This is a genomic window from Paenibacillus sp. FSL L8-0708 (genome assembly GCF_038009325.1).
Lineage (GTDB): Bacteria > Bacillota > Bacilli > Paenibacillales > Paenibacillaceae > Paenibacillus_AQ > Paenibacillus_AQ odorifer.
Map to the genome: position 1 here is coordinate 5700717 of NZ_JBBPBC010000001.1, position 57671 is coordinate 5758387.

Sequence of the window (57671 nt, forward strand, 5' to 3'; positions counted from 1 at the left end):
ATCAGGGAAAAAATAGCGCCCAGAATCAAAATTGGCATCAAGGCCATCAGACCGTTGGAAATAGCGCTGATATAGGTGTTTTTTTGGATTTTCGTGCTGACTTTCTGGATCTTGGCTCTCCATTCTGCGCCGCCTGCCATGACTTAAGCCCCCTTCTCCATCAGTTCAAGTGCTGTAGCCAGCACCTTGTCCCCATCCATCATGCCATAGTCCATCATATCGATCGTAGTTACTGGAATGTTCGGATATTCTGCGGCCAGATCGCCTTCGGCGTGTCCCATTTGTGGTCCAAGCATAATGATGTCAAAAGGCTTTTGATCGGCGATGTCACTCTCCGCCACCGCATCAATAACTACTTCAACCCCTTGTGTCCGTGCCGATTCTTTCATCCGTTCCACCAGCATACTTGTCGAGAATCCGCCTGCACAGGCGAGCAATATTTTTTTCATCTTAGTTCACCGATCCTTTCAATTCTAGTTCGAGCGCTTTGCGTTCTTTGATTTCTTCGATCAGTTCCACAGCCAGTTCTCTAACCGTCAGGGCATTCATCAAATGATCCTGCGCGTGAATCATCAGCAGCGTAATTTCTGTCTTTTCACCCCGGCCTTCAGCCTGGATCAGCCCCGTTTGCACTTTATGTGCTTTGGTCAGGCTGGTCTTGGCGTTCTTAATCATCTCGCCCGCTTCTTCCAGGTTTCCGGCGCGCGCGGTTCTTACCGCTTTTAGGCTAAGGCTTCTTGCCTCTCCGCTGCTGGCAATAATCTGCATAATCGTTTGTTCATAATCCATGGGTTCTCCACTCCGTATCGTCATTTTATTTATAGTAGGTTCTCTATCTCATTCATAAATTGCTCATAACTATTCGTGTTTAGCAGCCGGTTACGGCTGTCTTCCTTCTCCATTAGAACCAGTAGCAGCTTGCTGATCTCTTTGTGCAGGAATAACTGCCCCGGACCCAGATTGATCAGAAAAATCAATTGGACCGGCTTACCCTCATAGATCAGCGGTTTCTTCAACACGGTTACACTGATACAGTCGCGGATCGCGCTCATCCGCATCGGATGCGGGCCGGCCACCCCATTTTTGTAAATGGTGGTGAATTTCTGCTCTCTGAGCAGCACTTGTTCGGGAAAATCGTCAGCTGCATAATGATTGCCCACGATCTCCCGGCAGCGCTGCTTTAACAGCTCCATGTAATCTTCGTCCGAACCAGACAGATGAAACAGCTCCCTGCGGAACAAATCCTTGAAATCCATCAGCTTGTAGGACGGTTCTGTGCGATTAATCTGCAAAGACAATATTTCTTTGATCCGCTGAATCTCTTGATCATCCAGCAGCTGTTTGATATGGATCACCGGTTTTTCCTTAATCTCTGTTGCCAGCGGCACAGTAGAGAGGATCAGATCCACAGGCTTGCTGCTGATCTCCTCCACCTCCGTGATGGAGGCTGTGATCACCGACGCTTTGGGGAATACCGCTTCCAGCTTCAGCCGGATTAACTGGGCACTGCCCCCTCCCGTCGAGCAGATCACGGCAATCCGCTTGAACTTCTCCAGATTGCGCTGCTGCATCCGTTCCAGATGGGTGGCAAAATGCAACGCGACATACCCTGCCTCATCGCGCGACATCCGAAACCCGTACTGCTCCTCTACAATCTCAGCGAAGCGGAAGGAAATGACGAACACATTGGCATACTGGCTGTAAACATCCTCCACCAATGGGTTGCCGAGCTGAAGATTGTAATACAACCGGTTCAGCAGCGGGAACATATGCAATAGCAGTGCTTCGCGCAGCTCTTGATCTTGAGTGAATCCAGTAAGGAACTCGCGGTCCAAGCGCTCCAGAATAGCCGTGATTCCCTCCCGCAGATGCGATTTGGTCTCTTCCGACATCCGTTCCATAATGGTCTTGCCAGAAATGTGCAGCGCCAAATAATCAATCTCATCCGCCGGAAGCTTAATCTGGTATTGAGAGGAGATGAAATCTGCAATACTCCCGGCAATATCCTGATACAGCGGCTCAGGTGTTCCCTGCAAGGCTTGTCCAGCCACAATGAAATTGTGCTTGGAAACTCTGTAAAGAAGAATGAACAGATGGGTCAAGATATTATCCAGAAACACATCCGAGATCTTCAGTTCTTTTTCCTTGAGGATTTGCAGTAGAAATCCCTTAAGCTGCTCAGCATCGAAGTCCTGACTAAAAGCATGAAAATCCTCCGTATGCTGCAGCGTATGACCCGATTGCAAGATAAAGTAAGAAAAGGCTTTACGGAAGTCTTGCTCTTCCCCCTCGATTTTCATGCCATAATGAGCCCGGCGTTTCAAGCTAAGCCGGAAAGCGGCAAGTCGCTGCTCTACTTCCTTCAGATCGGAAATAATAGTAGAACGGCTAACGCCGATTTCTTCCGCCATGTTATCCATAGACTGATAGCTATCGTTCTGCAAGAGATAGAATAGTAAATACTGCTGGCGTGATTGCTTATTATCGAGATCCACCTGATCCAGCTGCAGCATTCCTTTTTCTTGGTAGCTACTGAATTTGGCTTCATCGCCAATCTCCAGTAGATAACCCTGGCCGCGGATCATACGGATACCGAAACCATTCGCCTCTCCTGTTTTGTCGAGTGCACGGATCACGTCACGGAGAGTCCGTTCGGACAACCCCACTTCGGCAATCAGCTCACTCATGCGCACAGGACTCTTGCGGGTATATAAAATATTAACAATCGTATATTCTCTCACCTTAAATTCCCTCATTTGTGATACTAGTATCGGATGAAGCACTCAGCTGGTTATGAATACATCATACGTGGAAGCGTTATCTTCTGAACAGTTTGTATTCTGCTGTTTGGAACGGCAGAAACTGACGGATAGGAAAATAACGGATTAAATTCTTAGCATACATTATTTGTGGCCACAAATCAGGAGGAAATATACAACAACGAGGAGAGTGTGATGTGAGGGGAATAGGATCAATATGTAGGTTGGAACCAGAAGTATCTTTTACTAATCAAAAATCCCAAGGTCAGTATGACCTTGGGATTTTGATTATCTTCTGCGGGAAATCCCGCATGGCTTTGCAATATGTTATCCACTACATGCCCACAGCTGAGGAAACTGCGGCAAAGATTGCCGCCACCAGCCAAAGAATCGGAAACAGCTTGAGTATTACCTTTAACCATTGTCCAAAATTGATCCGGGCGATGGCCAAACCTGCCAGCAGCACACCGCCTGTTGGCGAAATGAGATTCGTTAATCCATTTCCAAATTGGTATGCGGTTACTACCGCTTCGCGGTTAACACCCACAAGATCGCCTAATGGTGCAAGCACAGGCATCGTCAAGGCCGCCTCTCCTGATGAAGAAGGAACCAAGAACGTAATAATATTATGCACGACCAGCATGATGGTGGTGAACAAGTAATTCGGCAAACCCTTAAGCATAGTAGCCAGGCCATTCAAAATGGTATCGATAATCATCCCGTTCTCTGCAACGACGAGGATCCCCCGGGCCAAACCGATGATCACGGCAGCGTAGTGTGAGTTATATTTCATCTTGGCATTAAAAAGGCCTCAATTCGGCGATTCTGCCACAACAATAGCTAGATCCATCTTATTGCAATTAAATCAAACCGTTTCCATTCTATTTGAACTGGAACCAGGTTAAATTTGCAACTGTGGTTGAATCTGACTTAACAAAAGTTACATATACGGTATGGGTCCCTACAGCGGTCCCGGCATTAAGCGGGATATTCTTGACTGACCATGTCTGCCATCCGCCTGTGCTTTCTGCTGTCCAATAACCCAGCATAGTGCCCGTAGGACTGTCCAAGTGGAATTCTATTCTTCCGCCGGAATTAGCGGATGCAACCTTCAAATCAATACTTGTTTTAGCTGTACTACCAAAATCTACATTTTTAAATGCTATATAGTCGCCATTACTCCCTCCACCAACATCCAGCCCACCATCAGTGCTTGCCTCATAGGAAATAACACCTGAACTAAGGTTATAGCCTTCCGCTTCAAATTTCAATGTGTTGAATTTTGGAGCTGCAGCATAGCTGTTAGTATCTGTTATTTTCAATTCTGCCAATGTAGTTGCCGCAACTCCACCGACGCGAACATTGTTTAATGTAACTCCGGAGACAGTAGATGTGTCACTCCAACCCTTCATTATTGAAACTTCACCTAAAGCGCGTAAATTTATATTATTATAGACCACATTTTTTATCGGACCGGTTTTCGCAGAAAGATCAAACCATCTGGAGTGAACACCGGATCTTGGCCAGAAGCCTTCTACATCTATATTGTCAAATATGATGTTTTGTGCTGCTGGGTTCCATAAAGATGACCTACTGCTAAAGCACGCCAGCACCGGTATACATAAGAGTTTTTAACAACTATGCCATCCTGAAGCTGTTTCACTCCATCTCCAACCTTAAATGCTCCACATCTGCTCCAAGCCAAAGCATCATCCACAACTACATTTGACTGGCTTTCAGGACTTCCAGGCCAGTTTGCAGCTATATCCGTAGTTTCTACATCCCATGTCTTAAATGAGTATGTGTCATCCTCCGATACTGCTACAGTGTGCTTTATGAGTACATTCTGGCTCTCTTGAATGTCGATTGCATCATTTTCATAATCAAGTTCATTGTTGTTGAAGTGCTTTGTATTCTGGAATGTTACGTTATTAGATCTTGTAACTATTGTAGCCCAGCCACCGCTGTCTCTTATTGTTATGCCGTCAACCGTGAAGTTGCTGCACTGCAAGGGTACAAGAATATTGTTCAAATAATTGTTTGTATTTCTCATATAATGGCCATTGCCGTCAATAGTCCCCCTGCCGTATATCTTAATATTGTTTGCATTTGTTTCAGTATAAATAAACCATGTTCCATCCTTACCCAGAGAATTCTTATGAAAATGGGTAGTGTAATCGCTTGGATTTCCTGAACCCCTTATAACAGAACCACCCTCCAGATAAACCGAAACATTGCTTTTTAAAACAAGGTTTCCGCACTTATAAACACCGGCTGGAACGTATACTATACCGCCACCTGCTGCGTTAGCCGCATTTATGGCGTTTTGTATTGCAGTTGTAGCCATAGCGGCACCGGTACTGTCGGCACCGTACCCGGTTTTAACATTGTATATACCTGTACCGGATGAAGCCGGAACATTGGTTTCAAGAGCATCTGCCGCAATAACCAGATCTTTCAGGTTATTGATTTTAACTATAAGATATGTTGGTGATGAAAGTGTAAATGTAAGTGTATTTCCGCTCTTTGTTGCGGTGATTCCCAAAGCTTTGGGAGAAATATTATAGGTATTGATTGTCTCGCTTGCTGTTATTGTGATTGTAGTAGTACCTGAAAAAGAGAAATTACAATAATTATAGTTTACAAATACCGCCGAAGTGTCGATTACCGGTATATTTGTAGAGTCTGCTGTTACCGTGTATTGACTGGTCGTGGTATAGATCGATGGTAATGGATAGCTTACAATTGTGCCCGCCGCTCTTGCTGTCAAAGGAACGACAGCTAAAAGACTGGCGAGCATACAAACAATTAAACTTAATAGTTTTAACCTTTTTAGCATAAATAAACACCTCTTTCATATCTTCAGAAAATACTCTGTCATCAGTGAATAATGATTTCACCAGTGATGCTCTATTACTCTTTTCATAAAGTCGACATATTCCTGTTCAGCTTCGGAAGTGGCAGAGTAATACTAACCTTTTCTGCATCAGCAAAGTTTCCTTTTAAAATACGGCCCCGGTTTTGTTCACCTTGTGCAGAATTTCTGCGTTGGTCGCTACTACTGAGCTGTATTGTTGCATTTTATGCACAATCTCCCCACGGTCGCTGCTATTGATTTAGCATTGTTGCACTTCATGCACAATCTCCGCGCAAGCCGCTCCAATCATGGCACATGGCCCTACTGTTACTCCGCATTTCCGCCCTCAGCCTGCTTCCAATCTTATCTATGCTCCGGCTCCAGACAGAGCCGGAGCAGATCGTCCACATGGGCCGTTGCCAGACATTCCACCGTATCCGCAGAGCCGTAATAGATCTTGACCTCGCCGTCATCCTCCAGAATCATCCCTCCCGGAAAAATCACATGATTGCGGAAGCCCCCGCCAATCTCATAGTCTGTCTCCGGTGCCAGCAGCGGCTGCCTGCTCATGCCGATCACCCTGCGGGGGTCCTCCAGATCCAGCAGCATAATTCCGGCGGTATAGCGCTTCTTCCAGGTGTCCTCCCAACCTTGCTTGCCTCTGGCCGGGTCCACATCCACCGCATGGAAGGTGGTCAGCCAGCCCTTATCCGTCCGGACCGGAGGTGCGGCCGGGCCAACCTTGTCATTGGCAAACGGCACCTGCTCGACGGCGAGCAGTAGGCTGGAGTTGCCCCAATGCTTCAGGTCCGGCGACTCGGAGATCCAGGCATCGAAGCGGTCCCGGCCGCCGCGGCTGTATACCGTGAAGGGACGCTCCAGCCGGACATACTTGCCGCCGATCAACTCGGGAAACAGTACCATATTGCGCAGGTCCGGTGTAGACAGGCTGAGCACCTCGAAGTGCTCCAGATCATCGGTAACGGCAATTCCGCCGCGGATGCCATGGTGCGTATCCACGGCAAAACACATATAACAACGGCCGCCGATCACGGTCAGGCGCGGGTCGTAGGCGCGGATAATTTCCTCGTCATGAATTTTGAACACTGGCTTCGGGCCGGCGGTCCAGCTCAGCCCGTCGTCACTGTAAGCAATGCCGAGATCCGTGGTGTGGTGCGGCTCAAGCGTCTGATCTACCAGTGAGCCGTAATCATTACGGAAGATCATCACATACTTGCCGTTAAATTTCGTTACACCGGCATTGAATACCAGTGCGGTGGGGTAAGGAACCTTCGTTGCATCCAGCACAGGATTGCCCGGATACCGCCGGATGAACGGGGCAGATTGCAGAATTGCCGGAGCGTGTTGAGTCATGGGGTGTACCTCCTTGAATGTTAAATATGGAATATGGGTTGCGCAGGGCCGGACCGCTACCCTTTGAGGGAACCGGCTGTCATCTGCATGAAGGATTTGTTGGCGAACAGATAGGCTACGAGAATCGGCAGAATGGACAAGCAGGCGCCTGCCATCATATAGTGGGTCTGGGAAGCGGCCGAAATCCCGTATTTCAGGTTCGCCAGCCCGACAGTCAGCGTCTGCAGCTCCGGCTTCGTCATCGTGAACACGAGTGGCAGCAGATATTCATTCCACGCGCCGCGGAAGGTGAACAGCGCACCTACGCCGAGTCCAGGTCCGAGCAACGGCAGAATAATTCGCCAGAAGGTGCGGCCGGGGGAGCTGCCGTCCATCAGCGCCGCCTCATCCAGCTCACGGGGAATCCCCTTCATGAAGCTGGACAGAATGAAGAAGATCGAAGCATGGGCGGAGATCAGAATCAATATGACCCCCCACAGGCTGCTGTGCAGATGAAGCTTGACCATCAGATCAAACTGCGGACGCAGCACGACCGCCCCTACTGCCACGAACATAGTGAAGGATTGCAGGCCGATATACAGTTTCTTGCCTGCAAAATCCATCCGGTCCACCACATAAGCCGCCATGGATGATACCAGCAGCGTGCCAACCACCGCCGCCAGAGAGACAATCAGGCTGTTCAGCGTATATCTGGAGAAATTCGCCTGTGCCCAGGCTTCGGCATAGTTCGAGAAATGCCAGCTATCCGGCAGGAAGGTGGCTCCCGCAGTCAGTTCGGCATTTGTCTTGAAGGAGCCGAGAATGGTGATAACAACCGGAATCAGGGTGATAAAAGCAAATGCCAGCAAAAAAATCCACAGGATGATATTGCCCAGTATGGTTCTTATTCTCATAATAGCCTCTCTCCTCAATCGGTCTGATTCATACGTCTGGATGCGTAGAAATAAATGAGCGATATGATCCCGACGATGACCGCAGACACGAAGGCGACCGCACTGCCGTATCCGAACTCTTGGACCTGGACCGCCGCGCTGCCTCCGCCGACAGGGAAAAATAATTTGTACAAATACAGGAACATCACCTCTGTCTTGCCTACAGGACCGCCTTCGGTCAGCACCATAATGCTCTCGTATCCCTTCAAAGCTGTAATGATCGCCAGCATAATGACCATCTGCATGACAGGCCCGAGCATCGGCAGGGTGACATAGCGGAACTGCTGGAGTCTGCCTGCTCCGTCCAGGGAAGAGGCTTCATAAACATCCTCCGGGATATTCTGCAGACCGGCGAGGAAGAGCAGCATGTAATTGCCGACCGCCCCCCAAGCCGCAACCAAAATGACGGTGAGCATGGCATATTTCGGCCCCAGCCAGTCCACACCGGAATCGGAAAGGCCCGAACGGATCAGGAACTGGTTGAGAATCCCGTTATACGAGTTAAAGATCGTGAAGAAGACTACGGCCATTACGGCGGTACTGATGACGGTCGGCATGAAGAAAATCCCCCGCAGCAGCTGTCTGCCCCGCAGCCCCCGATTCAATATGGAGGCCAGCAGCAGAGCCAGCGGAATAGTGATCAGCAGCTTGCCGCCTGCATAGACAAACGTGTTCACCACCGAATCCCAGAACTGGGTATCCTTCAGGATGCGGCTGAAATTGGCCAGCCCGGTAAACCGGGCCGTTCCGAACCCTTTGTAATCATAGAACATATAGCGGAACGCCCAGGCAATCGGATAAATCCCGAGGACCAACGTGAGCAAGGCACTTGGAAAGATAAAGCTGTATGAAAATAAGGCTTGTTTTGTTTTGTTCATCTGGTTTCTTCCGGCTCCTCTCCCTTGCGGCCAGAGCAGAGGGATGGGAAAGCTGCTTCCTCATCCCTCTGCTTTGGCCTATATCTCTATCCCTGACCTTCCATCTACTTGGCGAACTTGCCGCCCAATGCGGCGGGGTCAAAGCCGGCATCCGGCTCGGCCTTCACGCCATCATTCGCAATCACGCTGTCCAGTGCAGTGTTATAGCGTTTGTTCAGATCGGCGATAATTGCCTTCAGATCGCCGCCGTTCAGCATATACTTGAAGAAGGCGTCATCCGATTTCATCCCTTCCGGTGCTACAGACGGATAGACCGGCCACACTCCATCGTGCTTGTTCGGCAGGAAGCCTTCAATGCCGTTCACATCCGGTGTCTTGGCTACTGCGCTGACGGATGGAACCATGGAGATGCCAAAGCCTTTTTCCTGATAATCCGTCAGCACCTGATCGCCGTACATGAACTCCATGAACTTCCAGGCTGCTCCTTTGTGCTCCGACTTCGAACTCAGCGCCAGCCACTGGCCCCCGAGGAAGCCCGAAGCCCCCTTCACGGTGCCGTCGATGGTCGGAACCGGAGCGGCTGCCCAGTCAATCTTGGCCGGGAACTGATTCTTGTAGACGCCCGGCTCCGAGGAGTAGGACATATACATTCCGATTTTGCCCTCTGCAAACTGCGCCCGCAGCGGATCAATATCCAGCGATTCCACACCCGGCAGCATGCTGCCGTTGTCCCGGATCTGCTTAAAGGCATTGATGATCGACTCGAAGCCGCTGAAATCGTAGCGGGCCGTCTTGAAATCATACCCGAAACCGCCGTAGCCGCTCATCTCCGCAATCACCCGCGCCGAACGCGCAAACGCGCTTCCGGGGCTTTTGAAGTTCTGGGCGAAGCCGTAAGCGCCGTCCGCTTTACCGGCTTCCGTCAATTTTTTGGCGGTATCCACCAGCTCCTGCAGGGTAGCTGGCGGATGCTCAACGCCTGCTTTGGCGAACAGATCCTTGTTGTATACTAGACGCATGGTTGTTCCATAATTCGGCAGACTGTAACGCTTGCCGTCAAATTCATTCAGATCCGGCATGACCGGGAATTTCGTCTTCAGCTCATCGGTGAGGAACTCGTCAATGGGAGCGAGAAAGCCTTTTTTGTAGAAGGTCTGGATGGTATTCTCCTTCACCCGGATTACATCCGGCGCATCGGAGGTCTGGAAGGACAGATCGAGTGCGGTATCGAAGTCGTCGCCCTTGACGACCAGCTCCACCTCAATCCCGTCAGTATTGGTTGCGTTGAACTCGGCTACCTTGTCCTTCACGAAATCCGCATCATGACGGTCGCCGGTCCAGTAGCTGATTTTGGTCTTGTCCCCCGAACCGCCTGTCTTCCCGTCTCCCTTACCTTCTGCAGCATTGCCACCGTTACCGTTGCCGCAGGCTGTCAGTCCAAGTGCCAGGACCAGGCTCAGAGATGTTATTAGCATACGCTTCATCATTGGTAGTTCCCCCTTATATATCCCTGTTGTATTCGCTTACAACCTGATTATAGACGGATTGGCGCATCCGGATAAGGCGGGTAAGCCCACTTTAAGGGCAGATTTCTGCAGGAGCTTTATACAGTGAAGGGAGGCCACCTCCGCCCTGCGGACATGCCTCCCCTGCGCATTTTTATTCTTTTCCAAGATAATGCAGTTTGAACTCGGACGGGGTCATTCCGGTATATTTCTTGAACACCTCGCTGAAATAGCGCCTGTGCTCATACCCGAGATCCTGGGCGATCTCCTGAACCTGCCGGCCGCTGATCAGCATCGCCTTAGCCTTCTCCATCTTCTCGTGCATCACATACTGCTGAAACGAAATCCCCTGCACCTTCTTGAACAGGTTGGAGAAATACCCCTGGCTGAGGTTAATCTGCTTCGCCACCTGCTCCAGCGACAGCCCCGTATCCAGATGGCTATCGATATAAGCGGCGGCCTGGCGGATAATCCGCGTGGACTCCAGGGAACGGGCCTCCGTAACCAGCGCACAGGCCTCCCGGCACAGCCCGGACAGCAGGTCCCGGATATCCTGCAGGGAAGGATGCACCCGGTTCTTCAAGACGGCAATCCTGTGCTCCAGCGGCTCCACCTGCCCGTAGGGGAACTGCTCCAGCAGGACCCGGCAGATCCTGTAGCCCAGCTCATAGCTGACGCTTTCCACATAACGCGGCTCAGGCAAAAGCCCGCTGTCCAGCAGCTCCGCGAATAGTTGATCGAGCATCTGCAGGCTTTTGGCAGAATTGCCGGAACGCAGGGCGAACAGTAACTCCTGCTCAACGGCGGCGGAGTAGCTGTGAAGTGCGAGCGGTTTATTCTCAATATTGCTGTAAATGTAGACCCCGTTTCCTCCGGTGTAGAAATGATAACCCAGCGCGCTAATCGCCTGCCTGTACGCTACACCCAGCTCCTGGATCGCCGCTGCGCCCAGCCCCACGCCAATGGAAAGCGTATGCCTGGAGAATCGGCTTACATTCGTGCAGCAGGTCTCCGTAACCAGCGCCGCCGTATCCGGGTCCGAGCCGTTCATGATGCAGACGTACCGGTCTGTCGCCTCCCGGATAATGACGCCGCGGGTCCAGGCGGAAATCGTCTCTTCGAGAATATTATGCAGGCTGAACCGCAGCAGCTCGACCTCCTGCACAGGCTGGCCGCTCAACTTCTCCGTGAAATGATCGATTTCGGCGACAAATACGAAGAAATCATGCTGGTCCAGAGGGATATCGAGATAGGCCCAGCGGGAACGTGCATCCGATTCTGTCGTCTGGTGGTGCAGCAGGAAGATGAGATATTCCTGGCGGAGAATAGGTAGACTTTCTCTAATTTTGGCCTCCATCACAGCAAGTCTGGTGGTCTCCTGACGCTCCTCCCGGCACAACTCCCTGGCCTTCAGCACAGCCTGCACAATCTCGTCCAGGGAAAAGGGCTTCTTGACGAAATCAAGCGCCCCTAGTCGGATGGCTTCCTGGGCATAAGAAAACTCCGAGTAGGCGCTGAGGATAATAATCTTGCAGTCCGGCAGTTCCTCCAGAATCGCCCGGGTCATCTGCAGACCGTCCATTCTTGGCATCCGGATATCAGTCAGCACAATGTCCGGCCGGGTCTCGCGGATAATCTGCAGCCCCGCTTCACCGTCCAGCGCTGTACCGACTACCTCAATACCGTGCTCCTGCCATGGCGGCTTGCTCGAGACCATCTCCACCACACTTTTAATATCGTCGATTACACATAATTTGAACTTTTCCAGCTCCAGCTTCCGGTCCATCCTTCATCTCTCCTCTTCTGAGGGAATCCACAGATCCGTCCATGATCCCTTACTTGGCTCGCCGCCCACATCCATACGGGCTTCGTCCCCGTAATACAGCGCCAGCCGGTGCCTGATGTTGAACAGGGCATAACCTTTCCTCGACTGCGGAGCACTGAGCATCCCCTGCTTGACCCGTACAGCATCAAGTCCCCGTCCATTGTCGGTAATGCAAATATGCAGCAGCCCCTGCTCCCGGCTGACCGTGATGTCTATCCTGCCTCCTATAGTCCGGTCGCTGAATCCATGCTGGATGCTGTTCTCCACCACCGGCTGCAGGATAATCTTGGGCATCAGACAGGTAAGCAGTGCCTCATCCTCTACCGTCACCGTGTATTCGAACAGACCTTCATAGCATTTCTGCTGAATAGCGAAATACTGCCGCACGTGGGACAACTCATCCGCAAGGGTAATCAGATCCTTGCCGCCGCTGAGCCCGATCTGGAACATCTGCGACAACGACAGGATCATCTCATTTACATCGTCATTCTCCCCCATGACCGATTTGCAATAGATGGTATTGAGTGTATTGTACAGAAAGTGCGGCTCCATCTGGGCCGTAAGCGCGCGGATCTCTGCATGCCGCTTGTCCTCCTCCTTGGTCTTCACATCCGCGATCAGCGTCTTAATCTCTGACATCATCCGGTTGAACTGAAAGCCCACCTGGGCAACCTCGTCCTCATAACGGCTCTCATACACCACGCTGAGCTGGTTCTCTTCGACTCTGCGCATCAGCCGCCGCAGCTTGAACAGGGGCTTCAGCAGCACAGATGTCAGCTGGTTGGAGATCAGCCAGGTGACCAGCAGGAAAACAACGATGACATAGAGGGTAATGCGCTGCACCCGCTGCAGCTTGCCCAGCAGCTGGTCCCGCGACTGCATGCCGGAGATGATCCAGTCGGGTGATACCGCTGAGCTTGTATAATTAACCAGATACTCCTTGCCGCCATAGCTGTAGTAGTGGTCCTGCGGATCAGCCGCTTTCCCGGCTTCGGCAAGCACCGGCTTCCAGGGGAACCTGCCCCGGAACGGCCAGCGGGACTCCACCACCGCCTCTCCTTCCCCGCTCACCAGATAATAATTTCTCCCTGCTTGTTCTCCGCCTGTATTCAGCAGCTCATCTAACCGGCTCTCCCTGATATTGACCACAATAAATACATTGCTGATCGGCGTGTAAGGGTATTCAAAAATCCCCCGGACTACGAAAGAGACCACCCGCTGGCTGCCCGTGAACAACCGGTCATAATGTCCTTTGGCCCAGTAGCCGCCCGGCCGCTCCTTGCTCAGATCATATAATTCCGAGCCGTAGAACGAGTTGTCCTGCGCCCGGATCTGCGTAGTGGAATAGAAATCGCCAATCGGGGTAACGATCAGCACGTTTTCGATGATCGGCTGATTGAACGTTACCTGGGAGAGCACATATTGCAGATCCGACAGATGGACATAGTAATTCGACACATCATGGCTGAACACATCGAGCATCATCTTGCGGTACGCATCGCTCAGCATCAGGGACTGCACAGACAGCGCCACATCATTCAGGCGGGAATCCAGCAGCTGTGCCGTCTTGCTTACGGTCTCCCGGCTGCCGGCGTAGGCATTATCCTCGATCTCCTGCGCGGCAATCCAATACGAGAAGCTGCCCATTGCACCGATGGACAGCGTAATCAGCACGATGAACGAAAACAGAATCCTCTGTTTGATGGATATCCGGTAATACCTGCCGGCGATCTGCTGCCGGATCTTACGGCCATAGGCTGTGAATGTATTCATAGTTCCCCCTTCTTGAGCATGTATCTCCCTATGTTTGTATGTTCTTGTCACTTGTACCATATGGCTGCTCCAGTCCGGTGTCAAGACAGGGCATGATTATTTAGCGGATTCCGTCCCTTATTATCAATAGGCAGGGGGCCCTCCGCATAACATGGTGCGGATTCACTAATCATGGCTCAAGTTGACGGGAAGCTGCGCGATTGAGTAATTATGCTTGTGACGGTCAGTCCATTCCGTTTGATGCCTTTCTGCGGCAAATGTTGAACGATCCAACAGTAGCAGAGCTCACTGATTTTGTTGCCTCATACGTAAAAAATAATACAATTAGCCAAACTGACGGTTTCAAGGGCGATTCTATGAAGCATGAAACAGAGATGGGGGGGAACGTTGAGCGAAGTCCTGCCCCAACTGAATACTGGCGGCAACGCAGTGTTCACTTATTATGGCGGCGGGCAATCTGGTCTGCTTCATGTGGTATTCCATGTATAGGTCTGGTAACAATATACTGCTTCCATTTGCTGCTTCGACATCTGGATGTGAAGATGTAAAACTACGTCAAAATTTCAATTTTACGTTTTTATTTCCGCTTGATCATCTTTTCAGTAAATCACGCTTAATTTTTGCGATCTGTCACAGTTCTAGCTGTTCTCTAGGGTTAAGCCCCTTAACAGTCTGCAATAACTCCACTACTGTACCACTTAATTCACCAATAGTTGAATGCTCCTTCCCGGTTAAAAGCCATTCATAAGAACAACCGAACTCAGAGCAAATTGAGAAAACCGTCTCTATTGCCGGCTTACCTTTTCCAGATTCCAAATCACTAAGGCTGCCTTGAGAAACACCGATTTTATTAGCAAAATCCGTTTGATTAAGATTATGTATTTTTCGTAGTTGTTTAATATTTGCCCCAATAGTGTTCATTTAACCGCCTCCACACTACGATTTGTGCCAACAATTGATCCACGAGCTTTTGAACCTAAAATCAGTTTTAGCCATTTAGAGTATCTTTAATAATACTCAAGGAAAACCATTAAAAAAGCCCTGATAAATCAAGGGTTTCTTGACCATCAGGACTAAGATACTTGTGCCAAAAATCGTTACAAACGCTGACAAGATGAATTACAACTCACACGTAGATAAATTCTCCGCAACCTTTAACAAAATTCTCGGCAATTTCCTTTTGACTCATCCGGGTGACAATCCCTGAAAAAATACCAAGTGCAAAGAAAAGCGCTCCGATCTCAGTCATATACCAGCCTTTGCTCAGTATTCCCCAGACAATAAGCCCCAAGGTAAAGATGAAGCCGCCAATAATTAATTTATCCCGATTCGAGAAACTTACTTCTATCCCATCGTTCTCGTTGATGAAGTGTTGGCGGTTTAGAATATCATTTTGGAATACCGCTGAAAATCACCATGGCTATCGGAATCACTTTTGAGTCTTCCGGCTAAAGCCATCAGTGCCCGGTCAATCGCCCCCGTCTGCAGAATAATTCTAAAAGCTCCCCCTACAATTAGGACGAAGGCGACGACATCAGCAGCATTGATGATTCCCTCCAACGGCGCACTGGCAATTTGGGCAAATCCTTGTCTCAAATCCCCTTGCTCACTGATTTTAGGAACGGTATGATAGGTTCCTTGTCAACTATTAATTTATTCAGAATTCAACTCCAAATTATCTTCGGCAGCGACGATCTGTAATGCTCTGATTTTTAAAATAAAAAAATCGCATGACCTCAATATTTCATGAGAGTCATGCGATCTTCTGGTCAAGGATGATAAGACGGGGATAGAACCCCTACGGTACAGGAACAGTCCGAGATGATGTTGCAGATATAATCACAGGCGAAACAACTATTACTGAATAGCCTTTAATCTTCTATTTCAACGATTACATTAATGATAGAAGCATCATGGTCTTTAATACGAAGTGGTGCTGCGAAGGCAGAAATGAGTTTTTTGCCAACTAATGGAGCTGGGTTAATATCTTCATAAATGAGCATTGTCGGCTCTTTATATTTCTCATGATCTAAAAAGGCATGATGGACAAAATAGCCGTTTCTTTTTGCTTCTGCCAAATTTTCAATGCTCAAGGTATCAATAGCTACTGCTTTGCAGTTTGGGAGCTTCGTCCGGATGTATTCGGCAGCTTCCGAAGAGACAGCAGGAAAATTATTGGCGTATTTTTCGAAATCCGTATCTCTGTGTTTCCAATAGCTCGTGTTGAAGATTAGAATATCCGCTTCATTAAGTTCTTCATATTCCTCAAGCATGTTGATTGTGATAAAGCCGTTTGGGCCAAGCGGGCAGTCAATTAATAGTGGGCTTCTGTAGATGAAGTCTTCTATAGGAACAGCATCTATCCCCTTACCGTTATTCAAATGATGCCATGGTGCATCGACATGGGTACCAGCATGAAGATAAATGCTTAACACACTTCCGTTCCATTCATCTCCTTTAATCAAGCGCTCTCTAGGATCTAATTTCACTTCTGGTAATCCTGGAAAAATAGGCATTCCTTCATAAATTGGGTAACCAATTTCGACGAATTTTGAAATAGTAACACGCTCCTATAGATCACATAATTCCCCTCTACGTATACTCATTTTTTGTACAGGATTTATGCTGGTCCGATAATGTAACGATAATATTACAGCTTAAAGTTGTTGATAAATAGTACATTATTGCAGTAATTATTATATAGCTTCCTAAAATGCCACTCTTAGTGTGTATTTTTCAAACTATTTGTTCTGATGACCCAAAGAATAAATTATATTGGCAATGGTTTGCGGACTTTCTCCCCCGTTTGACTCGAGCCACTGATTAATGACACCAATAGATCCATAAACCTTGTAAGTGAAAGAATAGTCCCTTAGAAAGGGTTCGTTCCAATTTTGTTCAAGTAAAACTCGTGTTAAAAATTCACTTTTTCCACTCTCTGAAATTAGAAGCTGATACATGGTTTTCTTATCTTGAATAATGTTTAACAGTTTGACCATGGATTCTTCAGATGTGCAAGGACTGCCTCCTTCTTGTAATGCTTCCACCAATTCTTTATTAAATTCATTCTGCATCACTTCAAATAATTCAAAAGGATCTTTGTAGTGCAAATAAAAGGTGCCACGGTTGATATCAGCGTAGTTACATATTTCAGTGACCGTTATTTGAGGTAACTTTTTAGTTTCTAATAAAACCAGGAAGCTCTCTTTAATGAGATTAATCGTATATTTAGTTCTTCTGTTATTCTTGGTTCCAACCATATGCTCCTCCTGTTCTATCCTTTCAACATCATAGATGTAATCTGTTTACTTCATAACATTTACAAAGGTATTGATTATTGTGATTGTTCAGACGTATAGATTATACTGACAACACGACATTAAATCAACACATGTCCACTTAATGAGGAATTAATAAGCCAAAATCTATTTTTATATAATACAAGGAGATGAACTAACAATGACAATCACTTCAGATAAAACAAACATTCTTATAGTAGGTGCAGGAGCAGTAGGTTTCTCTGTAGGTTACCATCTACACTTATCAGGCACCGATGTTACCTTTCTTGTACGAAAAGGACGAAAAGCAGACTTCGCTCCTCCTCAGAAACTATATTGCTATGACGATGCTACATTGAAAGATTTTAGCAACTTTAATGTCATAGAAGATATAGAAGAAATAGAACCTCAGCAGTATCAATTTATTATTATTACATTGGACGGAAATGTGAGCCGTTCACCAGAAGGCGTAGCTACGTTATCCAAATTGGGAGATGTCGTTCGTAATTCTAAAACTACGGTGATTATGAGTGCGTTTGGAAGCGGGATTCGTGAACATTACATTCAGTACATGAGAATTCCGGAAGACCAGCTGTTAAGAGGAATACTGGGTACGTTAAGTCATCAATCCAAGGCTGATTTGCCTGTGCATGCACCAACAGACCCCAAACTCATTAACCAAGCCATTGTCTGTTACAAACATCCGGCGAACAAGGTCGGTTTCCAGGTCGAGAACAATAATAAATCAGCTGCCAAACAATTTAGCGCACTGTACAATAACTCTGGGGTCTCACGCTGTGGTCAAGTAAGTCCGGCGATGTTCAATATTTACTCTAGTATAGGTTTTCCTGTATACGCTGCTTGTGATATCGTAGGTTGGCCTAAATTCTCAGCCGTTATTGCAAATAAAGATCTTTGGCAGCTCGCTTGCCGTGCTCAGGGTGAAATAGCATCCCTGCCCAAGCATGGTCTAATCGGTAAGATTATGAGTTTTGTGATGGGGCCACGCATGACAGCAAAAATACATCTCAAAATGGAACAAGATATGCTGCCGCTAGATTATCAAGCATTCAATCGTTTCCATCATGGGGGTAAAGTGAAGGCTCAGGATGTAGAATCTATACGGAATTCGATTGTAGAGGGAGAACTTCAAGGCCGGCAGATGAAGGCTTTAAAGGAATTATTGCAACGTGTTGAACATAAATAACATTCACACAAAAAAACAGTATTTCATCAAAGATGAAATACTGTTTCCGCTCCGAACATTCATAATAGCGAATAACATTTTCCTTGTTCAGCTTGGAAGGTTACACTTTCGTCCTTTGCTGCCCGCTGACTTGGGCCACCCGTGCTGATGTGCAGCATTCGGTCAGCCCACACATGGCAGGTCTGCGTAGCCATTGTTTCAAACATCAGCGACCCTCGTCTGGTTTCTTCCCCTGCTCTTGGCCAAGTATAACGCCTGATCCGCCTTCTCCAGCAGCCCCTCCCGCTCCAATGTATGAAAAGGATAATGGGCGATTCCTAGAGAGATTGTAACCTGTGTCTCGATTGGCCCCCTGCTTTGTTCCATTGCCCGCCGGACTCTTTCAGCTATGATGAAAGCTTCCTCAGGTCTTGTGTGGGCTAGCAAGATGATGAACTCTTCACCGCCGTAGCGGTAGCAAACATCGTCTGGACGAACCGAGGTAACTATAACTTTGGCTACATGTTTCAGCACTTCGTCGCCGATGAGATGACCGTAAGTGTCGTTCACGAGTTTGAATTTGTCTACATCCAGTACAATGAGCGAAAACGGTTGTCCTGAGTCAATCCACTGACTCATCGTATACTCTAACGATCTCCGGTTCATTAAACCGGTCAGAGCATCCGTCGTAGCCTCTTGGGTCAGTTGATCCGTCTGCTTCTGAATATCCGTCATGGCAAGCAACACAGCCTTGGTCAGCAGATCTGCCTCTCGGCTCCATTGCGGCTTCGCTTCTGGCAATTCAATCTTTTCCTTGCCCATCCTGCTCACCAGATTTGCCAGGTACACAAAAGGCCGGGCCAGCTTGCGTGCTACGAGAATGACGCCCATCAGGAGGATAATGAACGGAAACAACGAATACCAGAGAATGGTCCGAAGGTGCCCCATCAGTTGATGATGGATGACACTAATCGGCGAAACGACCACAATTCCCCATCCGTTGGCTGGAACGCTGGAGTATCCGGCAAGCATTTCAACGTCACGGGTGTTACGCACTTGCTGTTCCCCACTCTCCCCATTCATGAGTTTCTGCACAACCTTGTTATTGCTGACATCCTCCCCAATGAGCTGCTTATCCGGGTGGTACAACAGATGCCCGCTTGAATCCACAATATAATAATAGGAGCCAGAATCGTCCACGTTATTGTCGCCAAAAATCATAGACAAAATATTGTTCTCCTGCAGATAAAATGTGCCGCTCAAAATACCGCGATATGTACCATTCTTGCTAAAAATCGGCTGACTCATAAAAACGATTAGTCTCTTTGTGGTTTGGGTCATGTAGGGGGAGGATATGTAAGGTTTTTTTAACGCCAGAGCTTCCAAACCGACCTTAGAAGTAATATGGTTTCCTGCTGACCCCAAACTAGCCGGTACTACATTGCGGATCAGCCCGTCGGCATCGAGCACGGCGATAGAATTGAAGTAATTGCTACTATTGCGCATCAGTTCCAAATTATCATCCACTTGCTTCGGCGTTGAGGTTTCGTCATCGGAGAGTATGTCAGCACTGTATTCCAAACTGCTGCGCATGGACTGAAATAAGGAATCCATTGTTTTGGTCATTCGGTCAGCGTTGTAGTAATTCAGATGGAGTGTAGTCTCCATCAATGATTGTTTTTTGGACTCGTAAGAGCCAATCAAAAGAATGCTTGAGGTTAGTAGAACCACCAGCGTAACCAAGCCCGTAAGCAGCGATGTAAGACTGAGCTTTTTACTTTGACCCGGGTCGGCTCTTCTCAGTGTAAGCAAACTTTAACCCTCCTTGGTTCTTGAAAACTAGATTAATCAATAATACAACAAATTAAGATGTTATTCGACAGTAATCAAAAGGCTCGGATCTCTCATACCACTGTGCGTACCGTTTGATATACGGCGGTTCATGAAATCTTCCATATTAAAAAAACTCCTCTCCAAAGCTTGCGATTAGACAAGCACTGAAAAGGAGTGTTATCAACCTGATTCTGTGAGCTCGGATGTGATTCCAAGACACACAGAACCTTTAGCTTTTGACGGAAGTTTTACTCAAGAAAAACAAAAAAAACCTTGATTTCTCAAGGTTTTCACTATGATGCCGAGGACGGGGGTCGAACCCGTACGGTACTCACGTACCGCAGGATTTTAAGTCCCAGAAGTCATTTGGACTTTAACCCCCTGCAGTGGAATATAAGGGAACCTACAATCCGCAAAAAACCTTGTAGAATCAAGGATTTTTACGGTTTTTTGTGTTTTCCTTAGAGCCACGAGGGTTTCCGGCAACAAGCAACAGAAAGAGCAAATTTAGCCTTTGGAGAGAACTGCGAGAGAACTCGGAGAGAAAAATGAGAGAACCAGCCCGCTCCCTACCATTGACAATATGTTCGGAGCAAACCTCCGGGGAGGTTTTTACAATGACACAACCAACCGTTATCACCATCGCCAATCAGAAAGGTGGTACAGGCAAGACAACCACCGCCTACAATCTGGCGTGCGCCTTGTCCCATGAAGATAAGAAAGTGCTGCTGGTTGATTTCGACCCACAAGGCAATTTGAGCATGTGCTTTGGAATTGAGAATCCAGATCAGCTTAAGTTTTCAATGTTCAATATTATGAACGCCCTCATGAGCGACGAACCATTGCCGGCTCCTGAAGAATACATTCATAATCATGGCAATATAGACCTCATCCCAAGCAACATAGAACTATCCGTTGCTGAGATTAATTTAAGAGATGAAATGGGTGGTGAAAAGACTCTCACCACATTATTGGAATCCATGAAGCAAAGATATGACTATATCATTATAGACACAAATCCCTCTCTTGGTCTACTAACGATAAACGCCCTTGCGGCGAGTGACAGTGTGTTAATTCCAGTAAACCCTCAATTGTGGTCAGCAACAGGCCTAACTCAGCTTCTAAAAATTATCATAAAGGTAAAGAAACGAATTAACCCGCGGATTAGCATAGCCGGAATTTTAATGACCATGTGTGATACCCGAACTAATTTATATAAAGACGCCTTCAACTTGGTTCAAGACTACTACGGATCAATTATCCGCATTTTCTCATCGCAAATCCCGCTCTCAGTTAAAGTCGGAGAAGCCAACTTTTATAGTCAAAGCTTAATGACTTACCTGCCTAAATCAAAGGTAACAGCGGCTTATCAAAATCTGGCAAAGGAGCTGATGCTACATGAATATGCCCAAGTCACGAATCACTCCTAAGCTAGGAAGTATTGATGAATTGCTGAAACTTTCGGAGAAATCTAATCATGAAGCAGAGCCTCTTTCCTTAAAAGGAGACATCCAATCCATACCTGTAAATAAGATTAGGTTCTTTAAGGACCACCCCTTCCACCTGTATGAAGGAGAGCGATTGGCAGATATGGTGGACAGTATTTCAGCCAACGGGATACTTGTACCGGTTATTATCCGCCGAATCGAACCGGATGAAACAGGTCACGAATACGAAATGTTGTCGGGGCATAATCGCATGAACGCTGCACTGCTTATCGGCTTAGAACTGCTTCCATCTATCATTAAAGAAAAGTTATCCAACGAAGAAGCCCTTTTGTATGTCGTGGAGACTAACGTTCTTCAGCGCTCCTTTAGCGAAATGTTGCCTTCTGAAAAAGCCAAGGTTTTGTCTTTACGGCATTCCGAAATGTTCTCACAAGGGAAGCGTAACGACATAATCGATGAGTTAAAGAAGCTGGAAGACCCGCAGTATAACAAGGAAAACGAAACCTCTGCCCCAATGGGGCAGAGGCCAACCAGCCGGGATAAGGTGGCTGAGGAATACGGGTTATCCAAAAACTCGGTCTCCCGGTTACTGCGCATCGATAAGCTGATTCCTGAACTAAAACAACGAGTCGATGCTGCGGACTTGCCATTACGATGTGCCGTCCATCTGTCTTATTTAACTGAAGATGAACAGAACATCATTGAACAAGCCATGGCCGATAACGGAGTTAAAGTGGATATGAAAAAGTCGGAGCTGTTGCAAAGCCACTCCGGCAAGCTCAGTGCCGATCAAGCCAATAAGATTTTATCTGGTGAAGCCACTCGGAAACCGCGCGGTAAAACACCTCAGCCACCATTTAAACTGAAGCACAAGGTCTATGCCAAGTACTTCTCCAGCCAAAGCAAAGCCTCTGAGGTCGAGGAGATCATCGATCGGGCGCTAGAGATGTATTTTGCCCATCAACAACAGTACACTTCAGCCCAAAATAAATCGGAGGATACTATCCATGAACCCGAATTTTAAGGATATTGAACATGAGCAGTTCTATGAAGGTAATTTACGAATGACCAATACCCAGAACGATCCATACCATAAAGCTTTGTTCTATACACTGGGACTCACACCACAAACCAGGCAGCATGTTAAAGATCTTTATGACCACCAAGAAAACTGCATTCGTCTGGAAGGCTTGCAACAGGGCTGGCAAACCAGCACCACTATGAAAATCTCTCGGTTAGCCTTTAACCTATTCAACGGCTTTCATGGAGACAGTGAATTAAACAATGACCATCCTCAAAATTACAATCCGTATTATTTATTCGACACAAATCTGATATCCTACTTCTGCGAATCCATTAAGCTACGTTATGCAGCATATGCCCGTGACCTGGAGCTACCTCCATTACCCTTCTCCCTGAGTGATAATAATCTGCCGGACTTCTATGAACAAGGAAACTGATTTCTGTCTACTCGCATTCCAAACCCCAAGAAAGGAGAGCCGGTCATGAATCGAGTAAACCACCTTCAAGAACTTTACGTTTCTGCCATTGCAGAAATTACACAAGGTGCAGATGCTTGGATCAGATATTTAGATTTTGCAGCATCTATTTATAAGTACTCCTTTGATAATAGCTTACTGATTTATGCCCAACGACCAAGTGCAACCATGCTGGCTCCCTTGTCTTTGTGGAATCAACTGGGGAGGTATGTTCGCAAAGGTGAGAAGAGTGTCGCAGTTTGCGACTTCACTTCGGGGAATAGCCCCACCTTAACCTATCTGTTTGACGTATCACAGACGACAGGTAAGAACGCTCCACAGCTTTGGAATTTGAATCAGGTGGACACAAAAGAGCTAGCGGGAAGACTTACTTCTTACGATACACTGATTTTATCCGAAGCTATTTCTCAGATGACGCATTCAGTTGTTCTTTCTTCATTAGACGATTGGGTACAGGATATCGAACTTGATATCAAGGATCATTTCTTAGGAACGGTCCCTCTGCAGGGTCTGGAACAGCATATCGGAGATTTAATTAGAGACAGTCTTCGCTATCTTATCCATCAGCGCTGTCATTTACCTGAACCTGACAATGTAGACTTTACCACCATCACTCATTTTCATACGCTCCCGTTGGCCGCAAGGCTAGGTAACCAAATCAATATTCTAGCCCGCAGCCTGCTTGGAGATATTGCTCGATATATTAAAATCATGGAAGCAGAAAGGAGTTTGCAAAATGAACAATCGGAACAGCCCGAACCTGACGTATCGCGAAATCGACGGTCTGATGTATCCCAACTTGAACATTTCGAACGAAGCCAAAATAGACCAGCAACCTTTGGGCAGGTACGGTCGGATGGCAATGAGTTATCTTCGGGACAATCATACACAGCGTTTCCAGATTCTCTTGATGCAGGGAGCTCTTATGGAAACAATGCACAAGGTCGAACAGGAAGCTTTAGAGCGTCTGGAACAATTGACCGAACAAATACTTCATCTGCGCCCGATGCCACAGACCGACGATACACTGGAACGAGCAAGACACCTGAACCAGATCAAATCAACAGCAGAAGAATTGGTCCTGAACGACATCGTGTTGAAACCAAGATAATCGATCCCAAAATCACTTCCACCCAATCATCCGAACCGCTACATAGCGGTTCTTTTTTTATGCCCGGCATTGCTTCTGGCTTAATTACAAACCCAACTGGAGAAGAAATGCTCGAGCACTTGCTATCCAGCGGTAAAGGTGTTGAATCCAGAAAACAGCACATCTATCAGTTTGTGGTTGAGCATCATCCAGTGAAGTCTGCCGATTTGATTGCATTTCTAAAACCTTTATATGGCATTAGTGGTGCTAGAGGCGATTTTGAGCATGGCTTGATTGGATATATGTACGATGGAAAGGGCGTTACGATTGATTGGAGAGACTCAAGCGGACCACATCAAGAGCAATATAAATGGAAGAAAATAAGCGACACCTTCCTTCAGTTGATTGCGGAAGGTCGCTATGATGAGACACTCGCTCCTTTTCCGCCGACAGAGCCAGAGTGGACATTATTTGATTTTGCCGAGCAATCATCAATGGAAACTACTGCTTCAAATGATGAGATAGTAAATCACCCTCCAGATTTAAGCCAGGATAGCAGTATTCCACTGGATGAAGAATCAGAGAGTGAAGCACAGCCTATCTCTTTGGCAACACCTACAGTAAATTATCGTTTTCATCCTGATCATTCCCCTTATGTATCAGGCCCAAAGAGCAAATATAAGCGCAACGTAGAAGCCATACAGTTACTTAAGCTGTTGGAAAGTTACCAGCAGCAGGCCACCCCGGAACAGCAACAAATTTTAGCCGGTTACGTGGGTTGGGGTGGCCTAGCGAATGCTTTTCACCCTTCAGCCAAGGGCTGGGAGAATGAATATGCTGAGCTGAAGCAATTACTCAATGAAGAGGAGTATGCCGCTGCCCGTAACTCTACTATTACTGCCTTCTACACAGAACAAGCAATTGTCCAAACCATCCATGCTACCTTTCTGCGCTTCGGCTTAATGGAAGGAACAGGCCGCCGGATATTGGACCCTGCAATGGGCAGTGGTAACTTTTTCTCCGTACTCCCCACGGAATGGGAAGATGCAGAGTTGCATGGCGTGGAATTAGACTCAGTCACCGGCAGAATTGCCCGTCGGCTCTACCCCAGGGCATCTATACACCTACAAGCCTTTGAGAGTGTAGATTGGCGCGATATGCGCTTTGATGCTATATTTTCCAATATTCCGTTTCACAATATCCGAATACATGATCGTCGTTTTACCAGCAGCCACCTTATCCATGATTACTTTTTTCTCCGCTCTTTGGATTTACTCAAGCCGGGCGGCATACTATCCTATATCGTTAGTAAAGGAACTATGGATAAACAAGATTCAGCAGTACGCCAGCTCATCGCTCAACAAGCCGAATTAATAGGTATGGTACGGTTGCCGAACACCACCTTCCAATTCCTTGCAGGTACTACAGTTACTACGGATATCGTGTTTCTGCAGAAACGCGAGTCTCCCCTTCTCCTCTCCCAAGAAAATATGCCTGAATGGGTTCACGTTGACGAGACTTCAGAGGGCATTCCTGTGAATCGCTATTATCTTTCCCATCCCGATATGATGCTCGGAAAGATGCAGTGGGATCGAGGTATGTACGGCGCAGAAAAATCTAGCGCATGTATCCCAGATGAAGAACAAAATCTGCTTCCTACTCTGCAGCAAGCGCTTGGATCCTTGCAGGCTGACTTCCCTCAAATGATTGGTCATTCAACTGAACAGTCTATAAACAGACTCTCTCCTCTTTGGGATGAGGACGAAGAACCAGTCAGCAGAAAAGTTCCACTGGGGACCAAAAATTACACATTCATTGAAGAACAAGGTCAGCTCTTCTACTGTGAGAATGGATTACTTCTACCGCAAGATATTAAGGGAAAAAAGGCAGACCGCATAAAAGGATTATGTGAGATCCGCAAAGCTCTGCTGGATGTTATTAATATTCAATCTCGAGAGTATGGATACGAACTCCCAGAACTGCAACATGCCCAGTCTCAACTTAATAAGGTTTATGACCGCTTTGTCCAACAGAATGGGTATATCAATGATCGGGCAAATACCTCTGCTTTTGCCGATGATGATCAACTACCACTCCTTCGCTCGATCGAGGACCTTACCCCAGAGAAAACCTGGAACAAAGCCGCGATATTCACCAGGCCAACCATTCGAATTAATGCACTGCCTGAGCATACCGATAACCCATTGGAAGCAATGCAAATATGCTTAAATCATCGTTTACGAATCGACCTCGCTTATATTGCCCACCTGTGTAATCAGAGTATTACTGAAGTAAAAGAAGCCCTTGGGGAAAGGATTTATCTGAATCCTCAAAAGTATAGTGGTGACGAAGAGGAAGGTTGGGAACTTGATGAGGAATACCTATCTGGTAATGTCCGGGACAAGTTGACTTATGCAACACTAAAGGCACAAGAGCATCCCGACTTGTTTCAACGAAATGTAGACGCTCTAGCCCGTGTGCAGCCGGCCCCCTTGTTGCCTGGCGACATTGATTTTCGTATCGGCAGTCCATGGATTCCAGTTCGTTACTACCGGGAATTCATGTATGAGACCTTCGAGACCTCTCAAGTACTGCGAAATTCGCAGACTGTAGATGTAAATTATTTAGAATTCACAAACACATGGCGTGTCTCCGGGAAGAGCATCGAACCGAGCTCCATCAAGGTCAATCAAACCTTCGGTACAAGACGAGCAAATGCTTATGAAATTTATGAAAGTAGCTTGAATCTTCAAAGCATTACAATTCGCGATCCCGTTACCTATTTAGATGCAAGCGGTAACGAGCAGGTTAAGTATGTTGTCAATGCCAAAGAAACAATGATTGCCCGTGCTAAACAGCAGCAGATGAAAGAGGCCTTTGCTTCCTGGCTGTTTCGAGATAAGACTAGAGCAGATACTCTACTCTCGATCTATAACGAAAAGTTTAATACAATTCGCCCGCGAGCTTATAGTGGTGATCATCTCGTTTTCCAGGCGATGAATGAAGAAATGAGTCTACGTAAACACCAAAAGGATGTGGCAGCTCGTATTATTTATTCGGGTACTGCACTGATGGCTCATGAAGTTGGTGCTGGGAAAACAGCAGCAATGATTGCCTCCGGAATGTATCTCAAACGAATCGGTGCGATTCACAAACCCCTGTATTGTGTTCCCAACCACCTTACCGAACAATGGGCAAACGAATTTTTACGCTTTTTCCCCAGCGCTAACATCCTGGTAACTACAAAAAAGGACTTTGAGCTATCCAATCGTCAACGATTTGTATCCCGCATAGCAATGGGCGAATATGATGCCATCATTATTGGCCACAGCCAATTCGAGAAAATCCCAATTTCCCGAGAGCGACAAGAACAGCTCTTACAGAACGAAATCAGCAATGTTTCCCAGACGATTAACCAAATCAAAAAAGAAAAAGGCGACAACTGGAGTATCAAGCAAATGGTTGTTTTTGAGAACAACCTCAAATCACGATTAGAACGCTTAACCAACGAAAGTAAAAAAGATGATCTTCTTACCTTTGAACAGCTTGGTGTAGATATGCTCTTTGTTGATGAAGCTCATGCTTACAAAAACTGCTTCACTTTTACCAAGATGCGTAACGTTGCCGGTATCGGTAAATCCAGCAGTCAACGGGCAACCGATATGCTACTCAAATGTCAGTACCTGCAAGAAATCAATCAAGGCCGCGGTGTTGTATTCGCCACCGGCACCCCAATAAGTAACAGTATGTCCGAGATGTATGTTATGCAGCGTTACCTCCAGCCCCGCCTTTTGCAAAGGCTGGGTTTGGACTTCTTTGACAACTGGGCAGCGACATTTGGAGAGGTAGTCTCCTCTCTCGAAATTACTCCAGAGGGCAGCGGCTATCGGATGAAATCCCGATTTGCCAAGTTTCACAACTTGCCGGAACTGATGAGTATATTTCGACTCGTTGCTGACATTCAAACTGCTGACATGCTGCAGCTACCTACTCCGAAGCTTGAGGGCGACAAAGCAACCATTGTGATTAGTGAATGCTCCCCTTTTCAGCAGAAAATGATGGACGAATTCGTGGAGCGCGCCGAAAAAATCCGCAATAACGATGTGGATGCCAGCGAGGATAATATGCTAAAGCTCACGCACGAAGCAAAGCTAATGTCCATTGATCCTCGGTTGGTATATGAAGATGCTCCAACTGAAGTTGATTCCAAGCTGAACCGATGCATCGAGAACGTCTACGATACCTGGAATGAAACACGGGCCGATAATTTAACTCAAGTCATTTTTAGCGACAGTGGTACGCCAAAGCCCGGACGATTTAATGTTTATGATGAAATCAAGACACAATTAATCCAGCGCGGCGTTCCCGAATATGAGATAGCGTTTATCCATGACGTAAATACCGATGCGGCTCGGGAGGCCTTGTTTGAACAGGTCCGTCGCGGTGAGGTCCGTGTGCTACTAGGCTCCACGCAAAAAATGGGCACCGGAACCAATGTACAGACTCGACTTGTTGCTGCACATCATTTGGATTGCCCTTGGCGTCCTTCAGACATTACCCAACGCGATGGCCGCATCTTACGGCAAGGCAATATGAACGAGGCAGTACAGATTTTCCGCTATGTTACCAAGGGAACATTCGACTCTTATCTGTGGCAAATCCAGGAGCAGAAACTGAGCTACATCTCCCAGGTGATGACTGGCAAGAGTATTTCCCGTTCTTGTCAGGATGCCGATGAGACCGTCCTATCTGCAGCAGAGGTTAAAGCCATCGCCGTAGGCAATCCTATGCTGGCGGAAAAAATGGAGGTCGATAATGAAGTGATGCGGCTAAAGATGCTAAAGACGAATTGGCAGAATGAGCAGGCGATGTTGGAGCGCCAGATTCAATATCATATTCCGCAGATCATTGCCTCTTGCGCTGAAAACCTAGGGCACTATAAAGCAGACTGGAATTTGGCTGAGCAACATCATCAATTGAACTTCTCCATTACATTAGATGGCAAAGAGTACACCGAACGTTCCAAGGCCGGGGAAGTTTTGTTGTTATTAGCCAAAACGATGGAAATGGATCATCAGGCGATAAAAATTGGAGAGTTTCGTGGATTTGAACTTTTCATTTCTCGAATGAGTTTTGATCGAGTGAACATAGAACTTCGGGGTAGTACTGGGTATAACACGGAATTGGGCGATTCTGCTCTCGGAAATATTTCTCGACTGGAGAACTTGCCGGATAAAATCATTACAAAAATCACCACTACCGAAAACCAACGTGAGAATTCACTCCGTCAATTAGAGGATGCTAAGAAGGAGATTAAAAAACCTTTTATGTTTGATGCTCAACTTCAACAACTTGTCGCTCGGCAATCGGAGATCAATTCATCACTTGAATTTAAGGAACTTCAAGAAGGACAGATAATTAATGATGAAAACCATGGATGGTCAAAGGCGCATAATAATTATCAACAAGAAAATGAAACCTAACATATATTTGTGGACATCGAAAAGAGTAGACAGCATCCTATTCATAATTACGCTTCTTAATTGTTTTGTGAAAATATAGTCTTCTCTAATTTGTTTTGTTACCAAAGAAGCCTACAAATTCTAGTTAAAATATTTTGAGTCTTACTTTAGATTTTTAAGTGCTTAGCTACAAAAATTCATAGTGTCGTGTAGAAAATTCTGGTATATTACTTAGAAAGGAAGTTCCTCTGCCTCCATGTTTATATATGGTATTTCCTCTTCTTCAAACGAATAAGTACCTAATAGCTCATGCTTTGAGGATCGAGCAAGTTCTAATGCCATTTCAGTATTTTTTGCTTTAAAAGTTCCAAAATAATGCCAAGAGTTATCACGTTCAATGAATACTCTAAAATTTTTCACAAATATCATCCTCCATTAATTTTATTCTTTATTTTACTTCAATAAACTAAAAATATTCGTCGTTTACGTTATGACTAAGGAGAGAGCATTAGCAATGTTAAAAGTTGAAGAGCTTGAAATTCGTTCAGCTATTATTCATCGTCTTGATAACCAAAAAGACAATGGTTCAGGGTTGGACTTATCCGATCTTCCTTTAAGAATGGACAATGAATTGAAAACTGTTCTAGAGACACATACCATAAGCGGCTTTCAAGACGGACGAATACGATATGCAAACTTTTTGGACAAAGATATCAATTTAGTATTGACAGAATCTTACAAATTATTAGACAACCCTAACAATGAATTCATTACCGGATCAAAAAAATTAGCTAGATTACTGTTCACTGCAATGACAAACAAGTCTATTTCTGCTGCTGATATAGCTGTCTGCCTCGCAACTTGCAATAATGTGGAGTATCTTTGTTTGTTAAAACTTGATTACAAAGATAATTACATTTCAGAATCATTTGATACCCCAGCTGGAAGATACATCGGTATCAAAAAACTGGGAAGTGGCTGGCCACAATTAGGAACAAAACTTCAGAAGGCAGCTTTTATTAAACGCACAAATGAGGAATTTGAATTAATTATTTTAGACAGACAAAAAAGCAAAACAGATCAAACTGATATATCCTTATTTTTTCAAAAAAGCTTTCTGAACGTTGAAATTATTGATGATTCTAAAATGAATACAAGTGGTTTTATCAAAGGTGTTAAAGAATTCATTAAAACATCTTCTATCTCTCCAGAAAAAAAGCGTTCAATTGTAGACAATGCTATCAATTTAGTTGTAAATACTGAAAATATAAACCTCAATCAATTTGTCGAATCACAATTTAGTGAGAATTTACCAGTGGATGAGCGTAAATTATATATGGACTCCCTTATAGCAGAGTTTGAACGGCAAGGGGTACGACGTGCAGAATTTGTAAAATCTCAAGATATAGCTAATATATACGCTAAAAAAAGAAAAATAACCCTTGAGGGGATTAAGTTAGAAGTTGAAAGTGCGATTTATGACGATCCTGATAAATTCAAATTTACCCCTTACTTGAACGAAGAAGGGATAGAAGTCGCAGACGTAATAATTAAAGGACTAAAAATAAATAAAATGGACTGATTTATATGGAATGGTTGGATTTCTTAAAAGCAAATAGATTTTTCCACAAACGAGAAACTCAGTCTAATGTTACCTATACTAATGAAATTCATAAAGATTTAATTGAAACATTTATCCATGATTTTCTTTCTTTTTGGACAGCAGAATTCATATTGTATTTAGGAGAGCATATTCTCTCTTTTCCTTCAGAAAAAGACTATCTGACAGACACAGTTGAGCTCTGTGATGAAAAAACAGAAATAAGTATTGAAATTAAAAAGAACAATATTATTCCTTCCGATATCGTTAATAAATACAATGTGCATGTTTATTCCAAAGGAACTTATTTATTAAGCAATTTACAAGAGCCTAGCTTTTCTGTGTTAGAAAAATTCATCTTCAAAAAAGCAACTCAACTAACCTATATTGTTATTTATGATGATCCAGCTTATTTGAATATAGTCACAAACAATTTTATAAGTATCGGAAGCATCGCAGTACTTTATACACCTTTTAATGAAGAAGAACAGCAATTGAAATTAATCAACGACAGAATAAAAGAGCGGAATGAGAATATACGCTGGCATCAAGAAATCAGCTATCTTCCACCAGATGTTTTTTATTTCTCAGAAAATTCAGTAAATGAAATCAGTAATTTCCTTAAAATTAAAGCTATATCAATGTGTATTGCTTTCCTTTCACTTAGAACTGATTATTTAGAAGAAGACAAACAATATGAATCAACTTTTATTGGTCTTAAACAAATTAAATTCAAACTAGTTATTCCTTCAAACATCTCACCAGAGCAGATTAAAAAAGTTTTTTCTCTATACACATGGGCATACAGTGAAAAAACAACCGATAAGATAAGTTTGATCCAAAATATAATCAATCTTCATATTAAAGAAGAAAAGAATACTGACTTAAAACTTTTTTTAAAAAATAGTGCTGAAATTTACGAGATGGTGCAAGAGAACTATAGAGTTTACATTCAAAAAAGTGTCAAAGCCTATTTAGATGAGCGAAAGCAGATTGAAGATTTCATTCGAACAACATCAAACGAAATAAGTAAGCAAATTTCGGGAATTACTGATATAGTTACCAAAAATTTATTCGGCCTCCTCGCTACTGCAATAACTGCTGCTATAGGCTTTAACAAGCCAGAAAATCAAGCTTATATTCCTTGGGTCCTATATATATATGGATTTTTTTCCATCGCGTTAACAATTTATTATAGTTCGCTGGCTAGCACAAATAAAAAAGCAATACTTGAAGTATATGAAAAAAGAATTTTAGACTACAAACAAATCTTTCTTGAAGATCGAATTGAAAAGATAACTGGCAACAGCATCAAACTTCAAAAAAAAATCTTCAAAAAATATTTTCACTGGACTGTTTGGCCAAGCATTGGTATTAGCATCTCTGCAATTATTTTCGGATTAAAATTGCATGGGATTGTACATGCAATTCATATTCAAATCCTTCAATTATTCGAACAGATTAATTCTATTTTTTAAGGAGCATTGTTCTAAATGACAATGCTCCTTTCTTATGATATTAAAAGTTTTCATACTCAAAAAACAATGACTGTATCATCAATTTAAAGAGTGCCCTTTCTTCAATTATATCTACATCCTTTTTATTAATGCCTAGTTGCTTAGCTATCTCTCCACTTGTCCACTTTTTGTCACCTATATAATACTTAAATTTTTTAGTGATAACTTCCCTCTCATCATCATCCAAAGAATCTAAGTAATTCATATCATTCGTTTTGTGCGTAAACACTTTAGAATTAATATCTTTATTCTCTAAATAATACTTTTTATTAGCATCTAGAAAGCCCTGATCATGGATATTTAATATCTCCCCTATTGTGTGATCCAAAGATTTATTCGAATTAAGATAGATTAAAATCTCATTCTCTATGCACCTTGAAGCATAGGTAGAAAACTTAATATTTTTATCGGTACGAAAAGTATCAATCGCTTTTAGTAAACCTTTTGAACCCACGTACATTATATAAATAAAATACAATACTTCATATTCAGGATCAGATATAACTGTATGTTTTTTTGCAATGAAGTTCACTGTTTTCAAATTATAAATAAATATATCTAAGAACGCATCTAAATCTCCTTGGGATAGCTGATTAAAAAGGCGAATTTCATCTTCTCTATTCATACGATATTGAAAGAAATCAATTGTATTAAAATTCCGGGGAATATCTCTAAAATTCAGGAAACTGGAGAAGGATGAGTCTTCATTTTTTTTTGAAATCAATTCACTTTCATCACATATATGGTAAATTACATTATATTCTTCAATAATCTCGGCTAATGTAAAATTCAAATCATTTATATCCACATGAGTAAACTCATTTCCATCTGATAAAATTCTTGAAATACTAAGATTATTAAAAAAGATAGTAAACACATTAAACTCTTGTGGATAAGGTTTTTCTTCTAGAAGGTTTAATTGCAATAATCCGGGTAATTTAGGGTCCTCATTGCTGCCGTAGATTCTAACCTGTTTTCTATTATGAGATTCCAAAAATTTTGTAACATTTTCTATAACTGCAAGTACAGATTTTATAGGTTCATTTTTTACTAAACTTGAATCAAATTTATAAAAATCTAATGGGATAGTTTTAATCAACCTAGTCACCACACTATTTTATATTTTTATTTTATATTTAATTGGTAAATGGTCAGAATAACGTTCCCGATCAGGGATGAATTCATTGTTTAATAAATTTATTGTTGAGGTCTTAGTAATTACTTCAAACGAGTTAGTATACTCTGAAAAGAGTTCTGACCGTACAAGCACTTGATCAAAAATATGCCAGTAGTCTACATACGTTTCTTTATTAAATGGGACGTAATGTATAGTTCCCGGTGGCTTACCATCATCAAGAGTTAGATCATTTGAAAAGGCTCCCCAAGAAGGGTTATAAAAATATCGTTTATTGCCTTTAGTAATTTGTGCAGTTTTTTTACAGTGGGTAGCTTTAAAAGAAAGTTCACTAACCATTCCTTTATCGAAAGGGTTCATATTAAAGTCCCCAATAATAATAGATTTTTTAACATTAAATGTCTCTTCAATAGATTCAATAAGTTTATATTGTGCCCCTGCACAAAAATAACGATCATCTACATCAGGATAGGAAGCGGGTGAATCAAGATGTACACCAGTAACCATAATATTTTGGGTATTAAGACTATAAATAATACTAGTAAAACGTTGATCTTTTTTTGTATAAATGACATTAGAAGAATCTATGTTATCGAAAACAGCTACCCTTACCCTACCTTCCGGTTTAATACGAGCCGTATATCCTAAGGGAGTGAGTAGATTATCAATAGCTATTCTACTTTTTTGCGTAGTTTCACTGAAAATAACTATTTCTGGAAGTTCTTGATCATTAACAAGTTGAAATACAGCGTTACTCAACTCATGTTCTTGTAAGTTCCAAAAAAGAAAACTCAGAACTGAAAGTGGGTTAATCTCATTAGAATCTTCATTTTTTTCAGGTAATAATTCTGCATAACTCATCTTTATATCACTACTCTCGCAGTAGAATATTTAAATATATTTTGCTGAATACTATCAGTCGTTAGAAAAATATTGATTATATAAGCTAAACTTAAGAATTATGGCCAGCTGATGGGACGAACCCCTTGCTACCCAAGATTTTCGCCGATGCAGCAAGTTAGATTCTTAAGTTCACTCTATATAGATTGAAATATTTCTAAGCAAATTTTTCTACACTTCAATAATAAATTTAGCTCTCTCATATAATTCATCAAAAGTTATGATTTCGATACCCTCAATACTTTTTCTGAATATTTCAAAAGAAGAAAGTTTGGATTCATTTACCCCTTTTGAAGCATTAAATTGAGCCAGATTTCCAATTAATAAAATTGCTTTTGGATTATAATTATAGATAACTTCACCTGTTGGATCTCCATCTGTACCTGTAATCTCAATTTTACTGGAAATACTTTTTATAGCGCTATACTTATAATATTGAATTTGTGCAATTGCACCAGATAGCTCTCCAGAAATTGCCCAAGAATTTCTATATTGTTTTTTATTCAGTAACGGAGTTTCATGGGTTTTTATTTCAACAAAGCACATCGAATTAATACTGCCCATTGATTTCATCAATGCGTCAATTCTTTTACCAGAATTCGAAAAAGAAGATCCTTTAATTACTTGTTCAAATTTCTTATTTTCTAGTGGAGAGCCTAAAAAATAATTAAGACCATAACCAAAAATCCAAGTGTTATTTTCAAAGAAAGTTTGCCAAACTCGTTCTGAAGAATTATGATGAATCTGCTTTTGTTCTATAAAGAAGCTTCCATCATCTAATAACTTTGAGAATATAGTTAATTGATCTCTTTTATACGCTAACGAGGTGATATCATTGACCTTAATATTTTGCTTAATGTACTCCCCAAAAACTTCATGATGTTCTTTAAGGACATCATTTATAGCATTAAGTGAATGCAAAATCCCCTCTACATCTGCTACAGTAGTGGATTTAATTGAAAGAGTTTGTTTCATAACTGCTATTCTCTTATGGATTTCTTTAAAAACATGCGAAGAACTTATTTCCGTTAAGTCATTAACTCCTTTATAACGTAACTCATCCCTTAGAGAATAAGTATATATAGCATCGACAGAACGATTTTTATCAAGATAAACATCATCATTTAAACTAGTAAAACCAACAATATAACCTATATAGTAATGAAAAATTTTATATAAAGATTGGATTTCTATGTCATCACATATTACAACGTCGAAATCTATCGATCGCAATTGGTTATTTCTTAATAGTTGCTCATAAGTCGCAATAACAATCCGACTATTTTGCCAGTTTTCATCTTCATCAAAAATAGAATATTGATTACGCAAATTTTCGTTAAACACTACTTCAATCCTAGGTTGTGTATCTTTAATATAAGTTACGTACAGTATTCTCTCAGCGTTGCACTCGTAAAACAGTTTAGAAAGTACACAAGCGAGAACTGTTTTGCCCGATCCAATCCTCATTTCAAGTACTATACTTTTTTTACCTTCTTTTATTGCATTTTGCACATCGCAAATAGCTCTAAGTTGATGGGGAAATAAATTGAAGCTTCTTGAGTAATAATTATGTGTTATCTCTTTTGAAACAAATTTTTCAAGATCGAGTCTTCGCATTATATTTTCACAACCTTCATGATACAGTCATATTATCAGTAATTATATTCCACTTAAAACTTTTAAATCCTGCATTTCATAAGCATACCTGCCTATTTTAAAGAGATATACCTTTACTTAAAACGGTATATCTCTTTATTTTTTTCTTCAGAATGGAGTGATATAATTTTGAACTTAATTCAATTTTTTTCTTTTTGTTTTATTCTTGTATCTCCTCAATATTCCAGGGGCCCACCATTGCCCTTATGGAGATAACTTAAAGGCAGGAATAGCCAAATGTCATTTGGCGAAGAAACCGCGTGGAAGCAGAGCTTCCACCGACATTTCTTATTGTTTTCTCCCGGCTATCGAATGTCGTTCAAGAAAGTTCAAAGCGAGGTGCCGGTCATTGGCTCAATCCGAAAAAACTATACAGATTACCGTTAAGCTCCCAAAAAAGCAGTACGACACCCTGAAAAAATATGCTGCCTCCAGACATCTCAGTATGGCAGATATTGTGCGGGCATTCATTCAGAAAGGCATGTCCATCGACTCCTACACACAAGAAATCGACTTTATCACCGCAATCATCCGTCAAGAAATCAACATTGCCATTGGCGGACTCAGTAACCGCTTAGCCGGCCTTGCCAGTAAGGACCTCATCATGTCTGCCGCAGCGTACTATTCCACCATCGCTATTATTTCAGACCTCATTGACACAAACCGCTACACCACCTTCCGAGAAATTGAAAAGAAAGCGCGGCAGTTAGCAGTAGAGTATACGAGGATGAAACTGACCGATGCCGAACAGCTCTTCCTTTCTGGCGATGCGTTTGAGCAGAATGTTGCCAAGCTACACGGAGGTGCTGAAGATTTCAGCTCTAATTTATAAACAGCGGTTTTTTCATCCCAACCGTCCCAAAACGGCGGTAAGCAATTACGTTCATATCTGTTATATTGCCACCCGCCCCGGCGCTGTCCGGCACGAGAATTTGCCACACGGTCTCTTTGGCAAGCTTAAACCTGGGAGCATAAACGTTTTCCAGTCTTGGCAAGAAGTCGCCCGAATCGCCAGGGATATTTCCCGACAAGGCAAGAATATGTATCGTGGAGTCATCTCGTTTCGCACAGAAACGGCTATGGAACTAGGCCTTAATGACTTCGAAGCTTGGCAACAATATATTGAGCAGCACATCGCTACACTCGCCGCGCACAACCGAATCAAAACAGAGAACCTCTGTTGGGCCGCCGCCTTTCATAATGAAAAGGATCAGCCTCATCTCCATATCGTTTTCTGGGATAAACAACAGACGATTATGAAGAACTATACACACCCTGAAATCCCCAATCGCATTCGTAAGCAGCTTATAAAGGACACCTTCGCCTTCAAAATCAAGGAGTTTTGTGCTGAGCGGGATTTAGCCAAAACAGGTATCACAAACATCACGGATGATGTGCTGGAGCAATTTGAAAATCATATGAAATCCTTAAATCCACGAGCCTTTCGAGCCTTCCAGCAACGGTTCGAGCATGAAGATGAGGATTCTTTGCTGCGTCTCCCTAAACATCATCTAACCAGTCCTCAAGCTGTGGAGCAGCTTGCCTCTCGCCTGTTTGAATTACGCCAAGCGTTGCCCAAAAGCGGCCGCTTAGCTTACAAGTTACTCACTACTGAAGCAAAGATGCTTGTAGATGAATTTGTTCAGGAATTGCTACAGCAAAATCCGTATTTAGCTGAAATGGTGGACGCGTATGCCGCAGCAAAACTGGATGTAGCCAAGCTCTATACTTCAAATCCTACTGCTCTCACCTCACAAAGCAGCAAGTATCAAAAAGAGGCCGAGACGCGTATTGCTAATCGAGTAATCTCCTTAATACGTACAATCATCAAGCTTGAACAAGCTTCAGATGCTGGTGCTCGCCAAATTGAACGCTACCGAACCTGGACAGAGCAGTTGATTATGGAGCTGCTGACGGTTATGGAACAACTCTCCATGCAGGCACAGCTTGACTATGACGATAAAGCAAAGATTGTCTTCGGCGGAGAATGGTCCAAACAGGCCAAAAAGGAGTGGCTTCTCCGACAAAAGGATAAAGGAATAGAACCATAACTAAATGCCCATACACTCTGCGCTTCTAGAAGCGTATTTTTTGTGTCCGAAACCCTGTGCGAATGTGAATAATCCACTGATAACCTGTGAATGGAAAGGAGCTTTTTATGCTATTTACAAATGGACGATTACAATCCTTTGAGAAACTAATGAAGAAAACACCCCATTGCCCGGCAAGGCCAATAAAAGATTCTGAACCAGTGAGACTATTACCAGAACCCAAATCTCCTGAGCAGAAGGAAAAACCTCATGGAAATCAATGATCGCTTGTTTGATGTCCTGCGTTACGAATTGGACAAAGTAGGACTTGGCACATCCGCTCCTGTTCTCGATGAGATTTTGCTTGTCGTAAAAGACGGCAAACCCGTTGCCTATGTTCAGGAAGATGGATTTATTATCTACTCCACGCTTTGCAACCGTGAAGACGCCAACCCTGTTCCAACGATTGTTAACCAGGTTTGGGAAATGGAACGCGCATATCAAGAAGCTCCTGCTATGCCTATTAATTCAGTTAGCAATTACCGCAAATTAGTGGAGTATAACGGTATCGCTCTCGCGGCTCGTTACGATGGAGATGGCCAATTTACTTTTGTGAATTGGCAGTATACGTATGATAATAACGCTGTTTCGCTCGGGCACTATTTTCATAAAAATCATTACTCTTCTGCCAAAGCCGATTTTCTGTACCGCAGCGGCCTTGCCGATCGTGCCATCCTTTTTCAATTGGATGAATTGACCGTGATTCGAGATTCCCTTTTGTTTCGAGGAATGCAAGACTCCGCGCTCCAATTAGAAGAGCAGAAGAACTTAGACCATCTGCTACATCTCGTGGATGCGATGCTAACACCTTGTGATGAGTCGCTGCCCGTAGAGGAAATTGATTTGGAGCAAGAATCTGAGGCCTTACTTTGAGGAGTGACACCCATTGAAAAGCAAGAGCGAATTCTACAAAGCTTATTTTGCTGCTCTTACGGAACAAGGAATCGAAGTCCGCCGATCCACTTCCGCGGATTATTTGGCTGACTTCTACCAAAAGGAGCAGCTCATCGCATTCTACACTCGTGCTGACCAAATTGAACGTAACCCTTTCGTCACGGTTCCGGATCGCCTAATGAGCAGTATTCACGATCTGGCCCGAAAAACTGCCCTGCAGCTTGGCATTTGTACAGAGAAACCTTATTCCGACAAAAGCGAGAAAATCGTCAATGGAGTCTATAAACTCTGTGAGCATGGCGATGTCATCTTAGCCTGTAAACATCATCCCTTATTTGACTATGTGTTTTCTACCTACCGCTTATCTCCAGACAATCAAACACCTGTTCAGCGGCAATATTTTTATAATCGTGAGGAAGCCACCGAAAGTTTTGCTACACGCAGCGGTTTGGTGGATGCCCGTAAGCTGTTCAGTGAAACCGAACTAACACTCATTCACGATGAAATGGTCAAATTCCTGATTACACCGAATGACAAAAGCATGGAACAGTTTGAGCAAGTGCAAATCCTGATTGATCGGCTCGAAGACTTGATTCCTACACTGAAAGAACGTGACATCCATCTCGATTACGATTCAGAATTTGCTCATGATCTGGATGGTGATCCAGAGACTTTAAATGCCGCAGAACTTTCCCGTTAGTGCCTCGACTAAAAAAGGAGATGAACCTTGATGCCCCAACCACAAACCTCTATTTGGGGAACAATCTTGACTTGTATGGAAATCGGCTTGCATATCTATGCGCTGCAAGCTGAACACGACCAAGGGATCGTTCTGGATGCTGACTATGCCAAAAAAGCACTCAGTGAAAAAGCGTTACAGCTAGGAAAAGAACGCGATGGTCATGTATATTTTGATGATGTGAAAAGCATTGTCCCTACGTATGAATTGGCGAAGCAGGGCGCGATTACGCATACGGAATTACACGCTGTAGCCGAAAATCCAGAAGAGCTCGTTACGGAGGGCCATTATTTTGCTCCCGAATATTTTGGGGATTTCCCTCCCCCACAAGACGATCAGGGTCAAGCCTACCCTCAGGAACAAACCTGGGATAACGGTATTTTTCTGGTGGAACGGCCACAAGGAATGCAGCTAGCTGTCCATCAGACCATCGCAGAACATGTATTGTCCGAGATGGCCCTGATGCATGCTGCCGGTCACAAAGGCTATTGGTTCTTCCCCCTAACCGACTGTGCTATCCCCATTTATGAATTATCCGCTTCCCACCCCGGCGTCTTAGCCAAAGTCGTAAACGAGGATAGCTTACTGCACACGCTCTGCGATGATCATCCTGCCTATGTCGGCATGCATAATCTGCACACTGAGGAGTGGGGTCATATCCATGACCGCCCTGCCCCCAGCTCCCTTTTCCTGCAGGCTCAGTTAGATCAAGCTGCTGGGCAAAGCATCGAAGATCTTCCCTTATCTCCTTTCAGCTATCCGGCGCAGAATCAGGAAGTCCACTCGATGCAGGCTCATGAACCCACGGATGCCTTCTATGAGCCTAGCGATGGGATGGAGTGGTGAATACAAGGCCAAGACTAGGATTGGCGGTACTGATCGTCCTATTTGGAACCATCTGCAATCTATTTCTCAGCACCGCCTTGCATAATCTTCTCTCGGGCGTCACTTCCTCCCTATCCTTCCCTTCACTGAGTCACAGTCTCCGCAGCCTGCTAGATAGCAAACCCCATTTACTCTTATTCCTTTGCCTTCAAGGTCTAGTTATTATACTGGCTACCTTGTTTTTTGCCTTCAACAATCAGCCCTATCAAAGTGAACTGAAACAAGTGGCTCCGGGCATTGAAACACCTGTGCCGACAGGGCAACATCAGCATGGTTCTGCCCGCTGGATGCGGGAAGAAGAACTTCTGCACCTGTTTGATAATGATACGCTGGACCTGCAGCACCCTTTTTTGCAGAAATTAGTCTCAACGGGATACGAGGATTTGGCCTTTCTAAAACAAGCGAAGGAGGCGGAACCCGTACATGAACCTTCTTCATCCTAAGGGAATTCCAAAGATAGCGAGAGGCTCTGCTTCTCCTATTACTACCGGTGGAATCGTACTCGGTATGCAGCATGAGGGGAACCGGGAGCGTCTTTACTACATTGGGGATGATGTACATTCCCTTTGCGTGGGAGCCACCCGTAGCGGGAAATCACGTACTGTGGTATTGCAGTCCATTGGCTTCTTAGGCCTGGCCGGTGAATCCATGGTCATCAGCGACCCGAAAGCAGAGTTGTTTCATTATAGCCACGTGCTGCTGGAGAAGTTGGGGTATACTGTCTGGACTCTGGATTTTCGGCACCCCGAAAAAAGCCATCATTACAACCTGCTTCAACCTATTATTGATGCTGCGCTAGCCGATGACCAGGAACAGGCTGAAATGCTGGCCTGGGATATGACGCAAGTATTGGTGGGCAAATCGCAAGGGGAAAAGATCTGGACGAACGGTGAAATGTCGGTTATCGCCTCTTCGATTCTCAGTGTAGTTTGGGACAACATTAAGCGTCCTGAATACCAGAACCTCACCAATGTGTACTGGTTTTTGGCAGAGATGAACCGACAGATCGGCAACAAGACACCGATGCAAGAATACCTCAAACGCTTACCACAAAATCATCCGGCCCGCGCTCTGCTCAGTATTTCCGACATTGCCCCTTCTCGCACCAAAGGCAGCTTCTATACTTCAGCGCTCACGACCCTGCGGCTATTCACATCTAAATCTATTTATGCCATAACCCACAAAAGCGACTTTTCTCTGGCTGACCTTGGTCAGAAGAAACAGGCGCTTTTTATTATTCTGCCGGATGAAAAAACCACTTTTTACCCTGTCGCTTCCCTGATGGTTTCGCAGCTCTATGAACTGCTTACCACCCAGGCCGACGCTCGCGGCGGACGGCTGGAACAGCGTGTCAATTTCATTTTGGACGAATTCGGTAACTTCACGCCGATCGCCGATTTTTCCAACAAGCTCACCGTAGGTGGCGGGCGCGGGATACGCTTCAACTTGTTCGTACAGAGCTTTGAGCAGCTCAAGGAGAAGTACGACGATCATGTCGCAGGCACAATCAAGAGCAACTGCCAAACCTGGATCTATCTGCAGGCCGACGATCTGGAAACCCTGCGAGAAATCAGCGAGAAGCTAGGAACATACACAACCTCCAGCTATCAACTCTCCGCATCACATGGCAAATACTCTACTCCCAGCACTTCGCACAGCTTGAACCTACTGGAGCGCAAGCTATTGACTGTGGACGAAGTACGCCGCGTGTCCCGGCCGTATCAGATCGTTCTCTCCCGCTCCCACCCTGCCATGATGTACTCACCGGATCTTAGCCAGTGGGCTTTTAACGCCATGATGGGCTTGGGCGATAAGGAGCATAACCGGCGAGTCCGGGAGGAACGAGAGCAAAGCCGACCCATCTTGACCAACACAAGAGAGGAGGTGAAACTATGGAACATCTGGATTTATTATCAGAAGGACATCGCAAGACAACTGGCCGAGCAGCGTCAGCAGGCTGGAGCCTCTTCCGGCGGATTTATGCCTCCGCCTTTCGACGAGTAAAGATGGCTATGAACCTTATTTCTCATCATATTGTCAGTGCCGTTATTTTACTCAGTTTGTTACTGCTGAAAGCTCCAGCTGCGTATGCCTCTGGTGACATCAAAGGCAGTAAGCTTGTTACTGGCACAGAGAAGTTAATTGGAGATGTGACGACCTGGTTGATGATCCTTTCCCCTGTAGTCGCTGGTCTGCTCATTATTTACTTCTGCATCCGCCGCTCTGCTGCGGATGAGATGGACACGAAGAAATGGAACAATCGGATTATCGTTGCCATCGTTTCTTGTATTGGAGCGGTGCTTGGTTCCGCCACTCTCAATGTCATCATTGGGTATTACAAGTAACTCGAGCGTGTCCCTGGACAGGCTCTTTTTGTTTGCGCGACTACATTAATTTCTGGAGGTAATGAACAATGAAAAAATGGTTGAAGGCAGCGAAGGAAAAAAGCATGGTAACAGTGGCTCTGGCAAAACAAACCCTTCGCAACCAACGCGGAGAAGGCTATGTGGATACCGGGATCAAAATCCTGATTGCTGTTGTTATCGGGGCTTTGCTGCTGGCTGGCCTGTATCTGCTGTTTAATGGCACAATTCTTCCGACCCTGACGCAACGCATCAAGGATATGTTCAACTACAAAGGCTGATCCACACTACCTTTTACGGGGGCGGCCATGTTGCCGCCTCCTGCATGAAGGAGGTATGAAGCTTGGAAAAAATCATTTTGCTGCTCATCATTGCACTTTTGAACGGTTCCTTGGTCTATATTGATTCCTTGCTCAAAGACATTATTCCAATCGCCTTGTATGCCGAAAAGTACATGACCTTGACCACTGGAGCGAATTTGTTAGAAAACCTGTACGATATTGTCTTCTCTTTCGGTGTCGCATTAATGATCCTCAAATTTCTGAAGAAGGGTTTTGAAATTTACGTGTTATGTACCGATGGTGACCCGGATGAAGAGCCCCTCTTTCTGCTCACCAACTTTTTCCGTTCCATGGCTGTCGCGATCTGTTTCCCCACTATCTACACCTGGCTCGGCCAAATCGTAGAAGACTTATCCAATCAACTACTGGAAGTGATTGGTCAATCAACGAATTATGATTGGCAAATGTGGGTCAATGCCCTGGAATCGGCCGGATTGGTTACGGCATTGTTCGGCCTCATCTTCGTCGTATGCTTCTTTATTCTATACTTCCAGTTCTTGATGCGTGGACTCGAAATGTTCATTTTGCGAGTTGGAATTCCACTAGCCTGCGCTGGACTACTGGACAACGACAAAGGCGTGTTCCGGGCCTATGCCCAAAAATTTATGCAGTCGATGCTGGCCGTGGTGATTCAGATTGCTTTGGCCAAGTTAGGTGTCGGATTAATGCTGCAAAATCATGTGTTCTGGGGTATGGCCTGCATGATGCTGGCAATCCGCACCCCTCGTTTCCTCTCCGACTTCTTAATTACAACCGGCGGTAATGGAGGAGTGGTTAACAATGTCTATCACAGCATCAAACTCGTTGGCATGGCACGTAAACTGGGCAAGGCAGGTTAGGCGATGGTAACCCTAGAGGAATTAGCTCAAGCCTGCATTCTGCTTATCCGGGTAGGCTGTGTATTTCGCTTCATCTACACCATGGTCCGGCTATCCGGAGCTGATGAGGAAGCCGGCAAATATAAGAAGCGCACCCGCAATGTTGTCATCTTCTATGTGCTCGCAGAAAGCATTTGGCAGATCAAGGAGATTATGCTGCATTACTACCGGTAGTCCGCCTCTGTTTAACTTAAACGCACCAAGAAAGGAGCTTCCACCTTGCATGAGGAACCCCTGACATTATATATCCCTATGGGTGTCAAACCACAAAGCGAATGGTTTCCTGGCTTCGGTAAACAGCAATTGATTCAAAGCTTCCTTGGCTCCTTCGGAGCCTTTTTTCTTGCCCTCATCATCTGGCTGCTGAAAGGCAGTGTCCCTTTTGCCGTCGTTACCTTCCTTAGCGGTGTCGCTGCCTCCGTGATGATGACGACCAAAGACCGGCATAATCTCTCTGTACTGGATCAGCTCCGCTTTATGATTGCCTTTAAGAAAAGTCAAAAGTTCTATCCGTACCGCGCTTTGCCGGAATGGGATAACGTACCTTCATGAGCAGCATCCACCTTCAAATAGGTTTGCTTATTCCACTGCTGCTCTGGGCGAGTATTTGCGACCTGAGAACGAGGCAGATCCCAAATGCTGTCCCCATCACTATTTTTCTCTTAGGTTTAATCCATTTTTTCCCGTTCTTTTCTTTCGCCGGGCTCCTGTGTACTGGTCTCCCCTATTGGATTGGCGCTATATGCTCAGGCGGAAAGATTGGCGGCGGCGACATTAAACTGATGGCAGCTTGCGGCTTTGTATTCGGCCCTCTCTATGGGACGTTGCAAAGCCTGTTTGGCTTGGGATTGGTGCTGCTTTTTGCGACCGGTATGGCCTTGCGCCACGGATTTCAAGCTGCCAAATATACGGCCTTACCACTGGCTCCCTTTTTATCCGCTGGCGGTGGTGTAGTCATTCTGCTGGCTTATCTTGCCCGGTAACTGCTCATTTCTAGGAGGTCTCTATATTGAAGAACATGATCCGAAAACGCTCTACTGTAGGCTTGCTTTGTATTGTGCTCTCGCTCATTTTAACGCTCGGTATTGCTCCCCTACTAAATCAAAAAAGCAGTGAGCAAACCATTATTGTCCGGTTAGTTAAGAACGTGCCCAAAGGAACTGCTATCACCTCAGGAGATTTGGAGACAGTACGCGTTGGGGCATACCATTTGCCGTCCGATGTACTCAACTTACCAGACAATGCAGTAGGCCAGTACGCAACTGTCGATATGCTCAAGGGCGATTATCTCCTGCCCGGCAAATTAACCGCAGTACCGCTGGACGCCTATGTAAGCCGCTTGAATGGAACTAAGCAAGCTATTTCGATTTCAATCAAGAGTTTAGCTGCCGGTCTATCCGGCAAGCTGCAACCCGGAGACATCGTTACCTTGATTGCCTCTGATTATGGAGAAATGCGCACTACAAACGCTCCACCGGAGCTGCAGTATGTCGAGGTGCTGGCGCTTACTTCGAGTAGTGGTACTGAAGCCCAATCGCCGGAGAGTATGCCCAAGGACTCGGGTGTGGACGAACAAGAGCTGCCTTCGACCTTAACATTGTTGGTTCTCCCACAGCAAGCGGCGCTCTTGGCCGACCTGGAAAACAAAAGTAAGCTTCATGTGGCTTTGGTCTACCGCGGAAGTACAGCGACCGCCAAAACCTTCACAGACAAGCAGGATGCCTATTTTGCCGCAATGTCTGCGCCTAAGGAGGACGGCTCTCATGAATGACAAAACTTTGATTGCCGTATGGGGCAGTCCAGGCAGTGGTAAAACGGTCACAGCAGTTAAGCTGGCCCAAGCCTTTGCCAGACGGAAATTGAATGTACTTTTGCTCTGCAGTGATGCGCTTTGTCCTTCAGCAGCCACGATCGCGCCAAAAGGTAGCGATAACCATGCTTCTTTGGGTGAACTGCTTAGCCTCCCGTCATTGAACCAAGACGATATTTTACACTATGCTCTGCCGCTAGATGTCTCCCCACATATCGCGCTCCTGGGATACAAGAAAGGAGACACTTCCTTCAGTTATGCAACCTATACCCGAGAACATGCCGTAGACCTGCTGACGCTTGCTCGTCATTTGGCAGATGTAGTCATTGTCGATTGCTCTAGCTACCTATCAGCCGATCTTTTATCTATTGTTGCGCTGGAGATGGCTGATCATGTGGTGCGTATTCACAGCTGCGAGCTGAAAAGTTTGATGTTCTTCGCTTCCTATTTGCCGCTTCTGACGGACCACCGGTTTCGCCGTTCCAGTGTTGTTCCGGTGCTATCCAAGGTAAAGCCTGAGCAGGACAGCAACGAATACAGTCAGGTTTTTGGCGGTATTGACGTAATACTGCCTTACCTTGTGCAGATTGAACAGCAAGTGGCGGCAGCTCAATTACTGGAGGAATGTTCGGGTAAAGAGGCTGCAGCGTACCAGCAGGGTATCCATTCATTACTCGAACAGCTATTGCCGACTAAACCCACGATCGCTACTCCTAAACGTACTAATACTCCCGACAACTCTCCCTCCTATTTGAAAAAGGTATTGAGCCGCTTCTCCTCATCCAAACAAGGTGACCGGTCATGAATCACGCGGCCCATTTCTTCTCTACTGATTCCAAATCCTTTACAGATGTTCTTAAAGAGGTTCAGAGTTACCTATCTGGAAAATATGCGACTCTGATTAGCCGAAAACCGGAAGAACAGAAGCAGCAGCTTATTGCCTATATGAGCCAATACCTGACTGACCATCGCCTACATGTACCTGGACTATCCTTTGACGAACTGGTCAATCGTCTGTATGCCGAAATGGTCGAGTATTCCTTCCTCACCCGTTACTTGTACTCTAGAGACGTTGAAGAGATTAACATCAATGGCTATAACGATGTCAAAATCAGCTACACCGATGGTCGAATCATTCCAGCAGAGGAACAATTCACTTCGCCAGAACATGCCATTGATATTGTTCGCCGGCTGCTGCATCAGTCAGGGATGATTTTGGATTATTCCCAGCCCATTGTACGCGGACATCTCGCCAATAACATCCGCATTACGGTCTTTGGTCCACCGATTACAGATAAAGAAAAAGGTATTGCCGCCTCTATCCGGATCATTAACCCACAGAAACTGGCTCGAGAAGATTTCGTCCGCAACGGCACGGCAACTGCTGAAATACTAGATTTCCTAAGTCTTTGCTTACGTTACGGCTTATCCATGTGTGTGACAGGAGCTACAGGCAGCGGCAAAACCACCTTAATGAGCTGGCTGCTCTCCACCGTTCCTTATGAGAAACGAATCTTTACAATAGAAAACGAAACTCGTGAATTCGATTTGGTTGTCCAGGACGAACAAGGTCAGGTTCTCAATAATGTAGTGCATACCGTGACCCGCTCCAGTGAAGATCCAAGGCAGCACATTGACCAGGAGAAACTGCTGGAATTTGCTTTGACCGCCAATCCGGATGTAATTTGTGTAGGGGAAATGAAATCTGCAGAGGCTTTTGCCGCTCAGGAAGCGGCCCGTACCGGGCACACCGTCATTACGACCACGCATGCTAATTCGTGCTTGTCCACCTATTACCGTATGGTTACACTCTGCACTCAAAAGTACGAGATGAACGATGCCACACTGTACAACCTGGTAACAGAGGCATTTCCGCTAGTTTTATTCGTTAAGAAGCTGGAGGACAATTCCAGGCGAATTATGGAGGTTACGGAGTGCCGTATCCTGGCAGATGGCCAACGAGAAATCACTCCCCTGTTTCGTTATGCGGTTCATTCTATCCGTGAAATTGGCGGAAAAATCGTTGTGGAGGGCGGATACGAGAAGGTCCGTGACATTTCTCCTGAACTGCAAAAGCGGCTGCTGGAAAACGGAATGCCGCTGTCTCGGCTTACTGCACTTCTGGAAGGAGGGGCCGCATGATTTTCTTTTTAATTTCTTTTGGTGGCTTGTCTGCAGGCTGTCTTATGTTGCTCGAGGTATCTCCGCGAGAGTTGCGACAGGAATTATCGCATACACTCATGCATTTACCTTCGCGACAGCTTGCCCTCGGCAAACGGGTCCAATTAGCTCAACATCCTAAAAAGCTTAAAAGGTGGCGCGCTAATATTCAAGAAGCCAAAGCGATTCTTCAACAAACTGGACAAGGTAACAAAATTGGACTCCTGGCTGTAAGCTCCTTAGCCTTGGCAATTGTAGGAGCTATCTTGGGAATGCTTCTCCACAATGGTTGGCTGGCACCCGTACTGGCTGGAGGGCTTGCCCTCTGTCCAGTATGGATTGTCATCTTTTCCTCCACTTTTTATAAAAAGCGATTACACGCCGAGCTTGAAACGGCCCTATCCATTATCACCACTTCCTATCTGCGCAGTGAAAACATATTGGCTGCGGTTGAAGAGAATTTGCCGTATCTTAACCCGCCAGTATCTGATGTATTTCAGGCATTCCTTGCCGAATCAAAGCTGATCCATTCCAATCTGCGCTTAGCACTTCAGCAGTTGCAGGAACGTATTAACGACAGCGTTTTTCAAGAGTGGTGCGCTGCACTAATTGCCTGCCAGGAAGACCGCACACTCAAGTCCACACTGATGCCGATAGTTGCCAAGCTATCGGATATGCGCGTGGTCTCTGCTGAGCTGGATTATCAGTTGTACGAGCCACTAAAAGAATTTTTAACGATGGCGCTGCTCATGCTGGGGAACATCCCGCTGCTCTACTTCCTCAATCGAGATTGGTTCCACAGTTTAACCAATAGCATGCCGGGACAAGCGGTGCTGGCGCTCTGCGGGGTTGCGCTCTTTGTTGGATTTGCCGCAGTCATCCAGTTAACACGGCCTTTGGAGTATAAGCGATGAAGGACGGAGCGATCGAAACGGCCTATTGGCTTAGCGAATTGCTGGAGGTGACTCCTCAGGAGCAGGAGCAGATTACTCATCTGCTCGACCAGCATGGGACTAGCGAGTTTTGGACGAGACTGAAAGAATGGAGTTTTTCAGATGAACTTTATACCAAATTACTGTTTGTCAGCGAGATATTGAAGAATCTTAAGGAGCATACCTTATGGCCTTAAATCCATTAGACGATCAATTAATCGCCGAATACAGTAAATCGCTTTCCCGCTTGACCGGAATCCCGCTTGATAAATTGCAGCAATATGGCTCTGCAAACAACCTGTTGAACGCTTTGGAGCATCCGTACTCCTTAGAATTAACAAGCGCGCAAATTCGCAAGGTCGAACTATTAAATGCATTCCTCCGTTCCCACCGTTTTCTACAGTGGGAAGAAGAAAACGCGAAGCAAGTTATTTCATCACCTGAAATGGCCAATCGCTACTTCTCCATCCATCTGGCTGGTATAAAAGATCGGGAGCGTTTTATGGTTGCTTTTTTGGATCGTAAAAATCAGATCATTGAGACAAAAGTGATTTCTGAAGGAAGCGTTGGCGAAGCACAAATCTATCCACGGAATATTTTGAAGGCTGCTTTGAATGCCGATTGTTCTTCGATGATTTTGGCTCATAATCACCCAAGCGGTGTCCCCACACCTTCCCCCGAGGATATTATGCTCACTCAGACAATTGTTTCGATTTTCGCTCCGCTCCATATCCAGGTTCTTGACCATATCATCATTGCTGGGACGAACTTTGCCTCGCTCGCTAACCTCGGACAGATGCCAAAAGTTGCAGAACACATACCGGGTTATAGTGGGCTGAGACATTCGGCTCGGGAGGCAAACACTCTCTACTCTGCCGAACACTTGTCTTTCCCCACACCAGAAGAACAGTCAGAACATGAATGGGAGCGTTAAAGGAGGTTATCTATGACAAGCATACTGATTGGCTTCCAACTTCTGTTGGCCGCTGGAACTTATTTTCTTGTAGCAGACTGGATTAGACTTCCCACACTTGCATCTACTCGCGCGATCCTCCAGGTTGCCAAAATCGGAAAAGCCAAAGGTTCGATTTTGCAAAGCACCGTTTTTCGTTTGTCCATTTGGCTGGCTGGCAAGCTAAAACTTGGCGATTATTACAGACGAAAAACGGCAGCAACCTTACGTTCAGCCGGGATCTCAACCACACCGGAAGCTTATTTAGCTGGAGCAATCGTCAAGGCGGGTTTAATCTTCTGCGCCGGATTCTTAATCCTTCCACTTCTCCCCTTACTATTTCCAGTATTTCTGATTCTAGCGATTGCGGTGTTCTTCAAGGAATCACGACAGGCAGAAGAGATTGTCCGCAAGAAAAGGGAGCAGATCGAAGTGGAACTTCCCCGTTTTGTCGCCACCATTGCTCAGGAGCTTAAAGCCTCCCGCGATGTACTCCGCATATTGGAGTTATACAGTAAAAATGCTGGCGGCAGCTTAGAACATGAGCTGAACATGACGGTAGCTGATATGAAGAGCGGTAACCAGGAAACAGCTCTTTTGCGGCTGGAATCTCGTCTAGGAAGCTCCATGCTGTCTGATGTCGTACGTGGGCTCCTTGCCGTCATGCGCGGGGATCATGGAACCGTCTACTTCGATATACTTGCCCATGATTTCAAACTCATGGAAATTCAGCGCCTGAAACTCGCAGCCATGAAACGCCCTGGCAAAATCCGAAAATATTCTCTTTGGATGCTGATTTGCTTCATGCTGATGTATGCCGTCATTTTGGGCATGGAAATTATGAAGGCAGTCGGTACTCTGTTTTAATCGTGCGTTCATCTTGTGTAATAGGAGGCTGGCCATGAAGGTCCTCACCAATAAACGCGGCGAGGGATATGTAGATGTTGTCGTATTGGTCATGGCTGTCATGCTCTGCGTCGCACTAGTGGTCAAAGTTGTCCCCGTATTTGTAACAAAGTATCAACTGGATACCTTCGCAGCAGAACTGGCGCGTGAGGTGGAGATGTCCGGTAGAGTCGGACCGGAAACCACGCAGCGGGCAACAGAGCTTCAGTCGCAGACCGGCTTACACCCTACCATCTCCTGGAATAAGACAGGGCAGATTCAGCTCAATCAAGAGGTCACAGTGACGCTAAGAACAACGGTTAATATCGGTTTGTTCGGCGACTTCGGCTCTTTCCCGATTGAACTGACCGCGAAAGGCACCGGTAAAAGCGAGGTGTACTGGAAGTGAAGCCTCTTTGGAAAGATCGTTCCGGTAGTGGAATCCCTCTGACTGTAGCTGCCGTATTAGCAGTGCTAATAATTTCTTGCGCCGTTTATGAGTACTTGCGGCTCAGCATCATTGCTTCTGGAGTACGTGATGCAATGCAAAGTGCCATTATTTCTGTTGCAACTGAAAACTACAGCAATGTCTATCCTAGTCTTCGACAAAGCTACTCGGGGGGATATATTCGTTCATCGAGTGGGTGGACAATAAAAGTTTCTTCAGGAGACATCTACACTCGGCTTGTAGCAACTCTAGAGTTAGCTCAAGAGGGAAATGATTATGTAAAACGGACAGGAGGGCAGGTCGAGTACACTTTATCCGATCTACAGGTTACGATACAAAACCCTCCCTTTGCTCCTGCCTCTACTGAGAGCGCCCAGCAATTTACTGCTCAGGCCGTTATTCATCTCGAAGTTCCACTATCTTTTGGTTGGGGACATTTACCCTCTATGAAGGCGGATTTACCGATTCAAGCCGTTTACCGCCCTCGGTTTAGTAAGTAAAGCTTAGCTTCACAAATACAATAAAAAGTTAATACACCGTTTCTATTGGAATTTACATTTTTATACAGTAAACTAGAGATAGTATCTTTCCCTTTTATATCGATCTATTCTAATAAAGGAGATGTACATCTTGAAGAAAAGAGTTTGGCTAATAGCCAGCGTTATCGTCGTAGCGTCCATCGGAGTGTACTTGTGGAGCGGAGCTTCTCATCCAGATAATACGAATGTATCTTCTCTTACAGATACGGTTTCAGTGAATTCACCCCTTCCTACAATAGAAATACCTGAGGTAACACCAAGTCCTATCGTTCCTTCGGAACTACCAAGTTCATCGCCAATTGTTGCCCCCGAAATTAGTCCCCAGGCCACACCTTCCGAAGCCCCTATCCTCCAGCCTGAAAAAGAAGTGACCAAGATGGAGGTACCTATCTCAAAACCGAAGGCAACTTCTAAACCTACAGAACCGCCAAAGCCTAAAGTGAAGGAACCTGAAAAAGTAACATCCTCTGCGGCCCCTCCTAAGTATGAGGAAAAGCAAACAGAACCAAACAAGGAGACAGCAACAACTCCGAAAGCAGGAGATAAGAATGATAAAGGGCAAGTTTATGTTCCTGGGTTTGGCTGGGTAGATGATAATGGGCCTAATCAAGAAATTGACGTTGGTAATGAAGGTGACGAATTAACCGGCAATAAAGTTGGTTCAATGGATTAAGTCAATTAAATATAAAGACATATCAGAAGGAAGCGTGCCGCTATGATGCACGCTTCTTTTCTATTTACTAGACAAGGAGGACACGATGAAAAAATATCGTTGGCTAACTGTAATTTTCACAATACTCTTTCTTATCTCACTCTCATGCTCCATTAGTTATGCTGATGGAAGCGGTGAAGGAAATATAGATAATGGTGGCGGCGGCATGGGAAGCGGTTCTGGACAGAATTATTGGAACACGAATGATGAAGGAGTTCGCATTACCATCATTCAGGACAGCGATCAAACTCCAATTTCTGTTTCCATTGACTTAACTAACAAAACTCCCCCTAACTCCCTTATTCACTTTGGAAAATATAGCAAAATACATTATCGAAGTGGTCACGTGCTTGCTCCAGTTAATGGAGGTTATGTATCGTTCCATCCTCAAAAGGCACTGCCGTTATTGATTAAATCCTACCGAGGTCAGGCTACCTTAGAGGAAATCAAAGCCTACTTTACTGATGAATTAGTCGTACGCTATATCGCTGAAGCCACTCATGTTGATTACGAAACACTAACGAATGGAAAATACAAACTACTCATTGAACCTATTGCCTACATTACATTTCAAGGTGTAAAAATGGCTATGACTGCACATGAAGCTGCCTTATATGATCAAATCCTTAGTGGTGGATTACGCTCCAAAATGGTCAGCCTGACACATCAAAATCTTCCCCTATCACTCTTCCTAGAAACTCCTGATCTTGGCTTTCCTGCCTGGGATGGTCCGGCAACCAGCCGCGTGAGCAACGATCAAATTATCAGCTCCCTAGGACTTGGGATTGTACGCTTCAAAGACTCGCCGAATACTCCTCCTTCCGTCGAAACCAATCTACAGTATCGTACCGACACTGATGTCATCACTTCCGTTCACCTTACCACTGGGACTCAGATAACCCCGAATACTCCGGCCAGTGTCACCTTCAACATAATGGGTAGCAGTTACACAGTAACGAACATCGTTATTCCTGCTGGAGATAGCCAAGTCGTTTGGGTAAAATGGAGAACCCCGAGTACACCCCAAAACGTTACCATTCACATTTCAACTTCCAGCGGTTGGCTCAGCGAAAATACGATCCTCGCCTCCATTGTCGATTTAAGCCAAAATGCACCGCCTGACCCTAAAGCAACAGATCAAAATCCTGGCTATGTTCCACCCAGCATTCCGGCTTACGCTAATCGAACGTCAGCATCTTGGGGAATATGGTCTGCCAACTGGCATACGTATTGGGTTTGGATAACTAACTGGCAATGGTACACCACGGGTAAAAACACCGGCTACTGGCAAGATAATGGACATTGGCGGGATGATGGATGGTGGGACTATACGCGTACAAGCTATATAGCCACTCTCTCCGCAGTGCAATCTCTCCTACCTGATTCAAAGTCCCCTTCTCTCACCGCCAACCAAATGAAATCTGGATACGGAATTGAAATAAACACCAATACCGCTCTTTCTTCTAACGCTCCAAGCAATCACATCACAGGAGTACAACACGCTGTTTCCTATTTCCCCGAATTTGCCTATCAAAAATACTGGCGATTGCATGATATAAAATCCTCCGGATATAACGCCAGCTTTTGGCTTAAGCCTAACGTATATTCCACTTACCAAAGCCGTGTACATTTTACTCCTATTTGGTTCCCTGACGGTCATTATAAGCCTCTCACTCGAATTCTAGATGCGTGGACACCTGACGGAATGCTTACGGTCCAACTACAAAGTTTTGTCACCATCTCCGGAAATTTATTCTCAGATTGGCACATTGCCCCGGAGAATCCTAAATAGAAAGACGGTGCTGCATCGATGCTGCTCCCTATTGTCATGTTGCTCCTCTGCCTTATCGGTGGAGGAGCTGTTTTAGTTTACTTGAAAACAAGTAAGCCTGGCTCCAAGCACCCCACTAATTTAAGTGAACAAACCGCCCAGCAATTCGTAAATGTCCAAGATATCCGGGACCAGTTTCTGTATACACGAGATGGCTGGCTGCTCTGCTATCTTCGCATATTACCGGTCAGCCTGGATTTACTCAGTAGCTCTGAAAAAAAGCTGCTCATCAATAAACTTACCGCCGAGTTATCCTCTATCCGATTCCCCTTCAAATTCTTAGCGGTTAGCCGCCCCGTAGACATTTCACCTCTCATCTCCGAACTGGTCAATGTCATCCCTACTGCAGATCCCAAGCAAAAAGAGCTTTTACGACAAGAAATCGCAGAAATGAACACGCTGGCTTTATCCGGAGAAGTGGTCGAAAGACAATTCTATTTAATTCTATGGCAGCAACAAGCAAATGGGGAACGGGATTTATTGGAGAAAGCAAAACAGCTTGTTCAGCATTTTGAAGACGGACAAGTCCAAGCCCATGTATTAAAGCAACATGAAATTGTTCAGTTGTGCAATTTAGTGAACAACCCTTCTTTCATTCATTTAGAAGACCCGGATTTCAGCACATGCATTCCCTTGTTAAAGGAGGTCTAAATCTTGGATCCCGCTACAGCTAAACTACTGCTCAAACTTTCCGCGAGAATTGCAGCCGATGAAGAATCTCGTAAACGGATAACGATCCTTATCGTGGCTCCTATCATTGCTTTTATACTCCTCGTCTCTCTGGTACTTCAGATCCTCACCTCTCCTATTGAATCGCTCAAACTCATAATGAGCACCAAAGAAACTCCGGTCGTTGATGAACTGAGAATGGACTTTGGATACACTCAGACACTCCAGGCCTCAGACGATGGCTATCAAGAAAGTCTGGGACAGCAATACGAAGGCGTCACTTTTCAAGATGGAAGTCGGGAGGTTGTTTACTTCAATCAACTCGATAAACGATGGGCGGATATGCCCTATGGCCCTCATGACACCATTGGCGTAGCTGGTTGCGGGCCAACCTCATTGTCCATCGTTGTTTCAACTTTGACCGGAAAGAGCATCGATCCCGTAACGATGTCGAAATGGGCTTACGAAAATGGCTACTTAGCTGAAGGCGTCGGCAGCTATCACAGCTTGATTCCCGATGGCGCTAAACATTTTGGTCTCACTGTAATTGGAGCTTCTATCAATGAAGCACAAAAGGTCACGGGTGCCTTAGCACAAGGAAAGCTAGTAATCGCCATTATGGGCAAAGGCCACTTTACTTCATCAGGACATTTTATGGTGCTGCGAGGTGTCACTTCAGAGGGCAAAATTTTGGTTGCCGATCCGGCCAGCCGTAAACGCAGCGAACAAGTGTGGGATTTCTCAATCATCTTGAATGAAGCCAGGAAGAATGCTGCTGCAGGTGGCCCATTCTGGATTATTGATTAAGGGAGGACAGCCAATGCGGAATGAACTAAAAGAGGCGAACGTGAATGCTTCCCTGTTAAATGTGATAACCCCTATGGGCTTGGAGTTTTCACGTAACAGTCTGGTCATTGGAGAGCAAGTTGCGAAGATGTACGGTGTCATTCAATACCCGCCAAAAGCTAATATAGGCTGGCTATCTACTCTCACTAACTTACCCTCCACCATGATTTCTATAGGGTTCCAGCCCATCGACAATAGCGCTCTTATCTCCTCCATCTCCAAATCCATCACCCAAAATCGGAGTGCAGCGGATAATGCAAAAGACCCACTCACTCGACAACGCGCTGAAAAAGCAGCATCAGACGGGGAATCCATCATGTTTCAAATCGACCAAAACGGGGAAACTGTAGGGCTCATGAACGTCCTCGTGATGCCCTTTGCCAATGATGATAAGCTGTTTACCCGGACCTGCCGAAGGATTGAGAATACCTTCAGCTTGATGCGCTGTAAAATACGCACGTTGGCCCATCTGCAAAAAGAAAGTCTACGGCAGCTATCCCCCATGTATCCGGCACAAGACACCATAGAAAACATCTTGAACAAAATTATGCCCATGAGCACCTTTGTCGGCGGATTTCCGTTTGCCAGCAGCGGATTTAACGATGGCACCGGCTATTACCTGGCTAAAGATTCTAGCGGTGGGCTTATCATTATTGATCCATGGAAACGTGGTGGCGATCGCACCAACTCCAACATTGTTGTGATGGGTGTGGCTGGAGTCGGTAAGTCCACTGCAGTTAAGCATGTGGCACTTAGCGAATATATGAAGGGCACCAAGGTTATTTTTATTGATCCGGAATCGGAGTACAAAGAGCTTTGTCTGCAGTTAGGCGGGGATTGGATTAATGCCGGTGGTGGATCTCTTGGCAAGATTAATCCGCTACAGATCCGGCCAGCTCCGCGTGACGAAGATGGAGAAGAACATCCCCTCTACAAAGATGAAGGAAACGGAATGTCCGACATGGCGCTGCATCTTAAAAATTCGGAGATTTTCTTCAATCTATATCTTCCCGATTTGAATATGATGCAGCTCGCTGTTCTCAAACAATGCTTAATTGAACTGTATTACCAATTCCACATTACCTGGACGACCGATATTAAGACACTTAACAGCGCTGATTTTCCCACCTTCAGTGATTTACACCATCTCATTCAACTGAAAGAACGAACCTTGGGTGATGAGGTTTATA

The 57671-nt window shown here is 45.1% G+C and carries 59 protein-coding genes and 1 tRNA gene (2 of these 60 cut by a window edge); 35 read left to right on the forward strand and 25 right to left on the reverse strand.

All coding sequences use genetic code 11. The features are described from left to right. The 13 genes from NYE58_RS27055 to NYE58_RS27115 all read right to left on the reverse strand — a co-directional run. Positions 1–140 carry the 5' end (the start) of a PTS sugar transporter subunit IIC gene (locus tag NYE58_RS27055; RefSeq protein WP_076128887.1) on the reverse strand. The gene continues 1159 nt to the left of window position 1, outside the view, so the window shows 140 of its 1299 coding nt (coding positions 1–140); the start codon lies at positions 138–140; its stop codon lies beyond the left edge, outside the window. A gap of 3 nt (positions 141–143) precedes the next feature. After that, positions 144–449, reverse strand: a complete 306-nt coding sequence (locus tag NYE58_RS27060) for a PTS sugar transporter subunit IIB (protein WP_036683292.1) — start codon at positions 447–449, stop codon at positions 144–146. Between the two features lies 1 nt (position 450). Next, on the reverse strand, positions 451–789 hold the full coding sequence (locus NYE58_RS27065) for a PTS lactose/cellobiose transporter subunit IIA (protein WP_038572728.1): 339 nt from the start codon (positions 787–789) through the stop codon (positions 451–453). A gap of 29 nt (positions 790–818) precedes the next feature. Continuing rightward, complete coding sequence (locus NYE58_RS27070; protein WP_076191835.1) at positions 819–2741, reverse strand: BglG family transcription antiterminator; 1923 nt, start codon at positions 2739–2741, stop codon at positions 819–821. A gap of 352 nt (positions 2742–3093) precedes the next feature. Then, positions 3094–3552 carry a TIGR00366 family protein gene (locus NYE58_RS27075; RefSeq protein WP_248549335.1) on the reverse strand — a complete coding sequence of 153 codons (459 nt, stop codon included), beginning with the start codon at positions 3550–3552 and terminating at the stop codon, positions 3094–3096. Positions 3553–3640: 88 nt separating this feature from the next. Beyond that, positions 3641–4171: a carbohydrate-binding protein gene (locus NYE58_RS27080; RefSeq protein ID WP_341003484.1), complete on the reverse strand. Its 531-nt coding sequence runs from the start codon at positions 4169–4171 to the stop codon at positions 3641–3643. A gap of 128 nt (positions 4172–4299) precedes the next feature. After that, entirely contained in the window at positions 4300–5598 is a 1299-nt protein-coding gene (locus tag NYE58_RS27085) for a glycosyl hydrolase family 28 protein (protein ID WP_341003485.1), read from the reverse strand. A gap of 381 nt (positions 5599–5979) precedes the next feature. After that, positions 5980–6990, reverse strand: coding sequence for a glycoside hydrolase family 130 protein (locus NYE58_RS27090; protein WP_139331059.1), 1011 nt, complete (start codon positions 6988–6990; stop codon positions 5980–5982). Positions 6991–7046: 56 nt separating this feature from the next. After that, complete coding sequence (locus tag NYE58_RS27095; RefSeq protein ID WP_036683306.1) at positions 7047–7883, reverse strand: carbohydrate ABC transporter permease; 837 nt, start codon at positions 7881–7883, stop codon at positions 7047–7049. A 14-nt stretch (positions 7884–7897) separates the two neighbouring features. Next, a complete protein-coding gene (locus tag NYE58_RS27100) occupies positions 7898–8800 on the reverse strand; it encodes a carbohydrate ABC transporter permease (RefSeq protein ID WP_036683309.1) in 903 nt (300 codons plus the stop codon). A gap of 104 nt (positions 8801–8904) precedes the next feature. Next, a complete protein-coding gene (locus NYE58_RS27105) occupies positions 8905–10287 on the reverse strand; it encodes an ABC transporter substrate-binding protein (RefSeq protein ID WP_036683312.1) in 1383 nt (460 codons plus the stop codon). Between the two features lie 172 nt (positions 10288–10459). Next, entirely contained in the window at positions 10460–12091 is a 1632-nt protein-coding gene (locus NYE58_RS27110; protein WP_341003487.1) for a response regulator, read from the reverse strand. Positions 12092–12094: 3 nt separating this feature from the next. Further along, a complete protein-coding gene (locus tag NYE58_RS27115; protein WP_341003488.1) occupies positions 12095–13903 on the reverse strand; it encodes a cache domain-containing sensor histidine kinase in 1809 nt (602 codons plus the stop codon). A 200-nt stretch (positions 13904–14103) separates the two neighbouring features. On the opposite strand from NYE58_RS27115, the gene NYE58_RS27120 reads away from it, so the two are divergent. Further along, on the forward strand, positions 14104–14451 hold the full coding sequence (locus tag NYE58_RS27120; RefSeq protein ID WP_341003489.1) for a hypothetical protein: 348 nt from the start codon (positions 14104–14106) through the stop codon (positions 14449–14451). A gap of 82 nt (positions 14452–14533) precedes the next feature. Here NYE58_RS27120 and NYE58_RS27125 read toward each other — a convergent pair whose 3' ends face one another. The 5 genes from NYE58_RS27125 to NYE58_RS27145 form a co-directional block, all read right to left on the reverse strand. Continuing rightward, a complete protein-coding gene (locus NYE58_RS27125) occupies positions 14534–14824 on the reverse strand; it encodes a helix-turn-helix domain-containing protein (protein WP_076218834.1) in 291 nt (96 codons plus the stop codon). A 205-nt stretch (positions 14825–15029) separates the two neighbouring features. After that, a complete protein-coding gene (locus NYE58_RS27130) occupies positions 15030–15290 on the reverse strand; it encodes a hypothetical protein (protein ID WP_340977048.1) in 261 nt (86 codons plus the stop codon). After that, positions 15284–15499 carry a hypothetical protein gene (locus NYE58_RS27135; protein ID WP_076128872.1) on the reverse strand — a complete coding sequence of 72 codons (216 nt, stop codon included), beginning with the start codon at positions 15497–15499 and terminating at the stop codon, positions 15284–15286. Before NYE58_RS27135 ends, NYE58_RS27130 begins: the two co-directional genes overlap by 7 nt. Positions 15500–15774: 275 nt before the next feature. Then, positions 15775–16461 (reverse strand): cyclase family protein, encoded by a 687-nt coding sequence (locus NYE58_RS27140; protein WP_076218835.1) that lies wholly within the window; start codon positions 16459–16461, stop codon positions 15775–15777. Between the two features lie 183 nt (positions 16462–16644). Next, entirely contained in the window at positions 16645–17163 is a 519-nt protein-coding gene (locus NYE58_RS27145; RefSeq protein WP_076128868.1) for a TetR/AcrR family transcriptional regulator, read from the reverse strand. Positions 17164–17362: 199 nt separating this feature from the next. Between NYE58_RS27145 and NYE58_RS27150 the strand changes: the two genes are divergently transcribed. Then, on the forward strand, positions 17363–18388 hold the full coding sequence (locus NYE58_RS27150; RefSeq protein WP_076276780.1) for a ketopantoate reductase family protein: 1026 nt from the start codon (positions 17363–17365) through the stop codon (positions 18386–18388). 59 nt (positions 18389–18447) lie between these two features. On the opposite strand, the gene NYE58_RS27155 is transcribed toward NYE58_RS27150, so the two are convergent. The 3 genes from NYE58_RS27155 to NYE58_RS27165 all read right to left on the reverse strand — a co-directional run bounded on the left by NYE58_RS27155 (position 18448) and on the right by NYE58_RS27165 (position 20585). Then, positions 18448–18594: a hypothetical protein gene (locus tag NYE58_RS27155; protein ID WP_179087010.1), complete on the reverse strand. Its 147-nt coding sequence runs from the start codon at positions 18592–18594 to the stop codon at positions 18448–18450. Continuing rightward, a complete protein-coding gene (locus tag NYE58_RS27160) occupies positions 18587–20179 on the reverse strand; it encodes a sensor domain-containing diguanylate cyclase (RefSeq protein ID WP_341003490.1) in 1593 nt (530 codons plus the stop codon). Before NYE58_RS27160 ends, NYE58_RS27155 begins: the two co-directional genes overlap by 8 nt. Before the next feature lie 320 nt (positions 20180–20499). Then, a tRNA-Leu gene (locus tag NYE58_RS27165) sits at positions 20500–20585 on the reverse strand. A gap of 232 nt (positions 20586–20817) precedes the next feature. On the opposite strand from NYE58_RS27165, the gene NYE58_RS27170 reads away from it, so the two are divergent. From NYE58_RS27170 to NYE58_RS27190, 4 genes are read left to right on the forward strand one after another with little or no spacing between them, the layout of a single operon-like run. Beyond that, positions 20818–21630: a ParA family protein gene (locus NYE58_RS27170; protein ID WP_341003491.1), complete on the forward strand. Its 813-nt coding sequence runs from the start codon at positions 20818–20820 to the stop codon at positions 21628–21630. Next, positions 21599–22672, forward strand: coding sequence for a ParB N-terminal domain-containing protein (locus NYE58_RS27175; RefSeq protein WP_341003492.1), 1074 nt, complete (start codon positions 21599–21601; stop codon positions 22670–22672). The genes NYE58_RS27170 and NYE58_RS27175 overlap by 32 nt, the downstream gene beginning before the upstream one ends. Beyond that, a complete protein-coding gene (locus tag NYE58_RS27180; RefSeq protein ID WP_341003493.1) occupies positions 22656–23108 on the forward strand; it encodes a DUF6075 family protein in 453 nt (150 codons plus the stop codon). Before NYE58_RS27175 ends, NYE58_RS27180 begins: the two co-directional genes overlap by 17 nt. Before the next feature lie 45 nt (positions 23109–23153). Beyond that, positions 23154–29720 (forward strand): SNF2-related protein, encoded by a 6567-nt coding sequence (locus NYE58_RS27190; RefSeq protein WP_445671770.1) that lies wholly within the window; start codon positions 23154–23156, stop codon positions 29718–29720. Positions 29721–29930: 210 nt separating this feature from the next. Here NYE58_RS27190 and NYE58_RS27195 read toward each other — a convergent pair whose 3' ends face one another. Beyond that, positions 29931–30119 (reverse strand): hypothetical protein, encoded by a 189-nt coding sequence (locus NYE58_RS27195; RefSeq protein ID WP_341003495.1) that lies wholly within the window; start codon positions 30117–30119, stop codon positions 29931–29933. 94 nt (positions 30120–30213) lie between these two features. Between NYE58_RS27195 and NYE58_RS27200 the strand changes: the two genes are divergently transcribed. Together NYE58_RS27200 and NYE58_RS27205 are read left to right on the forward strand one after the other, a co-directional pair. Further along, positions 30214–31281 (forward strand): nucleoid-associated protein, encoded by a 1068-nt coding sequence (locus tag NYE58_RS27200; protein WP_341003496.1) that lies wholly within the window; start codon positions 30214–30216, stop codon positions 31279–31281. Positions 31282–31286: 5 nt separating this feature from the next. Then, positions 31287–32777, forward strand: a complete 1491-nt coding sequence (locus NYE58_RS27205; protein WP_341003497.1) for a hypothetical protein — start codon at positions 31287–31289, stop codon at positions 32775–32777. A gap of 40 nt (positions 32778–32817) precedes the next feature. Here NYE58_RS27205 and NYE58_RS27210 read toward each other — a convergent pair whose 3' ends face one another. The 3 genes from NYE58_RS27210 to NYE58_RS27220 form a co-directional block, all read right to left on the reverse strand. Beyond that, the gene (locus NYE58_RS27210; RefSeq protein ID WP_341003498.1) at positions 32818–33915 is read right to left on the reverse strand and encodes a sigma factor-like helix-turn-helix DNA-binding protein; all 1098 of its coding nucleotides are present in this window, start codon (positions 33913–33915) and stop codon (positions 32818–32820) included. 18 nt (positions 33916–33933) lie between these two features. Further along, the gene (locus tag NYE58_RS27215; protein WP_341003499.1) at positions 33934–34812 is read right to left on the reverse strand and encodes a hypothetical protein; all 879 of its coding nucleotides are present in this window, start codon (positions 34810–34812) and stop codon (positions 33934–33936) included. 210 nt (positions 34813–35022) lie between these two features. Continuing rightward, positions 35023–36468 (reverse strand): Shedu anti-phage system protein SduA domain-containing protein, encoded by a 1446-nt coding sequence (locus tag NYE58_RS27220; RefSeq protein ID WP_341003500.1) that lies wholly within the window; start codon positions 36466–36468, stop codon positions 35023–35025. Positions 36469–36856: 388 nt separating this feature from the next. Here NYE58_RS27220 and NYE58_RS27225 point away from each other — a divergent pair, with 388 nt between their 5' ends. From NYE58_RS27225 to NYE58_RS27355, 27 genes are all read left to right on the forward strand, one after another. Beyond that, positions 36857–37339, forward strand: a complete 483-nt coding sequence (locus tag NYE58_RS27225) for a hypothetical protein (protein ID WP_341003501.1) — start codon at positions 36857–36859, stop codon at positions 37337–37339. Continuing rightward, positions 37248–38558: a MobP3 family relaxase gene (gene mobP3 / locus NYE58_RS27230; RefSeq protein ID WP_341003502.1), complete on the forward strand. Its 1311-nt coding sequence runs from the start codon at positions 37248–37250 to the stop codon at positions 38556–38558. The genes NYE58_RS27225 and mobP3 overlap by 92 nt, the downstream gene beginning before the upstream one ends. A 249-nt stretch (positions 38559–38807) precedes the next feature. Continuing rightward, the gene (locus NYE58_RS27235) at positions 38808–39470 is read left to right on the forward strand and encodes a hypothetical protein (RefSeq protein ID WP_341003503.1); all 663 of its coding nucleotides are present in this window, start codon (positions 38808–38810) and stop codon (positions 39468–39470) included. Between the two features lie 13 nt (positions 39471–39483). Further along, positions 39484–40191, forward strand: a complete 708-nt coding sequence (locus tag NYE58_RS27240) for a hypothetical protein (protein ID WP_341003505.1) — start codon at positions 39484–39486, stop codon at positions 40189–40191. A gap of 30 nt (positions 40192–40221) precedes the next feature. Beyond that, a complete protein-coding gene (locus NYE58_RS27245; RefSeq protein ID WP_341003506.1) occupies positions 40222–41076 on the forward strand; it encodes a hypothetical protein in 855 nt (284 codons plus the stop codon). Then, positions 41073–41558 (forward strand): hypothetical protein, encoded by a 486-nt coding sequence (locus NYE58_RS27250; protein WP_341003507.1) that lies wholly within the window; start codon positions 41073–41075, stop codon positions 41556–41558. The genes NYE58_RS27245 and NYE58_RS27250 overlap by 4 nt, the downstream gene beginning before the upstream one ends. Next, a complete protein-coding gene (locus NYE58_RS27255; RefSeq protein ID WP_341003508.1) occupies positions 41539–43119 on the forward strand; it encodes a VirD4-like conjugal transfer protein, CD1115 family in 1581 nt (526 codons plus the stop codon). Before NYE58_RS27250 ends, NYE58_RS27255 begins: the two co-directional genes overlap by 20 nt. A 2-nt stretch (positions 43120–43121) precedes the next feature. Beyond that, complete coding sequence (locus NYE58_RS27260) at positions 43122–43460, forward strand: Mbov_0395 family pilin-like conjugal transfer protein (RefSeq protein ID WP_341003509.1); 339 nt, start codon at positions 43122–43124, stop codon at positions 43458–43460. Between the two features lie 68 nt (positions 43461–43528). Continuing rightward, entirely contained in the window at positions 43529–43759 is a 231-nt protein-coding gene (locus NYE58_RS27265; protein ID WP_445671771.1) for a DUF6133 family protein, read from the forward strand. 62 nt (positions 43760–43821) lie between these two features. Next, complete coding sequence (locus NYE58_RS27270; RefSeq protein ID WP_341003510.1) at positions 43822–44658, forward strand: conjugal transfer protein TrbL family protein; 837 nt, start codon at positions 43822–43824, stop codon at positions 44656–44658. 3 nt (positions 44659–44661) lie between these two features. Then, positions 44662–44871 (forward strand): mercury transporter, encoded by a 210-nt coding sequence (locus tag NYE58_RS27275; RefSeq protein ID WP_341003511.1) that lies wholly within the window; start codon positions 44662–44664, stop codon positions 44869–44871. Between the two features lie 45 nt (positions 44872–44916). Next, entirely contained in the window at positions 44917–45249 is a 333-nt protein-coding gene (locus NYE58_RS27280) for a hypothetical protein (protein WP_341003512.1), read from the forward strand. Next, positions 45246–45680, forward strand: coding sequence for a prepilin peptidase (locus NYE58_RS27285; protein WP_341003513.1), 435 nt, complete (start codon positions 45246–45248; stop codon positions 45678–45680). Before NYE58_RS27280 ends, NYE58_RS27285 begins: the two co-directional genes overlap by 4 nt. 35 nt (positions 45681–45715) lie before the next feature. Next, complete coding sequence (gene cpaB / locus NYE58_RS27290) at positions 45716–46468, forward strand: Flp pilus assembly protein CpaB (protein WP_341004306.1); 753 nt, start codon at positions 45716–45718, stop codon at positions 46466–46468. After that, a complete protein-coding gene (locus NYE58_RS27295; protein ID WP_341003517.1) occupies positions 46461–47312 on the forward strand; it encodes a MinD/ParA family ATP-binding protein in 852 nt (283 codons plus the stop codon). Before cpaB ends, NYE58_RS27295 begins: the two co-directional genes overlap by 8 nt. Next, positions 47309–48649 carry a CpaF/VirB11 family protein gene (locus NYE58_RS27300; protein WP_341003518.1) on the forward strand — a complete coding sequence of 447 codons (1341 nt, stop codon included), beginning with the start codon at positions 47309–47311 and terminating at the stop codon, positions 48647–48649. The genes NYE58_RS27295 and NYE58_RS27300 overlap by 4 nt, the downstream gene beginning before the upstream one ends. Beyond that, entirely contained in the window at positions 48646–49581 is a 936-nt protein-coding gene (locus NYE58_RS27305) for a type II secretion system F family protein (protein WP_341003519.1), read from the forward strand. The genes NYE58_RS27300 and NYE58_RS27305 overlap by 4 nt, the downstream gene beginning before the upstream one ends. Next, positions 49578–49796 (forward strand): hypothetical protein, encoded by a 219-nt coding sequence (locus NYE58_RS27310; RefSeq protein ID WP_341003520.1) that lies wholly within the window; start codon positions 49578–49580, stop codon positions 49794–49796. The genes NYE58_RS27305 and NYE58_RS27310 overlap by 4 nt, the downstream gene beginning before the upstream one ends. Further along, complete coding sequence (locus NYE58_RS27315) at positions 49787–50533, forward strand: JAB domain-containing protein (protein WP_341003521.1); 747 nt, start codon at positions 49787–49789, stop codon at positions 50531–50533. The genes NYE58_RS27310 and NYE58_RS27315 overlap by 10 nt, the downstream gene beginning before the upstream one ends. A gap of 12 nt (positions 50534–50545) precedes the next feature. Further along, positions 50546–51418 (forward strand): secretion protein F, encoded by an 873-nt coding sequence (locus tag NYE58_RS27320; protein WP_341003522.1) that lies wholly within the window; start codon positions 50546–50548, stop codon positions 51416–51418. Between the two features lie 13 nt (positions 51419–51431). Further along, positions 51432–51845 (forward strand): DUF4320 family protein, encoded by a 414-nt coding sequence (locus NYE58_RS27325; RefSeq protein WP_341003523.1) that lies wholly within the window; start codon positions 51432–51434, stop codon positions 51843–51845. Continuing rightward, on the forward strand, positions 51842–52384 hold the full coding sequence (locus NYE58_RS27330) for a hypothetical protein (protein WP_341003524.1): 543 nt from the start codon (positions 51842–51844) through the stop codon (positions 52382–52384). Before NYE58_RS27325 ends, NYE58_RS27330 begins: the two co-directional genes overlap by 4 nt. A 130-nt stretch (positions 52385–52514) precedes the next feature. Continuing rightward, positions 52515–53096: a DUF6550 family protein gene (locus tag NYE58_RS27335; protein WP_341003525.1), complete on the forward strand. Its 582-nt coding sequence runs from the start codon at positions 52515–52517 to the stop codon at positions 53094–53096. A gap of 85 nt (positions 53097–53181) precedes the next feature. Further along, entirely contained in the window at positions 53182–54927 is a 1746-nt protein-coding gene (locus tag NYE58_RS27340) for a hypothetical protein (protein WP_341003526.1), read from the forward strand. A gap of 18 nt (positions 54928–54945) precedes the next feature. Further along, positions 54946–55617 carry a hypothetical protein gene (locus tag NYE58_RS27345; protein WP_341003527.1) on the forward strand — a complete coding sequence of 224 codons (672 nt, stop codon included), beginning with the start codon at positions 54946–54948 and terminating at the stop codon, positions 55615–55617. Positions 55618–55620: 3 nt separating this feature from the next. After that, complete coding sequence (locus NYE58_RS27350; RefSeq protein ID WP_341003528.1) at positions 55621–56442, forward strand: C39 family peptidase; 822 nt, start codon at positions 55621–55623, stop codon at positions 56440–56442. A gap of 13 nt (positions 56443–56455) precedes the next feature. Continuing rightward, positions 56456–57671 carry the 5' portion of a VirB4 family type IV secretion system protein gene (locus NYE58_RS27355; protein WP_341003529.1) on the forward strand. The gene runs 599 nt beyond the window's last position, so only the first 1216 of its 1815 coding nucleotides appear in the window; the start codon lies at positions 56456–56458; its stop codon lies beyond the right edge, outside the window.

Bases quoted from the DNA above. Each gene is read 5' to 3' on its own strand.
- NYE58_RS27060 (WP_036683292.1), bottom strand. From the start codon at position 449: ATGAAAAAAATATTGCTCGCCTGTGCAGGCGGATTCTCGACAAGTATG.
- NYE58_RS27065 (WP_038572728.1), bottom strand. From the start codon at position 789: ATGGATTATGAACAAACGATTATGCAGATTATTGCCAGCAGCGGAGAG.
- NYE58_RS27075 (WP_248549335.1), bottom strand. From the start codon at position 3,552: ATGAAATATAACTCACACTACGCTGCCGTGATCATCGGTTTGGCCCGG.
- NYE58_RS27080 (WP_341003484.1), bottom strand. From the start codon at position 4,171: ATGAAGGGTTGGAGTGACACATCTACTGTCTCCGGAGTTACATTAAAC.
- NYE58_RS27085 (WP_341003485.1), bottom strand. From the start codon at position 5,598: ATGCTAAAAAGGTTAAAACTATTAAGTTTAATTGTTTGTATGCTCGCC.
- NYE58_RS27090 (WP_139331059.1), bottom strand. From the start codon at position 6,990: ATGACTCAACACGCTCCGGCAATTCTGCAATCTGCCCCGTTCATCCGG.
- NYE58_RS27095 (WP_036683306.1), bottom strand. From the start codon at position 7,883: ATGAGAATAAGAACCATACTGGGCAATATCATCCTGTGGATTTTTTTG.
- NYE58_RS27100 (WP_036683309.1), bottom strand. From the start codon at position 8,800: ATGAACAAAACAAAACAAGCCTTATTTTCATACAGCTTTATCTTTCCA.
- NYE58_RS27105 (WP_036683312.1), bottom strand. From the start codon at position 10,287: ATGATGAAGCGTATGCTAATAACATCTCTGAGCCTGGTCCTGGCACTT.
- NYE58_RS27110 (WP_341003487.1), bottom strand. From the start codon at position 12,091: ATGGACCGGAAGCTGGAGCTGGAAAAGTTCAAATTATGTGTAATCGAC.
- NYE58_RS27115 (WP_341003488.1), bottom strand. From the start codon at position 13,903: ATGAATACATTCACAGCCTATGGCCGTAAGATCCGGCAGCAGATCGCC.
- NYE58_RS27125 (WP_076218834.1), bottom strand. From the start codon at position 14,824: ATGAACACTATTGGGGCAAATATTAAACAACTACGAAAAATACATAAT.
- NYE58_RS27145 (WP_076128868.1), bottom strand. From the start codon at position 17,163: ATGGTTGGAACCAAGAATAACAGAAGAACTAAATATACGATTAATCTC.
- NYE58_RS27150 (WP_076276780.1), top strand. From the start codon at position 17,363: ATGACAATCACTTCAGATAAAACAAACATTCTTATAGTAGGTGCAGGA.
- NYE58_RS27155 (WP_179087010.1), bottom strand. From the start codon at position 18,594: ATGTTTGAAACAATGGCTACGCAGACCTGCCATGTGTGGGCTGACCGA.
- NYE58_RS27170 (WP_341003491.1), top strand. From the start codon at position 20,818: ATGACACAACCAACCGTTATCACCATCGCCAATCAGAAAGGTGGTACA.
- NYE58_RS27175 (WP_341003492.1), top strand. From the start codon at position 21,599: ATGAATATGCCCAAGTCACGAATCACTCCTAAGCTAGGAAGTATTGAT.
- NYE58_RS27180 (WP_341003493.1), top strand. From the start codon at position 22,656: ATGAACCCGAATTTTAAGGATATTGAACATGAGCAGTTCTATGAAGGT.
- NYE58_RS27190 (WP_445671770.1), top strand. From the start codon at position 23,154: ATGAATCGAGTAAACCACCTTCAAGAACTTTACGTTTCTGCCATTGCA.
- NYE58_RS27200 (WP_341003496.1), top strand. From the start codon at position 30,214: ATGTTAAAAGTTGAAGAGCTTGAAATTCGTTCAGCTATTATTCATCGT.
- NYE58_RS27205 (WP_341003497.1), top strand. From the start codon at position 31,287: ATGGAATGGTTGGATTTCTTAAAAGCAAATAGATTTTTCCACAAACGA.
- NYE58_RS27215 (WP_341003499.1), bottom strand. From the start codon at position 34,812: ATGAGTTATGCAGAATTATTACCTGAAAAAAATGAAGATTCTAATGAG.
- NYE58_RS27220 (WP_341003500.1), bottom strand. From the start codon at position 36,468: ATGCGAAGACTCGATCTTGAAAAATTTGTTTCAAAAGAGATAACACAT.
- mobP3 (WP_341003502.1), top strand. From the start codon at position 37,248: ATGCCGAACAGCTCTTCCTTTCTGGCGATGCGTTTGAGCAGAATGTTG.
- NYE58_RS27235 (WP_341003503.1), top strand. From the start codon at position 38,808: ATGGAAATCAATGATCGCTTGTTTGATGTCCTGCGTTACGAATTGGAC.
- NYE58_RS27245 (WP_341003506.1), top strand. From the start codon at position 40,222: ATGCCCCAACCACAAACCTCTATTTGGGGAACAATCTTGACTTGTATG.
- NYE58_RS27255 (WP_341003508.1), top strand. From the start codon at position 41,539: ATGAACCTTCTTCATCCTAAGGGAATTCCAAAGATAGCGAGAGGCTCT.
- NYE58_RS27260 (WP_341003509.1), top strand. From the start codon at position 43,122: ATGGCTATGAACCTTATTTCTCATCATATTGTCAGTGCCGTTATTTTA.
- NYE58_RS27265 (WP_445671771.1), top strand. From the start codon at position 43,529: ATGAAAAAATGGTTGAAGGCAGCGAAGGAAAAAAGCATGGTAACAGTG.
- NYE58_RS27275 (WP_341003511.1), top strand. From the start codon at position 44,662: ATGGTAACCCTAGAGGAATTAGCTCAAGCCTGCATTCTGCTTATCCGG.
- NYE58_RS27285 (WP_341003513.1), top strand. From the start codon at position 45,246: ATGAGCAGCATCCACCTTCAAATAGGTTTGCTTATTCCACTGCTGCTC.
- cpaB (WP_341004306.1), top strand. From the start codon at position 45,716: ATGATCCGAAAACGCTCTACTGTAGGCTTGCTTTGTATTGTGCTCTCG.
- NYE58_RS27295 (WP_341003517.1), top strand. From the start codon at position 46,461: ATGAATGACAAAACTTTGATTGCCGTATGGGGCAGTCCAGGCAGTGGT.
- NYE58_RS27300 (WP_341003518.1), top strand. From the start codon at position 47,309: ATGAATCACGCGGCCCATTTCTTCTCTACTGATTCCAAATCCTTTACA.
- NYE58_RS27305 (WP_341003519.1), top strand. From the start codon at position 48,646: ATGATTTTCTTTTTAATTTCTTTTGGTGGCTTGTCTGCAGGCTGTCTT.
- NYE58_RS27310 (WP_341003520.1), top strand. From the start codon at position 49,578: ATGAAGGACGGAGCGATCGAAACGGCCTATTGGCTTAGCGAATTGCTG.
- NYE58_RS27315 (WP_341003521.1), top strand. From the start codon at position 49,787: ATGGCCTTAAATCCATTAGACGATCAATTAATCGCCGAATACAGTAAA.
- NYE58_RS27320 (WP_341003522.1), top strand. From the start codon at position 50,546: ATGACAAGCATACTGATTGGCTTCCAACTTCTGTTGGCCGCTGGAACT.
- NYE58_RS27340 (WP_341003526.1), top strand. From the start codon at position 53,182: ATGAAAAAATATCGTTGGCTAACTGTAATTTTCACAATACTCTTTCTT.
- NYE58_RS27345 (WP_341003527.1), top strand. From the start codon at position 54,946: ATGCTGCTCCCTATTGTCATGTTGCTCCTCTGCCTTATCGGTGGAGGA.